This window comes from Saccharothrix deserti (assembly GCF_009769385.1).
In the GTDB taxonomy this organism is placed as follows: Bacteria; Actinomycetota; Actinomycetes; order Mycobacteriales; family Pseudonocardiaceae; genus Actinosynnema; species Actinosynnema deserti.
In genome coordinates this window covers 1-46,502 of the sequence record NZ_VKAB01000056.1, presented here as the reverse complement: position 1 = coordinate 46,502, position 46,502 = coordinate 1, and the positions used below count along the sequence as shown (strand labels likewise).

General features: G+C 70.1%; 37 protein-coding genes and 3 pseudogenes. 19 read left to right on the top strand and 21 right to left on the bottom strand.

Features of this window, described 5'->3' with window-relative positions; translation table 11 throughout:
* The first annotated feature begins 126 nt into the window (after positions 1-126).
* Complete coding sequence (locus FM051_RS45430; protein WP_158853383.1) at positions 127-507, top strand: winged helix-turn-helix transcriptional regulator; 381 nt, start codon at positions 127-129, stop codon at positions 505-507.
* A gap of 122 nt (positions 508-629) precedes the next feature.
* Here the strand turns inward: FM051_RS45430 and FM051_RS45425 are convergent, their stop codons facing one another.
* Positions 630-761: a VOC family protein gene (locus FM051_RS45425; RefSeq protein ID WP_476655326.1), complete on the bottom strand. Its 132-nt coding sequence runs from the start codon at positions 759-761 to the stop codon at positions 630-632.
* Positions 762-835: 74 nt separating this feature from the next.
* Between FM051_RS45425 and FM051_RS45420 the strand changes: the two genes are divergently transcribed.
* Together FM051_RS45420 and FM051_RS45415 are read left to right on the top strand one after the other, a co-directional pair.
* On the top strand, positions 836-1,372 hold the full coding sequence (locus FM051_RS45420) for a helix-hairpin-helix domain-containing protein (RefSeq protein WP_158853381.1): 537 nt from the start codon (positions 836-838) through the stop codon (positions 1,370-1,372).
* 323 nt (positions 1,373-1,695) lie between these two features.
* Positions 1,696-6,369 carry a family 78 glycoside hydrolase catalytic domain gene (locus FM051_RS45415; protein WP_158853379.1) on the top strand — a complete coding sequence of 1,558 codons (4,674 nt, stop codon included), beginning with the start codon at positions 1,696-1,698 and terminating at the stop codon, positions 6,367-6,369.
* Positions 6,370-6,455: 86 nt separating this feature from the next.
* On the opposite strand, the pseudogene FM051_RS52625 reads toward FM051_RS45415, so the two are convergent.
* A pseudogene (locus FM051_RS52625) lies at positions 6,456-6,752 on the bottom strand (low temperature requirement protein A); the annotation flags it as partial.
* Here FM051_RS52625 and FM051_RS45405 point away from each other — a divergent pair.
* The 3 genes from FM051_RS45405 to FM051_RS45395 all read left to right on the top strand — a co-directional run bounded on the left by FM051_RS45405 (position 6,682) and on the right by FM051_RS45395 (position 14,056).
* The gene (locus FM051_RS45405) at positions 6,682-7,509 is read left to right on the top strand and encodes an MFS transporter (RefSeq protein ID WP_338019536.1); all 828 of its coding nucleotides are present in this window, start codon (positions 6,682-6,684) and stop codon (positions 7,507-7,509) included. The pseudogene FM051_RS52625 and the gene FM051_RS45405 overlap by 71 nt on opposite strands.
* Positions 7,510-8,146: 637 nt before the next feature.
* Positions 8,147-11,956 (top strand): NB-ARC domain-containing protein, encoded by a 3,810-nt coding sequence (locus tag FM051_RS45400; protein ID WP_158853373.1) that lies wholly within the window; start codon positions 8,147-8,149, stop codon positions 11,954-11,956.
* A gap of 111 nt (positions 11,957-12,067) precedes the next feature.
* Positions 12,068-14,056 carry an RICIN domain-containing protein gene (locus tag FM051_RS45395; protein WP_158853371.1) on the top strand — a complete coding sequence of 663 codons (1,989 nt, stop codon included), beginning with the start codon at positions 12,068-12,070 and terminating at the stop codon, positions 14,054-14,056.
* A 51-nt stretch (positions 14,057-14,107) separates the two neighbouring features.
* Here the strand turns inward: FM051_RS45395 and FM051_RS45390 are convergent, their stop codons facing one another.
* Complete coding sequence (locus FM051_RS45390) at positions 14,108-14,263, bottom strand: hypothetical protein (RefSeq protein WP_158853369.1); 156 nt, start codon at positions 14,261-14,263, stop codon at positions 14,108-14,110.
* Between the two features lie 287 nt (positions 14,264-14,550).
* Between FM051_RS45390 and FM051_RS45385 the strand changes: the two genes are divergently transcribed.
* Positions 14,551-14,967 carry a universal stress protein gene (locus FM051_RS45385; protein ID WP_158853367.1) on the top strand — a complete coding sequence of 139 codons (417 nt, stop codon included), beginning with the start codon at positions 14,551-14,553 and terminating at the stop codon, positions 14,965-14,967.
* Positions 14,968-15,249: 282 nt separating this feature from the next.
* Here FM051_RS45385 and FM051_RS45380 read toward each other — a convergent pair whose 3' ends face one another.
* The 7 genes from FM051_RS45380 to FM051_RS45350 form a co-directional block, all read right to left on the bottom strand.
* Complete coding sequence (locus FM051_RS45380) at positions 15,250-16,065, bottom strand: alpha/beta fold hydrolase (protein ID WP_158853365.1); 816 nt, start codon at positions 16,063-16,065, stop codon at positions 15,250-15,252.
* Between the two features lie 157 nt (positions 16,066-16,222).
* Complete coding sequence (locus FM051_RS45375; RefSeq protein WP_158853363.1) at positions 16,223-16,960, bottom strand: MerR family transcriptional regulator; 738 nt, start codon at positions 16,958-16,960, stop codon at positions 16,223-16,225.
* A gap of 40 nt (positions 16,961-17,000) precedes the next feature.
* Entirely contained in the window at positions 17,001-17,915 is a 915-nt protein-coding gene (locus tag FM051_RS45370) for an alpha/beta hydrolase (protein ID WP_158853360.1), read from the bottom strand.
* 102 nt (positions 17,916-18,017) lie between these two features.
* Positions 18,018-18,419, bottom strand: coding sequence for a hypothetical protein (locus FM051_RS45365; RefSeq protein ID WP_158853358.1), 402 nt, complete (start codon positions 18,417-18,419; stop codon positions 18,018-18,020).
* A 62-nt stretch (positions 18,420-18,481) separates the two neighbouring features.
* Positions 18,482-19,912 carry an NACHT domain-containing protein gene (locus tag FM051_RS45360; protein ID WP_158853356.1) on the bottom strand — a complete coding sequence of 477 codons (1,431 nt, stop codon included), beginning with the start codon at positions 19,910-19,912 and terminating at the stop codon, positions 18,482-18,484.
* Entirely contained in the window at positions 19,891-20,067 is a 177-nt protein-coding gene (locus FM051_RS45355; protein WP_158853354.1) for a hypothetical protein, read from the bottom strand. Before FM051_RS45355 ends, FM051_RS45360 begins: the two co-directional genes overlap by 22 nt.
* A 218-nt stretch (positions 20,068-20,285) precedes the next feature.
* On the bottom strand, positions 20,286-20,777 hold the full coding sequence (locus FM051_RS45350; RefSeq protein ID WP_238413138.1) for an Lrp/AsnC family transcriptional regulator: 492 nt from the start codon (positions 20,775-20,777) through the stop codon (positions 20,286-20,288).
* Here FM051_RS45350 and FM051_RS45345 point away from each other — a divergent pair.
* From FM051_RS45345 to FM051_RS45340, 3 genes are read left to right on the top strand one after another with little or no spacing between them, the layout of a single operon-like run.
* Entirely contained in the window at positions 20,749-21,564 is an 816-nt protein-coding gene (locus tag FM051_RS45345; protein ID WP_420803667.1) for an AbgT family transporter, read from the top strand. The genes FM051_RS45350 and FM051_RS45345 overlap by 29 nt on opposite strands.
* Positions 21,561-21,743, top strand: coding sequence for an AbgT family transporter (locus FM051_RS54260; RefSeq protein ID WP_420803666.1), 183 nt, complete (start codon positions 21,561-21,563; stop codon positions 21,741-21,743). The genes FM051_RS45345 and FM051_RS54260 overlap by 4 nt, the downstream gene beginning before the upstream one ends.
* A 32-nt stretch (positions 21,744-21,775) precedes the next feature.
* Complete coding sequence (locus tag FM051_RS45340; protein ID WP_158853350.1) at positions 21,776-22,933, top strand: M20 family metallopeptidase; 1,158 nt, start codon at positions 21,776-21,778, stop codon at positions 22,931-22,933.
* A 162-nt stretch (positions 22,934-23,095) separates the two neighbouring features.
* Here FM051_RS45340 and sigJ read toward each other — a convergent pair whose 3' ends face one another.
* A complete protein-coding gene (gene sigJ, locus FM051_RS45335) occupies positions 23,096-23,890 on the bottom strand; it encodes an RNA polymerase sigma factor SigJ (protein ID WP_202919400.1) in 795 nt (264 codons plus the stop codon).
* A gap of 124 nt (positions 23,891-24,014) precedes the next feature.
* Positions 24,015-24,722: pseudogene (locus tag FM051_RS45330) on the bottom strand (NAD(P)/FAD-dependent oxidoreductase); the annotation flags it as partial.
* A 408-nt stretch (positions 24,723-25,130) separates the two neighbouring features.
* Between FM051_RS45330 and FM051_RS45325 the strand changes: the two are divergent.
* Positions 25,131-26,210, top strand: a complete 1,080-nt coding sequence (locus FM051_RS45325; protein ID WP_202919398.1) for an amidohydrolase family protein — start codon at positions 25,131-25,133, stop codon at positions 26,208-26,210.
* A 319-nt stretch (positions 26,211-26,529) separates the two neighbouring features.
* Here the strand turns inward: FM051_RS45325 and FM051_RS45320 are convergent, their stop codons facing one another.
* The 3 genes from FM051_RS45320 to FM051_RS45310 form a co-directional block, all read right to left on the bottom strand.
* The gene (locus FM051_RS45320; protein WP_238413140.1) at positions 26,530-27,858 is read right to left on the bottom strand and encodes a replication-associated recombination protein A; all 1,329 of its coding nucleotides are present in this window, start codon (positions 27,856-27,858) and stop codon (positions 26,530-26,532) included.
* Positions 27,859-28,066: 208 nt separating this feature from the next.
* Positions 28,067-28,543 carry a DUF488 domain-containing protein gene (locus FM051_RS45315; protein WP_238413137.1) on the bottom strand — a complete coding sequence of 159 codons (477 nt, stop codon included), beginning with the start codon at positions 28,541-28,543 and terminating at the stop codon, positions 28,067-28,069.
* An 80-nt stretch (positions 28,544-28,623) separates the two neighbouring features.
* Complete coding sequence (locus FM051_RS45310; protein WP_158853389.1) at positions 28,624-29,019, bottom strand: RidA family protein; 396 nt, start codon at positions 29,017-29,019, stop codon at positions 28,624-28,626.
* A gap of 136 nt (positions 29,020-29,155) precedes the next feature.
* Between FM051_RS45310 and FM051_RS45305 the strand changes: the two genes are divergently transcribed.
* The 4 genes and pseudogenes from FM051_RS45305 (at position 29,156) to FM051_RS45290 (ending at position 32,108) form a co-directional block, all read left to right on the top strand.
* Positions 29,156-30,130: a helix-turn-helix transcriptional regulator gene (locus FM051_RS45305; RefSeq protein WP_158853344.1), complete on the top strand. Its 975-nt coding sequence runs from the start codon at positions 29,156-29,158 to the stop codon at positions 30,128-30,130.
* Between the two features lie 424 nt (positions 30,131-30,554).
* Positions 30,555-30,929: a hypothetical protein gene (locus FM051_RS51090; RefSeq protein ID WP_202919397.1), complete on the top strand. Its 375-nt coding sequence runs from the start codon at positions 30,555-30,557 to the stop codon at positions 30,927-30,929.
* Between the two features lie 23 nt (positions 30,930-30,952).
* A pseudogene (locus FM051_RS45295) lies at positions 30,953-31,216 on the top strand (acyl-CoA dehydrogenase family protein); the annotation flags it as partial.
* Between the two features lie 10 nt (positions 31,217-31,226).
* Positions 31,227-32,108, top strand: a complete 882-nt coding sequence (locus FM051_RS45290) for a DUF1444 domain-containing protein (protein ID WP_158853342.1) — start codon at positions 31,227-31,229, stop codon at positions 32,106-32,108.
* A gap of 70 nt (positions 32,109-32,178) precedes the next feature.
* On the opposite strand, the gene FM051_RS45285 is transcribed toward FM051_RS45290, so the two are convergent.
* Positions 32,179-33,369 (bottom strand): S1 family peptidase, encoded by a 1,191-nt coding sequence (locus FM051_RS45285; protein WP_158853340.1) that lies wholly within the window; start codon positions 33,367-33,369, stop codon positions 32,179-32,181.
* 266 nt (positions 33,370-33,635) lie between these two features.
* Here FM051_RS45285 and FM051_RS45280 point away from each other — a divergent pair, with 266 nt between their 5' ends.
* Together FM051_RS45280 and FM051_RS45275 are read left to right on the top strand one after the other, a co-directional pair.
* Complete coding sequence (locus FM051_RS45280; RefSeq protein WP_202919396.1) at positions 33,636-34,883, top strand: sensor histidine kinase; 1,248 nt, start codon at positions 33,636-33,638, stop codon at positions 34,881-34,883.
* Between the two features lie 8 nt (positions 34,884-34,891).
* The gene (locus FM051_RS45275) at positions 34,892-35,578 is read left to right on the top strand and encodes a LuxR C-terminal-related transcriptional regulator (RefSeq protein WP_202919395.1); all 687 of its coding nucleotides are present in this window, start codon (positions 34,892-34,894) and stop codon (positions 35,576-35,578) included.
* A gap of 831 nt (positions 35,579-36,409) precedes the next feature.
* Here the strand turns inward: FM051_RS45275 and FM051_RS45270 are convergent.
* Positions 36,410-36,670, bottom strand: coding sequence for a hypothetical protein (locus FM051_RS45270; RefSeq protein WP_158853336.1), 261 nt, complete (start codon positions 36,668-36,670; stop codon positions 36,410-36,412).
* 453 nt (positions 36,671-37,123) lie between these two features.
* Between FM051_RS45270 and FM051_RS45265 the strand changes: the two genes are divergently transcribed.
* Positions 37,124-38,338, top strand: coding sequence for a vanadium-dependent haloperoxidase (locus FM051_RS45265; protein WP_202919394.1), 1,215 nt, complete (start codon positions 37,124-37,126; stop codon positions 38,336-38,338).
* 168 nt (positions 38,339-38,506) lie between these two features.
* Here FM051_RS45265 and FM051_RS45260 read toward each other — a convergent pair whose 3' ends face one another.
* The 4 genes from FM051_RS45260 to FM051_RS45245 all read right to left on the bottom strand — a co-directional run bounded on the left by FM051_RS45260 (position 38,507) and on the right by FM051_RS45245 (position 44,524).
* Entirely contained in the window at positions 38,507-39,313 is an 807-nt protein-coding gene (locus FM051_RS45260) for a hypothetical protein (protein ID WP_158853332.1), read from the bottom strand.
* A complete protein-coding gene (locus FM051_RS45255) occupies positions 39,310-39,840 on the bottom strand; it encodes a SigE family RNA polymerase sigma factor (protein WP_158853330.1) in 531 nt (176 codons plus the stop codon). Before FM051_RS45255 ends, FM051_RS45260 begins: the two co-directional genes overlap by 4 nt.
* Positions 39,841-40,018: 178 nt before the next feature.
* Entirely contained in the window at positions 40,019-42,751 is a 2,733-nt protein-coding gene (locus tag FM051_RS45250) for an RICIN domain-containing protein (RefSeq protein ID WP_158853328.1), read from the bottom strand.
* Between the two features lie 279 nt (positions 42,752-43,030).
* Positions 43,031-44,524, bottom strand: coding sequence for a non-reducing end alpha-L-arabinofuranosidase family hydrolase (locus tag FM051_RS45245; protein ID WP_158853326.1), 1,494 nt, complete (start codon positions 44,522-44,524; stop codon positions 43,031-43,033).
* Between the two features lie 653 nt (positions 44,525-45,177).
* Between FM051_RS45245 and FM051_RS45240 the strand changes: the two genes are divergently transcribed.
* A complete protein-coding gene (locus FM051_RS45240) occupies positions 45,178-46,269 on the top strand; it encodes an RICIN domain-containing protein (protein ID WP_238413136.1) in 1,092 nt (363 codons plus the stop codon).
* Positions 46,270-46,502 lie beyond the last annotated feature (233 nt).

Sequence of the window (46,502 nt, the reverse complement as noted above, 5' to 3'; positions counted from 1 at the left end):
GCCTGACCATCTACGCGGTTCTCCGCGAACTGCAACAACTCCTCACCGCCATGGCCGGCGCGTGCCACACCTGCAAACGCCCCTTCCCTTGACACACAACGACCTAACAAAGTACTACTAGGTGTCATGCAGGAAACCGCTCTCTCACGTTCGGACAACCCTCAGGCTCAGCTCACCGAGCAACACCGCGAACTGCTCGACCAGGTGCTCGACAAGTGGTCGCTGCAGGTCCTCGACGCCCTGTGCGAGAGGCCGTTGCGCTTCAACGAGCTCCGGCGGGTGATCCCGGTCGTCACGCAGAAGTCGCTCACGGCGGCAATGCGGCGCCTGGAGCGCAATGGGATGGTCGAGCGCATCGTCATCAGCACGCGTCCCGTCGCCGTCGAGTACCGCATCACGCGGCTCGGAAAGTCGCTGCAAGAACTCATCGACGCACTCCTGCACTGGACCACCGTCACGTTGCCCGCCGTCGAGCGCGCCCGCGCGCGCTTCGACGACCACGCGTAGCCGGATCGTCAGCCAGGGACAGGGTGGGCGTGGTTGAGCGCTGCGAAGCCGGCCGCAGAGCAAGCCATGGCAGTTGATCAAGCCCGTCCAACGCGTGCTCACGCCGATGAGCGGATGCGTGATCAGTCGTCGTGGCAGAGGCAGAAGGGGTGGCCGGCCGGGTCGAAGAGCACCCGGACGTTGTCCTGCGGCTGGTGAGCAGCGACCGAGGCTCCGAGGGCGCGAAGTCGATGCTCGGCGGCTCGCCGCGGCACTCGGCATCACTCGGCGGAGTCCGGCTTGCGGCGATCCAACACTGGTTGTCGGTGGCTTTGCTTAGCATCGTGGCATGACGACACGGGCTCAGTTGCGCAAGACGGCCCTGACCTTCCAGGAGGTCGAAGAAGACGCCGCGGACGGGATGGTGACGTATTCCGTGCGAGGCAAGGAGTTCGCCTCGGTCACCAAGGACGGCATGGTGCGGTTGCGGCTGCCTGACGCGGAGGCCGGGGACGCCGTAGCGGCGTACCCGAAGGCCGAACGGCTGATCCACGCGGGCAGGTCGATCGGGTTCCAAGCGCCATTGGCCGACGTCGGCGGCCAACACCTGTGGTCCCTGGTGATGACCGCGTGGAAACACCGCGCGCCAAGACAGTTGGCCGCGAGGTTGACTGCCCTCGTGGAGTCACCCACTCAGCCGGGCAGCGACCTGCCGGCCGGCATCGGCAAAGCCGCGACACGCGCGTTGACCACCGCCGGATTGACCACACTCGACCAGGTCGCGACCCGCACCAAGGCCGACCTGCTCGCGCTGCACGGCGTCGGACCAAAAGCCGTGCGCATCCTCGCCGACACTCTCGCGGAGAAAGGCATGTCGCTACGCTGACCACACCGCCGGGCGCGCGCTGAACCGGCGCACCGCCGCCGACCGGCACCCGCGGTTGCGCCGCTACCGGCACCTCGCCGGCGAGATCACCGGCGGACCCGCGCCGGTCGGCGTCAGGCACACCTGACTGCTCGACGCCCTGGACCGCTCGGTCGGCTGAGGCTCTCGGCCGAGTCTCCCGTGACCGCGCCGTCCGCCGGCAGGCCGTGCTGTTCCCGGGTGTGACCTGGCCCCTCAGGAGCCCTTGACGTGGTGGCCATCACAGTCTTGCCGTAAGGCACCCCGCAGGATTGAAACGATTCAATCGCTTCATCGGAGAAGCCATGCCGCATTCGCGCTCCCGCATGTTCGTGCCGCTTCGCAACTTCCTCGTGCTTGTCGTGACGCTCGGTTTCACGGGAGGTGCGCTCGTGGGTCTCGGGCCGGTGTCCGCGCACTCGGTCACGTCGTCGTCCACGTTCTTCGTCGAGGGCTTGACCACCAACGGCCGGGTGGACCCGCTCGGCATCGGTGGGGAGAAGCCGTCGCTCGGGTGGCGGTTGGCGTCATCCGAACGAGCGGCTGTGCAGAGCGCCTACGAGATCCGGGTCGGACGCACGCCCGGTTCCGCTGATGTGTGGTCGACCGGCAAGGTGATGTCCGACCGCCAGGTGGACGTGAAGTACGAGGGGCCTGCTCTCGAGACGGCTACGAAGTACTACTGGAGTGTCCGTGCGTGGAACGGTCAGGCTGTCGCAAGCCCTTGGAGTGCGGACGCGTTCTTCGAGACCGGCTTGCTGACGGCGGCCGACTGGGGTGGTGCGCAGTGGATCGCGCGTCCGTCGGGTGCGGGCGAAGTGGACAAGTGGACCGATTACGTCGCCCAGGTCGACTTCAAGGTCGACAACGCGGCCTTCGGCATCTTCCTCCGCGCCCGCGACGCGAACAACGGGTACATGTGGCAGATCAACGTTGTCGGCGCACAGCCGACCCTCCGGCCTCACAAGAAGGTCAACGGCGGCTACACGCTGCTCGGGAGCGTGGATCTGGGGAGCTACGGCTTCACCAATGAAAAACTCCGCACCGGTCGACACGCGATCCGCTTCGAGGCGACCGGCGGCACGATCAGGACGACGCTCGACGGTGTGCTGGTCGACACCCGCTCGGACTCGACCTTCACCAAGGGCTATCTCGGCTTCCGCACCCACGACGTCGCGAAGGAGCAGGGGACGGTCTACGACGCGGTCGTCACCAGGCCGGACGGGACCGTGCTGCTCGACACCGACTTCCCGTCCGGGCGCAACCCCTTCACGGGCGGGGAGTTGGTCGGCTCGACGCTGGTCGTGTCGGGGACCACGGACGCGCTGTACAACCCGGATGCCCGGCCGATGCCGTTGCTGCGCAAGGGCTTCGAGACGACGGCGGGCAAGGAGATCTCCTCGGTCCGCGTCTACGCCTCGGCCCTGGGTCTCTACCGGCTCACGATCAACGGCAAGGCGGTCGGGGATCAGCTCCTCACCCCTGGCTGGACCAACTACCACAAGCGCATCCAGTCCCAAACCCACGACGTGACCGGCCTGCTCGGCAACGGCGGCAACGTGATCGGCGGCGCGTTGGCGAACGGCTGGTGGGCGGGCAAGGTCGGACTGGGCTGGAGCCGTCAGTACGGTGACACCCCGGCGCTGGTGGCGAGGGTGCGGATCACCTACACCGACGGCTCGGTCCAGTGGATCGACACGGACGGGTCGTGGAAGGCGGGCGACGGGCCCTTCGTGCGGGCCGACCTGCAGGACGGCGAGACCTACGACGCACGCCTGGAACCGGCCGGGTGGAGCCGACCGGGTTTCGACGACGCGCACTGGGGTCCCGTCGCGAGCCTGCCGTCGCGGACCGCGCTCCTGGTACCGCAGAGCGACGAGCCGGTGCGGGCGACGGAGGTGCTCCAGGCGCGGAAGATGACCGAGCCCACGCCCGGCGCGTACGTCTACGACCTGGGGCAGAACATGGTCGGCGTGTCGCGCCTGACCTTGACCGGAACGGCCGGTCAAACGGTGAAGATCCGGTACGCGGAGGTGCTCGACAAGAACGGAACCCTCTACACGGACAACTTCCGCAGCGCCAAGGTGACCGACCACTACGTGTTCGCCGATTCCGGGACCGTGACCTACGAGCCCACGTTCACCCAGCACGGGTTCCGCTACATCGAGATCACGGGGGTGAACGCTCCGCCCGCCCTCTCCGACGTCAAGGGCGTTGTGTGGGGCTCCGACCTGCGGTCCACCGGCACGCTGCGGACCTCGGACGGCATGCTCAACCAGTTGGTGGGCAACATCTCGTGGAGTCAGCGGGGCAACTTCCTGTCGATCCCCACCGACACCCCGGCCCGGGACGAGCGGCTGGGTTGGACCGGCGACATCAGCCTGTTCGCCCCGACCGCCAACTACCTGGTCGACACGCGCGCGTTCCTGTCCCACTGGATGGCGGACGTGCGCAACTCCCAGTACGCCAACGGCGACCTGCCCGCGGTGGTGCCCACCCCGCAGGGCCAGTTCGGGGAGAGCGGTGTCGGGTGGTCCGATGTGATGATCACCGTGCCGTACTCGGTGTGGCGCGCCTACGGTGACGTCGGCATCCTGCGGGAGAACTACGAGGCGATGAAGAAGTTCTTCGGCTTCGCGCGCAGCAGCGCGGGACCCGACCTCCTGGAGCCGGGCCGTACGACGTTCTTCACCAACGACTGGCTGCACCTGGACGACCCGACCGTGCAGGGTGTGCTCGGCACGGCCTACTTCGCCGAGGACGCGCGCATGATGGCGGAAGTGGCCGAGGCCCTCGGGGACACCGCGGCCGCGAACGAGTACAAGACGCTGTCGGCGGACATCCGTCGAGCGTTCACGCAGGCCTACGTGGCGGCGGACGGCACCGTCGCCGGCAACTCGCAGACCGGGTACGCCATGGCCTTGGCGATGGGACTGGTCACCGAACCGGCGTTGGTGGGCAAGGTCGGCGAGAAGTTCGTGGCCAAGCTGGCGCTCACCGACCACCACCTCCGGACCGGCTTCATCGGGACCCCGCTGCTGCTGCCCGCCCTGAGCGTCATCGGGCGTGACGACCTGGCCTACAAGGTGTTGCTGCACAAGGACTACCCGTCCTGGGGCTACGAGGTGGTCAACGGCGCCACGACGATGTGGGAGCGCTGGAACTCGATCATGCCCGACGGCAGCTTCGGCCCGGTGGACATGAACTCCTTCAACCACTACGCCTACGGCGCGGTGAGGGACTGGATGTTCCAGAACATCGGCGGCCTGTCGGCCCTCGAACCCGGCTACAAGCGCTCCCGGATCGCACCCGTGATCGGGGGCGGTCTGACCGAGGGCTCCGGGCAGCTCGACACCGTGTACGGCGGTCTGTCCTCGTCGTGGCGGGTGCACGACGGCACCGTCGACCTCAACGTGACGGTGCCGGTGAACACCGTTGCCGAGGTCCACGTGCCCACCAAGAGCCGCTGGGCCGTCACCGAAGGAGGCCGTCCGGCGGCCATGGTGAGCGGCGTGCGCTTCCTGCGCATGGAAGGCGGAGCGGCCGTGTTCGAGGTCGGCTCGGGGGCCTACAGCTTCGGCGTCGCCCCCGTCCTCGGCGGCATCGGCGACGCCACCGACGCGGCCAAGGAACTGCGTGATCGGGTCGGTCGTCTCGACGCGCCCGGCGCGCCTGTGGCGCGCAACTGGACCCAGCAGATGCAGTCGTCCCTCGACACCGCGTGGGACGCCTGTACAGCCGACAGCGACCGGAAGGCGGCCGTCGCGGTGCACCGGGCGTTGGCGCGGGTGGGCGATCTCCGTCGCTGGATCGCCGCTCAGCTGGGCAGGGGAACGATTCCGATCGACGAGGCAACGGCCTTGCGGTCGCTGCTCGACCGCATCGAGACGAACCTGTCGAGCGCCTCGGGGCTGCTGCTGGGCGCGGTGGCCAAGATCGAGCTGGCCGGTGGTCCGTGGTTCCCGGGCTCGACGGTCCCCGTCACGATCACCGTCGCGAACGGCGGAACGAGCGACCTGGCGTCGCTCGGTGCCGCTCTGAGCGCCCCGTCCGGCTGGGAAGTGCGTGCCACCGGTGACCGTTCGACGCGCGTGCAGCCCGGCCAGACCGTGCGGCTCCAGTACACCGTGGGCGTTCCGGCCGACGCCGCCCTCGGGGCGGTGGAACTTCAGGGCATCGTCTCCTACGACTACCGGGGGAGCACGGCGAACCTGCCCGTGGCCGCGTCCCTCGCGGTGGCGGCGCCGGTAGTCGTCGGGTCCGTCGCACTGTCACCCGGGAAGGTCGCGCCCGGTGAGGCGCTGACCGCGTCCGTCACGCTCATCAACCGGGCGAACGCGGACCTCAGGCGGAGTCTCGAGATCGGGGTTCCGGCAGGGTGGGCCGCACCGGCCGCGCAGTCGGTGGACATCGCCGCGGGCGCGACCGTCACAGTGCCCGTCAAGGTCGACGTGCCGCTGACGGTCACCGCGGGCGAGGTCACCGTCGCCGCGGTCGTCGGGTCGACGTCGGAGGAGCGCGGGACCGTGAAGGCCACCGTCGACCTGGTCACCCCGCCGGCGAACGCGGTCGACCACGTGGACCTCGGGGACCAGGCGTCGGAGACCGCGCACGCGCTCGCCACCTCCCCGACCTCGGGCACGAACACCGAGGCCGGACTCACCCGGCGCTACACCGACAACAGCGCATCCGACGGCTGGTTCGAAATGGACCTGGACGTCCCCGCCGGCCAGGCGTTCGTGATCCGCGCGGTCGAGACGTACCACATGGCGCAGCTCAAGACCTACGACGTCGTGATCGACGGCAAGCCCGTGCACCAGCGCCGGTTCCAGCGCGGGGACGGCGGCACGGCGACCTACCAGTTCCTGGTGCAACCGTCGGCGGACACCGCGGACGGCAAGGTCCGGATCCGCTTCCAGGACGTCCCGGGCGACTTCGACCCGTCCATCGCGGACGTCTGGTCGGTCCGTCTGAACTGAGGAATCGGCGGCGGTGGCCGGGGTATCCCCGGCCACCGCGCCTGCGCCTCGTCGAGCAACCGCAGCCCTTCCTGCGCCCAGGCGTAGAAGGCCCCCAACGCCTCGCCGTGGTCCGCGTGGGCGACGACGCCCTCGATGCCGAGCGCGGTCAGCACGATGCCCGCGACGATGGGGAAGTGGCCGTACCCGTAGGCGTGGACCGCCAGGCTGAGGCGGGCCTGACCACGGGTCTTGTCCAGCCGGCGCTCGCCCGGGTCGGCAGGTGCGGCCAACGCCTTCTTCGCCCCCGCCGCGGCGGGCCTGGTCGCCGACGTGGTGCCCGAGGCGCAACGCCGCCAGGCCAACGCCCTGGTCAACGCCGCCCAGAACGCCGCGACGCTCATCGCCCCGGTGGTGTCGGCGGCGCTGGTGGCCACGATCGGGGCCGGTGTGTCCTTCGCCGTGGACGCGGCCACGTTCGCGATCAGCGCCGCCGCGCTCGTCGCACTGAAAACCCCGGACAGGTCGATGCCACGACGACCGGCGCTGCTGGACGCCGTGCGGCACGGGTGGCGTGACTTCCGCGCCCGCCCCTGGTTGCAGGCCACCACCGTCCAGGTCGCCGTCATCAACGGCGTCTGCATCTCCCCGTTCCTGGTGATCGGCCCGATCATCGCCGACCAGCGGCTGGGCGGCCCCCTGGCGTGGGCGTTCATCGGCAACGGCTACGCCGTCGGCGCGCTGCTGGGCAGCACGGTCGCCCTGCGCTGGCGACCGCGGCGCCCGCTCCGGGTCGCCGTCACCATCCCCGTCGCACTGGCCCCGCTGCTGGTCCTGCTCGCCGCCGGCGCGCCGGTCCCGGTGCTCGCCGCGGCGGCCGTTCCCGCGGGGGTGCAGTCCGCCATCTACGCCGTTCTCACCGACACCGCACGGCAGACCCACGTGCCCGCCGACCTCGTCGCCCGGGCCACCGGCTTCTCCACCGTCGTCGGCCTGGCCGCCGCGCCCGTGGGCATGGCGCTGGCCGGGCCGGCGGCCGAGCGCATCGGCACGGACACCGTGCTCCTCGCCGGCGCGCTGGTCGCCGTGCTGAGCGCGCCACTGGCGCTCGCCGTGCGCTCCGTCCGGCAACTCCCCGCCGAGGCCGAACCCGCCCACTGACCCCGAACGGCGCCGCCTTCCCACGAACGGCGCTCCAACTCCCGCCACCTCCGGCGAGAACCCGCCAGATCAACTGTGAAGCGACAGCGGGGCCGAACCGGTCGACGCTGATCCCGGCGAGCGTGGCCGGCTCCTCGCGGCGCAGTCCGGGAGTCCGCCGCAGGCCCGGCCCGATCGGTAGACCGGCCTCCTCAGGGGTCACTTTGTCGCGTTGGGCCCGCAGGAGGGTCCCCAGTGCAGTGCCGCCGTCGCCGTGCCTCGCGGTGCCGGCGACGGACCACGCGCCGGGCGAGGCGCTGCCGGGGCAGTCGGTCCCCGCCTGTCCCCGCCTGTCGCTGCCGGTAGTCGTCATCCACCTGATCTTCCGTCCCGATCCCCGCGACCGCGCCGCAGGAGCACGACCGCGACCACTGCGTTCACGGTGAGGTTGACGCACGTCGACACCTGCACCGCCATGTCGAGCAGTTGCTGGAACATCTGCCGGTCACATCCTTCGTCCGAGTGGCGATGCACCCTGTGTAGGGCGGGCCGGTAGCGTTCAGTGACGTCCGTGAACGTTCGGCGAACGGGTCCCTCCCGACCGCGGCGTTCGGGGTTCGTTCGCTGTTCGGGCTTGAACGGCGGAGAGGGGCGCGGGATGGCGGGCAGGCTGGATCCGGTGAACGCCGATGCCCCGGCGGACATGCGCGTGCTCGCCGAACGGCTGCGCGGTGCGATGTCCGACGCCGGCTACCAGGTGTCGCGGATCTTCGCCGCCGACGCCGGTGTCTCTCCCGCGACGCTGTCCGACGCGCTCGGCGGCGCGAAGACGCCCAGCTGGGACACCGTCGCCAAGCTGCTCAAGGCGTGCGACATCCCGCCCGACGCCCGGTGGAAGCGCCTGTGGGAGGCCGCCCAAGGAGCCGAGCGGCAGTGGCGCGGCACCGCTCCGGCCGAATCGGTCGAGGTCCGCAGGCCGGGGTCGCTGTCCATCCGCCCGCCGATCGGCGGGCTGCCCGCGCACGTCCGCGGACGTGTCGAGGTGCTCGACCACATCGTCGACCTGGTCGGGCGACCTGAGCCGGTGCTCCAGGTGCTCCACGGGCTGGGCGGCTGCGGCAAGACCACCATCGCCCTGGAGGTCGCGCGCCGTGCACCGGCCGACTGCCCTGTCTTCTGGGTTTCGGCGTCGCAGCGCGGTGGGCTCATCGAGGGCATGAAGCAGGTCGCCCGCGAGGTCGGCGTGCCGGAGAACCAGGTCGAGCACGCGTGGGCCGGGCACGGCAGTGCGATGGACCTGCTGTGGCGGCACCTCGACGCGGCACCGCACCCGTGGCTGCTGGTCGTGGACAACGCCGACGAGCCACACCTGCTCGCGTCCGCGGGCGGTGTGCCCGGCGACGGCACGGGGTGGGTGCGTCCCAGCCGCGCGGGCACCACCGTGGTGACGTCCCGGGTCGGCACGCGCGAAGTGTGGGGCAGCCGGGCCAGGCTCCACCACGTGGACGTGCTGGGTGAGGAAGACGCCGCGGACGTGCTGATCGACCTGGCCGGTCACGCGGGCGAGCGGAGCGCGGCCCGCGCGCTCGCCGAACGCCTCGGCGGCCTGCCGCTGGCGCTGCGCTCGGCGGGCACGTACCTCGGCCGCACGTCGCGCGGTGGCGGGCTGCTGCGGCGCGAGGCCGGGCGTCCGGCGCGCGCGGCCACGTTCGACGCCTACCGGCAGGCCCTCGGCGACTTCGCGCCCGACCTGCTCGACGAGGGCGTGCCGCACCTGAACGACGTCGAACGGCGCGAACAGCTGCACCGCGGCCTGGTGAGCCGCACCTGGGAGATGAGCCTGGACCTGTTGGAGACGCAGGGTTTCGTGCACGCCAGGGCCTTGATGCGGCTCATGTCGTGCTTCGCCTCGGCCCCGTTGCCCGCCGACCTGCTGGACGAGGCCGTGCTCGCCGAGGCCGCGAGCCGGGCGGTCGTGCTGAGCGACGTGGACCTGTCGCTGGAGGCGTTGGTCGACCAGGCGATGCTCGTGGTGACCCAGGTCGACGGCCTGACAGGCGTGCCGGATCACGTTTCCGAGCCGCCGCTGGCGTGCCTGCTCGGCCACCGCCTGGTGCTGGAGGCGGTCGCGAGCAGGCTGCGCGCGCTGCCGGCCGCGGAGCAGGCGCCGACGTGGCGCGCGGCGGCCCGGCTGATCACGCGTGCCGCCACACCCGCGCCCGAGGAGGCCGAGAACTGGACCTGGTGGCGCCTCCTCCTGCCGCACGTGGCCGCGCTCGTGGCGTTGGTGCCGGAGGACGACGAGGCGGTGTTCCGCGAGGTGCTCCAGTGCGCCGTTCGCGGGTACGCGTACATGCCGTTCTCCGACGACGTCGAAGACGCCGAGCGGTACTCGCAGCTCGTGCTGTCCAGGGCCCGCGCACTGCCCGACGACGACCCCGTGCTGCTCGCCGCACGCCACCGCGCCGCGTTGGCCGGCACCGGTCCCATCGCCGAACGGGAGGCGGAGTTCCGGCGGATCGCCGCGGTCCAGACCGAGGTCCTCGGACCGGACCACCCGGACACCCTCGTGACCCGCCACGAGGCCGCATGGACGCTGGACCAGATCGAAGGCGCGGCGGGCGCCGTGGAGGAGATGCGTGCGATCGCCCGGACCCGGACCTCCCTGTTGGGCGCGGCGAACCCGTACACGCTGGTGTCCAGGAGCGTGCTCATCGGGATGTTGACCGACCTCGGGCGTCACGAGGAGGCGGAGGCGGAGATCCGCGCGGCGATCGCCGACTGCCACCGCGAACGCGGCCACAGCGACCACTTCACGTTGACGTGGAAGGCGAAGCTGGTGCGCAAGCTCATCAAGCGCGGTGAGACGGCCGTGGCGCTGGACGAGTTCCAGGACGCCTGGCGGGGTCCGGTCACACCGCACTCGGCGCGCGGCGAGGTCGCGGCCGTGCTGACGCTGCTCGGCCTGCACTCGGAGGCCGCGCTGGAGTACCGGGAACTCCTGCGCCACCTGCGGGCGTCCGGCCTGGACCGCGGCGATCGGTACCGGACAGTGCTGCGGGCGTATGCGGACTGCCTGCGCGAGCAGAAGCTGGTGGACGAGGCGATTGCCGCCTACGACGAGGACATCGCGCGGTCCACCCGCCTCGACGAGCACCACCTCAAACTCCGCCTGGACCGCGCGAAGGCGCTGCTGCTGGCCCGCCGCGACACCGAGGCCGAGGCGGCACTGGACGAGCTGCTCACCGAGCCGACGGGTGACCCCCTTGACCCCCTGTTCGTGATGTCGGTGCGGCGCAACCGGGGGGTCGCGCTGCTGAACCTGCGCAAGAACGTCGAGGCGGAGCAGGAGTGGCGCGCGCTCTTGGCGGACTACCGGACGCTCCTCGGGCCGGACGCGTGGGAGCTGCGCGACGCACTGACCTACCACGCCGACAGCCTGATCCGGCTGTCCCGGGAACCCGAGGCGCTCGACGTGCTGGCCGAACTGGCCGAGTTGCGGACATCAAAGTTCGGTCCGGGCGACCCGTCGGTGCTGGAGACCTCGACCACGCGGATCAGGCTGAGGTTGCGGTTGGCGCGGGTCACCGTCGACGAGGCGCTGGCCGAGTTCGCCGATCTGCCGGAGTGCACCGACCCGCGGACGCAGGAGCTGTGCTCGATTCGACTCGGCCGCGAGGTCGCCGCGACCCGCGTGCGCAACGGGGACAAGGAGGGCGCGGTCGAAGAGCTGCGCTCCCTGGACGGGAGGTGCGTGGCGCTGGGCAAGCACACCGACGGCCAGCTCACCCGCGTGCGCTGGTCGTTGGCGGATCTGTTAGAGGGCTTGGATCGCCCGGCCGAGGCCCTCGCGGTCTACCGCGCGTGCCTCGAAGTCGAGGAGCGACGCTTGGAGTCGACGCACGGCGATCTCTTGTCGACCCGTTGGGGCATCGTGCGGATGCGCTTGCGGGCCGAGGAGATCGACGCCGAGCAGGCGACTGCCGAGTTCGCCGACCTGGTGCCTGGCTATGCGGCGTTCTACGGTGCCACGGACGCCGCGACCCTGTGGCTGCGCAAGGAATTGGCGGAGACACGCCACGCGGCGGGCGACACGGCCGGCGCCGAAGCCGAGGTGCGGGCGTTGATCGACATCTGCCGGAAGCACCACAAGCCGGAGGATGCGGTCACCCGCGAAACCCTGTGGCGCCTCTCGTGGGTCCTGCTCTCCGAAGACCGCTACGCCGACGCCCTGCCGGTGCTGGAGGAGTGCCTGGCCGCCGAACTGGCGGCACTCCCGCCCGACGCCCGAGCACCCCTGCGCACCAGACGCCGAATCGCCCAGTGCCGCCACGAACTGGGCCTCGCGACACCCGGGGAAACCGCCGAGGTGTACCGCGCCGTCCTGCCGGGCCTGGTGGAGCACGACGGCCCGGACGGCGACCTGCCGATCACCATCCGCGCCGCGCTGGCCGACCTGGCGGGCTGAGAGTCGGACCGACCCCCACCCGCCGGTCCTGGAGCGGCGTGCTCTTGACGCGCTCAAGGGCACCCGGTTAGGTGTGTTAACGCTAACATCGTCTCGTTCAACGGAGAACCGATGATCAGACTCACCGCTGTCCTGGCCGCGTCGGCGTTGGTGGTGTCCACCCTGGTGACGCCCGCGACGGCCGCGGAAGAGGCCACCGTCACGGTGCGGCCCGATCCGACCTACCAGCAGGAGTCGTTCCAGGGCTGGGGAACGAGCCTGATCTGGTTCGCCAACGCGACCGGCGGCTACCCGGACGAGATCCGCAACAAGCTGGCCGACCTGCTGTTCGGCGAGGACGGCCTCAACCTCACCGTCGCGCGGTACAACATCGGTGGCGGCAACGCCCCCGACGTGCCGCCCTACCTCCGGGCCGGCGCGGCGGTGCCAGGCTGGTGGAAGGCGCCCGCCGGGACGACGCGCACCGACACGGACTGGTGGCGCGCAGGCGACCCGAGCCTCTTCGACCGGTCCGCCGACCCCCGGCAGCGCTGGTGGGTCGACAAGATCAAGTCGAAGGTGCAGCGCTGGGAGGCGTTCAGCAACTCGCCGCCGTGGTTCCAGACCGTCAGCGGCTACGTCTCCGGCGGCTTCGACCCGTCCGCCGACCAGTTGCGCGCCGACCGCGTCGACGACTTCGCCGCCTACCTGACGCAGGCGATGGTGGAACTGGAGAAGGCGCACGGCATCCGGTTCGACTCGCTCGACCCGTTCAACGAGCCCAACACCCCGTACTGGCGCACCACCCTCGGCCCCGACGGCAACCCGACCGGCGGCCGTCAGGAGGGCGCGCACATCAGCCCCGCGCTCCAGGCGCAGGTCGTGCCGGCGGCGGCGAAAGCGTTGCAGGACAGGGACTTGCGGGCGGTCGTGTCCGCGCCGGACGAGACCAACCCCGGCATCTTCGCCGAGGACTGGGCGGGCTACCCGGCGTCGGTGCGCGCCCAGGTCGGCCAGCTCAACGTGCACACCTACGGCACCGGCCGGCGCACCTCCGCCCGTGACATCGCCAAGGGCGCGGGCAAGCCGCTGTGGATGAGCGAGGTCGACGGCTCCTGGGGTTCGGGGCAGAGCTTCACCAGCATGGACCCCGGTCTCGGCATCGCGGAACGCGTGATCGACGACCTGCGCGAGCTCGAACCGCGGACCTGGCAGCTGTGGCAGGCGATCGAGGACTACGACAACATGAAGCCCGGCGGCGAGTCGCCCAACGGCATGAACTGGGGTGTCGTCCAGATCCCGTTCAACTGCGGGCCGAAGGACACCCTGGCCACGTGCACGCCGCGGGTCAACACGAAGTTCCACACCTTGCGGAACTTCACCCACCACATCAAGCCCGGTGACCGGCTGGTGAAGGTCGACACGACCACCGACGTCGCCGCGGTGCGCGGGCCGTTCGCCGAGCTGAAGTCCGTGGTGCACCTGAACAAGACCGACCAGGCCCAGTCGGTGGCGCTCGACCTGTCCGCGTTCGCCGCGGTCTGGCCGCACGCCGAGGTGCGGCCGGTGGTGACCGACGCGAACGGCGCGCTCGTCAAGGGCGCCGCGGTGCGGGTGAAGGACCGGAAGGCGACGCTGCGGGTGCCCGCTCAGTCGGTCACGACGTTCCTGGTAAGCGGCGTGCACGGGGTGAACCGGGACGCGGCGCTGGGCGGGAAGCAGCGGCTGACCGGCGTGCAGAGCGGCAAGTCGCTGGCGCCGTCCGGTGACAGCCTCGTGCAGCGCACCACCGACGCCGCCGCGGCGGACCAGGTGTGGCGGCTGGAGCGGCGTTCCGGCGGGTACGGCAACCGGGCGCAGTTCGCCGTGGTGAACGACGCCACGGGGCAGCGCCTCGCCGCCGCGAACGGTGACGCGGTGCTGGTGTCGAACGCTTCGGACGGGCCTGACGCGCGGTGGGTCCTGTCGTCCACGGGCGATGGCAGTTGGACGTTCGTGAACGCGGGCACCGGTGCGATGCTCGACGTGATCGGTGAGTCCCGTGACGACGGGGCCCGGATCGGGCTGTACACGCCGACTTCGGGTGCCAACCAGCGTTGGACTGCCGTCGAGGTCGGCTGATCTTCCAGGGCGAACGGCGCCGGTCCGGTGGACCGGCGCCGTTCGCGTGTGTCAGGACTCCCGCACCTTCACGAGGTCCGTGCGGTCGCCCGTGGCGTTGTGGTGGTGCAGCACGAGCAGGGTGCCCGAGTTCGGCGTGGCCGCGTCGCGGTGCACGCGCAGCGCCGTGCCTCGACGGCACCGGGTCACCTGCGAAGGTATGCGCATTTCGGCTCCGTCGAACTCCGCTTCGACCGAATTGCCCCACAATTCCGTTTGAAGTCAGGTCATGTCAAAGGTCGGGTAAATCGGTCTTTGCCTCGACCTGCGGACATGGCGTAAGGAAGGCGTAAAAACTGCCAATGCCCTCTCGACGGGAAGGGGCGACTGCTCGACGATCTTCGTAGGTGTTGATGGCAGAACCGCGACCACCCCTGACTGCGATGAGCATGCCGGGAGAGGCCGGGCCCGGCGCACACCCCGCTCCGGGACAGCGTGCGGAAAGGAGACGCGCAGTGGAGGCCAAGCAGATCGTCGTCGGTATGGACAACTCACCGGCAAGCGCCGCAGCACTGGAGTGGGCCATGTGCCAAGTGCGAGACGGGGGAACCGTGGTGGCGGTGTCGGTGTGCGGTATGAGGACTCCTTACGGCAGCGCGGACGTCTTCCACAGCACCCGCCTGCGCGTCATGCGCGACGCCATCGCGCGGATCGGTCCGCGTGAGGGCGTGCACGTGGAGCAGTCGGTGCTCGACGGCGAACCGGGTCCGGCTCTGGTGAAACTGGCGGAACAGGCCGACAGCCTGGTGCTCGGTCACCACGGGTACCGCCGGGGTGGGGCCACGGTCGTCGGATCCGTGATCGTGCACTGCCTGAAGCACGCGTCCTGCCCGGTCGTGGTGGTCTCGAGCGACGGCACACCGGTGACCTGACCACAGTCGGCAACGTGTCGTCCGCCGGACACCGCCGACCCGCGCCGCCACGCGACGCGACCCGTCGTTCGGTGTCTCGGCGGTCAACCCGCACGACAGCCAGGCCCTCAAGCCCGTGCCCATGACCGTCCCGGCTGATGTCCAGCACCTCGAACGGCTTTGGGGTACACCGGTTCAGCCCGGTACCGGCCGCCCGGATCAAGGCATGACCTACGGTTGGCAGATGGGTTGCCGCTCGGTCTCGACCGGGCCCTGGTGACGGACCCGGTCCCGGTCGTCCACCTACGACTCGGCGGCCACACGGTCGAGCCACTCCAGCATCAGCGCGTCGAACAGCGCCGGCTGCTCGATCTGGAGGTTGTGTCCGGCCACGTCCAGTACCGCGAAACTCGCCCGCGGGTAGTGCGGGAGCAGTGCGAACTGGTCCAGGTAGCCCACGCTGTCGTCCTGCCGTCCGGTGAGGATCAGGGTCGGCCGCTTGAAGGGCTCGCCGGCCTCGGGTTCCTCGACAAGCCGCCAGCGCTGCCGGACACGGGCCATCGCCTCGGCGTCTGCAAGGTCGAGACCGGGGAGGATCTCGTCGCGGAACCGCCGCACGGTTTCCGGTGTCTGCACAACCGAGATGGCCGCGAACTCCTCGGCGAGCCGGTCGTCGAGCGAACCGAGCAGTTCGGCGTCAGCGCGCAGGACCTGGCGGTCGGGGACCGTGCGCTCGGCGTGCTCCACCTTCACGCCCATCGGGCAGATCAACGCCAGCCCGAGCACCTGCTCGGCGCGAGATCTGGCGATCGCGCGGGCGAGGTAGCCGCCGTAGGACTCGCCGACGAGCAGAAACGGCGTGTTGCCGATAAGGGCGTCCACGAAATCCTGAATGACGTCGAGGATGTGGTCGGAGCTTGCGATGGCCGGCGGGGACGGCGACTTGCCCATCCCGGGCAGATCCGGGTACAGCCGGCGATACCCCGTACGTCCGGCGAACACCGGTTCCAGACAGCCCAGCATCAGACGGTGGTCGGGTGCCCATCCGTGCAGTGCCAGCACCGGGATGCCGGCGCCTTCCTCGACGAAGTTCAGCGTCACGGACGTAGGTTCGGGCATCGTGGATCCTTACTGATCTCGGACTACGGCATCGCCCCCCCGCATCGTGCCACCATTGATCTTGCCTGGCACGCGAGAAACCCGGCCTCAAGATCGAGGACCGGGCTTTGACCTGTGGAAACAGGCCTTAGCGGGTTGTGGGGCCAGGGTGCCGGCTTCAGTTGCCGTGCCCGGCGGTTCGGCGCTGCAGGGCACGGTGGGCGAGCGCATCGACGATGCGTTGCCACGCCGGTGACGCCTCGGAGATCCGGGAAACGACCAGCTTCAGGTACCCCGGCCGGCCGCTGTCTCGTTCGTGTTCGATCTCCCATGCGTCCAGGTCGTCGATGAGCCGGTCCAGGCGTGGATCGTGCGGATCCCAGTCGACTGCCTGATCGCAGGCGAGATACAGGCGCGTCGTCTCGGGGTCGTCGAAGCCGGCGTTCTTGTCCCGTACCCGCTGCGGCATGACGCGCGGGTCCAGTGCCTGCATCAGGATCCACGAGTCGCGCTCGAGCCGTACCCTCCGTTCGCTGACCCCGAGACCGCGCATCCGGTCCAGGATGGCGACCACCTCGGGGGGCAGGACAAGCCTTTCGCCGCTTTCCAATTCGGTGATCCTGCGGCGGTGTTCGGTGAGCTGGTCGATCTTGCGCTGCAATTCGGCGTCGATGTCGGTGATGGCCGCGGCGAACTCGGTCGGCTGTGCGTGCAGCAGCGCGTCGATACGGGCCAGCGGAACACCGGCATCGGCGAGGGTCCTGATCCGGATGAGATCCACTGCCGCTTGCGCGCTGTAACGGCGGTAGCCGGAGGCATCACGCTCGGGCTCGGGCAACAGGCTGACGTGGTGGTAGTGGCGGACGGTGCGCACGGTCACGCCGGCGGTCGCCGCGAGTTGGCCGATCGTGAGCACCGTTCGCCTCTGGTCTTGGTGAAACGTGATCGTGCCGAGTCTAGGGGCGAGCCGCCCGGTCGACGACGTCGCGGATCGCCTGGACCACGGCATCGGGGCGGTCGAAGCAGAGCCGGTGGTGGAGGGTGTCGGAGAGGATGCGTTGTTCCCCGTGCGAGACCGCGTTCACCAGGGCCGCGTCCATCCTCGTCTTGCCGTCGTGCATCTCCTGCAACGTCCGCTCCGACATCAACGCCCGCTGGGCGGGATCGATGCCCACCACGGTGAGAGCGACCACCGGGACGTCGGGAACGTTCGGCCCGGCCCGCAGTTCGGTGGCGAGTTCGACCAACGTGCCGCGCTCGGCGATGCCGACGCGGATCCATTCGTCACTCACCTTGGCATCGATCAGCGATTGCCGCACGTGCTCCGGGTAGTCCGCGCGCAACTCGGCGAACATCTCGCGCAGGGCCGGGCGCATCTGTTGGAGCTGCTCCAGATCAGGTGCCATCTGCTCGCCGGCGGCCAGACCCGCCGCGGGAGGTATGAAGTCGTCCCAGTCGCGGTGGAGGGCGTCCAACCAGACCAGTCCCGCCACGTCCTGCGGGTACAGCTGCGCGAACCGGTGCGCGTAGAAGCCGCCGAGGGAGTGCGCCGCCAGAACGTACGGGGCGGCGATGTCCTGGGCGCGCAGCAGCTCGTGCAGTTCCGCGGCGACCGCGGCGGCGGTGCGCGGCAGCGGGAGGGGATCGCTGTAGCCGGTGCCGCCGCGGTCGTACACGACGGCGGTGGTGAACTGCGAAACCCCTTGCTGGACACCGAAGTAGTCCAGGCCGACCGCGCTGGCGCCCGGCAGGAACACGACGGCCGGTCCGCCGCTGCCCGCCCGGTGCACGAAGACGCGGCGGCCGTCGATCTCCTGGAACCCTCCGATCGGCGGAGCGAGTCGAGCCGCGGAAGTGCTGCTGTTCGTCATGCGTCAAGGCTCCAACCCTGACGTAGCGTCAGGGTCAACCCCTTCCGCCGCAGTACCCAGCTCGAACCGGCCTGCGCGCCACTTCCTGATCTCAGAGGGCATTCAGCTGCGTGAGGATGAATTGGACAGTGTTGAGATGGTCCGTGGGCTGGGCAGGTGGGCGTGCCCTGCTGCGAGATGGTTCTGCAGGCGTGCGTGGCGGAATTGGTAGACGGAGCCGACCTGGCGCAGGATCCCCAGGCGGTGAGCATCTGCGAGGAACGCCTGAAGCCGCCGCGGCAGGCGTCCCCGGGCAGCCAGCGATAGCCGTGCGCTGGTGTAGTGCGCCCATGCTGACGCGTTCAGGGCGACCACGAGGCACAAGACGGAACTGTTGAAGAGCACGTAGACCACCCCGCGCAGAGTCGAATCCAGCTCGAAGGAGCCGAAGGAGCCGAAGGAGTCGTCATATCTGGAATAGCGGACGAGGGCCCACGGGACGGAGTCTGTCAGCACGGGCGCCATGACCGCGACGATCCCCGCGACAAGGGCGAGGAGGCGATCGGCTCGGACGGACGAGGCTGGTGTCACCACGTCGTGGAGACCGCTGGGGTTCTTGATCCACCGCAGAAGGGCGAAGCCGATGCCGATGACCGTCCCGCCCGCGAGCCCTGCCAACGCGGCGTCGATGGAAATCGTGATGCTGGGCATTCCGAGGGTGAAGACACGCGCCGCCACGGTGAAGCAGAGGTCGGAACCCATCGGTAGAGCTGCCACCAGGCCAGGTCGTAGGTGCCCTGTCGTTGTAGTCCGGCAGCAAGGTGTGTCAGGCAGCGATGAGCCCGAGTCGGGTTCCAGCGGTGTCCGGCAGTGCCCTGCCGGTGGGCGCGGGTGTAGAGGGTCGGGACGAGGGCGTCGAGCAGGTGGTGCTCGACGGCGGCGGGGGTGGGGAAGCGGCCGGTGTCGGTGAGTTCGGCGGGATCGCCGGGGGCGTCGGCGTACACGGCTCGGGCGAGGGCCACCATGAGCGGGCTGGCCAGGGCCTGGGCGGTCGGCCCGTTCGGGTTTTGGGCCAGGTGCTCGGCCAGGGCGTCCCAGTGTTCCTGGCGGGGGCCGGGCGGGGTGGCCAGGCGAAGCAGGGTGAGGGCGTCGTCGGGGCGAACGGGTGAGGGTGTGATGACTGCCGCGCCGGTCAGGACGCCGGCGTCGGCCACGGCGGTGGTGTAGTCGGTGGTGCGGCAGGTGAGCACCACGGGAGCGTGAGGATCGAGGGTGTCGTTGAGTGCCGTGAGCACTGCGGCGCGGCCGGGTTCGGGGCGCTCGTCGAGAGCGTCGAGCACGGGCAGGATGCGGCCTTCGGCGAGCAGGTCGTCGATCGCACTGGGCCCGAAGGTCTCGGCGTCGGCCAGTACGGGGTAGTCGGCGGCGATCCGGCGCCGCAGCCATGCCCGCAGGCTGTCGCGGGACGGGTCGAACGAGGCCAGCGAGAGCAGCACCGGTACCGGCTCGTTCGCGTCATGGTCGCGTAGCAGGGCGAGGGTGAGCAGCACCGCGAAGGTGGTTTTGCCCGATCCCGCTGATCCCAAGACGACCAGGCGGCGGCGCGGCAGGCCGCGGAAGGCGGATGCCAACTCCTGTGGTGCGTCGGCCCGGCAGGTGACCGGGTCGCCGATCAGCTGCCGGTGATCGCTGACGTTGTGCAGGGGGTAGTCGGCCCACAGCACGGGCAGTGGCGCCGGGTCGAACAGTTGGCGCAGCACCGCCTCGTCCTGCCACTGCTGGCGCACCAGCCGTGCCAGCAGTCGGGCGGCCTCCGCCACCTGTCCGGGAGTCGACTGGCCGTGTCGTGGGTTGCGGCGCCACGCCCAGACCGCCAGCACACCGAACAGACCGACCACAGCCGCCACCACCGAACTGGCATCCGCGGCCTCCTCGGGCTCCGCCCACACCCATACCGCTACCTGGCCGGCCGTCAGAGCGGCGCACAGCAGCCACGTCAGGACCCACCGCCACCGCATCCCCGCCCCCTGACTGTCGCAATCTCGCCCTGGTGGAGTTGTCGGCCCGCGAGGAACGTCGTCGACTCGACGTGCAGCTCGTGGCTGTCGACGTCGACCACGACCCAGTCGACCGAGCCGTCCTCGGCGACAGCGCGTTCCGCTCGGAAGGGCACCAGCCACAACTACTTGATCACCTGTGCCCGGCACCTCCCGAGTACTGATCAGTCACACGACCGGGATCACAAGATCCCTCGTGTGGCCGACGATGGACCGCCCGTGGGCGGCTCGGCCGGCGCACTCACGTGGCGCACCGCCGGCGCACAGGCGTCCAGGAGTGCCGTCACACCCGATCCCCGGATCCGCCCGGACCATCACCGGTCCCCGACGGAGCTCATGGTCCCGCGAGCACCCCGCTGGGGGAGAGGATGTTGCGGGGCCCCTGTGCGAGCAGGTGATCTTCGTCGCGGTCGATCCACTGCCGTCGCAGCACGGAGAGCGTGGTGGACATGTTGAGGCCGTTGATGCCGGGCAGTGCGCCGAGGTCTTCGGTGACGAACCGGGACAGGTGGTCCTCGTCGGTGAACACGCCGTGGTGGAGGACCGAAGCGGGCCCGGCGGTCATCGCGGTGAATCGCCCGTGCGGGTGCTCGCCGAGCGCGGTCAGCACGGCGGGGACGTGCTGGGGCCGGACGTCCAGGGTGAACAGCGCGGTGATCGGGAACCCGAGCACGGCGGGCTCGATCTCCACCCTGGGGCGGGCCGCGCCGGTCTCCAGCAGCGACTGGATCGTCCGGTAGGCGGTGGAGCGGCTGACGTCGAGGTCGCGGCGTTCGGTGACGTCGCTGATCCTGCGGGTGCTGGACTTCGTTGACCGGGCGGGCAACAAGCTGCCGCATCCGTTCTGGCTGTTCGTCATCCTGAGCGTGCTGCTGGTGGTGGTGAGCGCGCTGCTGGCCGGGTTCGGCGTGTCGGTGCTGTCCCCGGCGGACGGCAAGGTGGTCGAGGTCAAGAGCCTGATCTCCGACGCCGGGGTCGAGGTGATGCTCGGCGACCTGATCGAGAACTTCGTCAACTTCCCGCCGCTGGGCCTGATCGTGGTGGTCATGCTCGGGGTGGCGGTCGCGGACGGCACCGGCCTGCTGCCGGCGCTGATGCGGGCCGCGCTGCTCCGGGTGCCAGGCAGGCTGGTGACCTTCGCCCTCGCTCTGACCTGCATGTTCGCCCATGTGGCCGGGGATGCCGCATTCGTGGTGATGATCCCGCTCGGCATGATCGTGTTCCGTGCGGTGGGCCGCAGCCCGATCATCGACGCGGTCGTGGCCTACGTGGCCGTGGGTGGCGCGAGCAGCATCAGCCCGGTGATCGAGGGTTCGGACGCGATCTTCGCCGGGCTGACCACCTCGGCCGCGCACACCATCGACCCCGGCTACACGGTCACGCCGGTGGCCAACTGGTACTTCTCCGCGGCGTCCTCGCTGCTGCTCGCGATCACGATCACCCTCGTCACCGAGACGATCGTCGCGCGCCGGGTCACCGCGATGAACGCCGCCGAGGCGGAGCTGACCGACGTCGAGGAGCTGCCGGACATGTCCCTGTCCGCGGCCGAGCGCAAGGGCGTCCGCCGGGCGGTGATCGCCGGGGTGCTGTACGTGCTCGCCGTACCCCGATGAGCCCTTATTTCGTCATCGCGCTCGGCTTCATCCGCCGCTACCGGCCCTCCGCCGGGATCGGGACGCTGATGTCGCTGGTGCTGCCGCTGGCCGTGGTCAACCTGGTCGTCTGGCTGGGCATGTTCCTGGCCTGGTACGCGCTCGGCATCCCGCTCGGCCCCGGCGTCCCCGTCCGTTGAACCCCCACTCCCGAACAGATTGGCGTATCGCGATGTCCGCGAAATCCTTGTCCGCCTGGTGCCGGGACTCACTCGGTGAGCAGCTCGCCGATATCTCGGAACTGGTCGGCCACGAGTCGCCCAGCACCGGCAAGGCGTTGCTCGACACCGCCGCGGACTGGATCGAGGGCTGGCTGCACGACCGGCTCGGCCCACCCGCCGAGTGGACGCGGCGCGAGCAGGACGGGTACGGCGACGTGCTGGAGGCGACCTATCCCGGCACCCCGGGAGAACCGGTGCTCCTGATCGGCCACTACGACACCGTGTGGCCGGAGGGCACACTGGACGACTGGCCGTTCACCGTGCATGACGGCACGGCGACCGGGCCGGGTGTCTACGACATGAAGGCGGGCCTGGTCACCGGCGTCTGGGCGTTGCGGGCACTGCGGGATCTGGATCTGCCCCACCCGACGGTGAAGTTCCTGTTCAACGGCGACGAAGAGCTCGGCAGCCCGGTTTCGCGGCCCCACATCGAAAACGCCGCACGCGAAAGCGCAGCCGCGTTCGTGCTCGAACCCGGAGTCGGCTGGGACGTCAAAACCGAACGCAAGGGCGTCGGCACCTTCACGATCTCCACCACCGGCATCGAATCCCACGCGGGCAACGAACCCTCCGCCGGCGCCAGCGCCGTGCACGCCCTCTCCGAGATCGTCGGGCGGCTCATCGCGGCGGCGGACCCCGATGCCGGGACCACGATCAACGTCGGCACCATCGACGGCGGCACCGCCCGCAACGTCATCGCGGGCCGGGCGCGGTGCCTCGTCGACGTGCGGATCACCCATCAGGCCGAGGCCGACCGCGTCGACCGGGTCCTCGCCGGCCTCCAACCCGCCGACCCCCGCGTCACCGTGACCGTCGGCGGCGGGTGGAGCCGCCCGCCCATGCGCCTCACCCCGGCGAGCAAGGACCTGTTCGACCTGGCCGACGAGATCGCCACCGAGCTGCGCGGGCCGCTCGAACCGATCAGCGTCGGTGGCGGTAGCGATGCGAACTTCGTCGCCGCGCTCGGCGTGCCGGTGCTCGACGGGCTCGGCAGCAGCGGCGCGGGCGGCCACGCGCGCCACGAGCACATCCTCGTCGACCACATGCCCGAGCGGATCGCACTGGTCGCAGCTCTGCTCCGGCGGCTCGGTTCCCCCGCGCGGCACTGACCGAATCGTTCGGCAGTCGGCCGGGGCCCGTGCCCACTCGATGACGTGGGGGAGTGCGGGCCCTCCCGACGCGGGATCGCGCCTTTCTCCCCGTTCGGGGAATTCTCGTACTCGGCGACCACAGCGACCACGGCGAGCTTGTACGCGGCTTTGGCTCAGGGCTCACCGCGTCCCGATGTCGTGCGCGACACCGTCGGTGATGGCCTGGAGCTTGTCCGGGTTGGCCACGTTGTGGATGGCGGCGATGCGGCCGTCGGCGTCGAAGTCGAAGGTGACGGTGGCGATCACGCGGTCCGGTCCGCTGAACACCACGCCCGGTCCGCCGTTGATCTCGACGAGTTCGGCGTTCATGTCGGCGGGCTCGACGCCCTGGTAGGTGACGGTGCCGATGGCCGCGAACCAGGCGGCCACCGTGGACGCGCCCACGACCGGACGCATGGCCTGGCGGACCTTGCCGCCGCCGTCGGTCCACAGGGTGACGTCCGGGGACAGCAACTCCATCAGGGCGTTGACGTCACCGCCGGTCGCCGCGGTGAAGAACCGCTCGGTGACCTCGCGCTGCCGTGAGCGGTCCGCGGTGAAGCGCGGCCGCCGGGCCCGCACGTGCTCGCGAGCACGGTGCGCGGCCTGCCGCACCGCGACTTCGGAACGCTCCACCGCCTCCGCGATCTCGGCGTGGCTGAAGTCGAAGACCTCCTTCAACACGAACACCGCGCGCTCGAGCGGGCTCAGCGTCTCCAGCACCACCAGCATCGCCATCGACACCGACTCCGCGTCCACGGCGGCCTCGGAGGCGTCCCCGCCGGTGAGGATGGGCTCCGGGAGCCACGGCCCCACGTAGGTCTCCCGCTTGTGCCGGGTGGAGCGCAGTCGTTCGAGCGCGACGTTGGACACGATCCGCGTCAGGTACGCCTTGGGGTCGGCCACCTGAGAGCGGTCGGCGGCCGACCACTTGATCCAGGCGTCCTGGACCGCGTCCTCGGCGTCGGCCGCGGTGCCGAAGCACGCGGACGATCGACACCGCGGCGTGCACCTCCGGGTGCGACACCGACCGCAGCGCGTCGTCGGTGACGATGCGGCCGCGCTCGTCGACGGTCAGCCCGGCGGCGGCCGCCAGCGGCGACACCCGCGTGCCGCTCGTCCACAGGACCACGTCGGCGGCGACGGTCTCCCCGTCCGCCAGGTCGATCGCGTCGGGCAGCACCTTCACCACCTCGACCCCGGTGCGCACGTCCACGCCCAGGCGCTGGAGCGCGGACCGCAGATATGCCCTGGCCTTCGGGTTCATGGCCGCACCGGGTTCACCCCGGCCCAGCAGCACGACGTTCAGTTCCGGGTGCCGCTCGGCGATCTCCGCGGCCGACTCGACGCCGGTCAGCCCGCTGCCGGCGACCACAACCGTGCCGCTGCCCAGCCCTGCCAGCCGGTCGGCCAGCACCTCGGCGTCGTGGGCGCTGTTCAAGGTGTGCGCGTGCTCCTCGACACCTGGCACGGCCGCGGTGTCGGTCACACTGCCCAACCCGTACACCAGCGTGTCGTAGTGCAGGGTCCGGTCGTCGTCGATCCGCACGGTCTTCGCGTCCGCGTCCACCGCCGTCACCCATCCGCGCAAGAACCGCGCACCCGTGCCCTCCAGCAGCTCCGGGATGTCCAGCTCGGCGACCTGCTGCCCGGTCGCCGTCATGGGCAGCCGCAGCCGCTCGGTGAACCGCTCCTGCGCGTTCACCAGGGTCACCCGCACGTCCTCGCGCCGCCCGACCCGGGCCGCGAGCTGGATCGCCGCGGACATACCTGCGTAACCCGCACCCAGGATCACGACACGGTGTGCGGTCGTTGTGCCTGCTTCGTGCTGTGCGCTCATCGTTCGCCTTCCTCCACTGGCTGCTGACGACCACCAGATGCAAGCGGCCCGCCCATCCGTGACCCGAAGTAGGTGTGATGTGGGTCACAGTCGGTGTGGAACGTGCAAGCTGGTGGACCGCGTGCATCGGCAGCACCGACTCGGGAACCGCGAACGGGGGAACACGCGCGCCAGGCGGAGGCCGTGGCCCGGCGGGTGTCCGCGCGCTCCGGGTGAACCGATCGGGGGGCGTGCCGGACACGAAGGGGTGCGGTCGTGGTGGTGGCCTTGCGGCGTGCCGGCGCGGATTCGACCCTGGGAGTCGGATGCGGTGTGGCGCCAACCGAGGAGGCGGTCGTGGGCGGGGTCTCGCGGCGGTCGGTTCTGGTCGGGGGAGTGGGCGGTGTCGGCTTGCTCGCCCACGGTGGTTCGGCGGCGTCGGCGGTGCCGGCGGTGTCGTCGGAAGGAGAGCACCGGGACCGGCGCATCGACGTCCACCACCACTGCACGCCGCCGGGGTGGCTGCGGTGGGCCGAGTCGCAGGGCATCCTCGACCGCGCGGCCCTGCCGTGGTGGGCCGAGTGGGACGCCCGGGCGGCGCTGTCCGCAATGGACGGAGCCGGTGTGGGGACGGCGGTCGTGTCGGTGGCGATGCCCGCCGTCCGCTACCGCGACGGGCATCAGCACAAGGAAGGTCTCACGATCGCGTACCACGAGGTGCGCGACCTGGTCGACGCCCATCCCGGGCGGTTTGCGTTCCTGTCGCGCGTGCGCCTGGACGACGTGGACCTCGATGTGTGGTCGGTGCGGACCGGCGCGGAGATGGGCGCGGTGGGGTGCCAGGCGTTCACACACGGCCGCAGCGGCACCTACGTCGGCGACCAGGTCTTCGACCCCCTGCTGGCCGAGCTCGACGCGTTGCGCAGCGTCCTCGTGCTGCACCCGACGGACCTCCCGGGCAGCGCGCCCGACCAGGCCGTCGTGCCGGGGATACCGGGCTACGTGTGCGACTACGCGCTCGACACCACGCGGGCCGCGCTGAACCTGGTCGTCCACGGCACGCTCGACCGCTTCCCGAACGTCACCGTCGTCCTGCCGCACGGCGGCGGGTTCCTGCCCTATGTCGCCGATCGGGTGACCCTCAACGCCGACCACTTCGACCCGCCCCTCCCGCCAGGCGGGCTGGACGACTACCTGCGCCGGTTCCACTACGACACGGCAGCGCCGATGTCCTGGCACTCGACGCCGACGCTCCTGTCCTCCGTGAGTCCGACGCACCTGCACTTCGGCAGCGACTGGCCCGTCATGTCGACCGCGCAACTGGCCCGCGCGACTGCGGCGTTCGACGCCGATCCCGCGCTGGACGCGTGGCTGCGCCGCGGCATCAACCGGGACAACGCACTCCGACTCTTCCCCGCATTGCGGGCGCTGGGGTGAGCTGGTCGGGCAGGAGCGGCACGAGTACGACGAGATACGAGATCAACCGCGCCATCGAGGAGGCGAAAGGGCGAGCAGGCCGGACGAGACACCGGCGGGCGCGCGCTGGGTCCGTTGCCACCCGGCATCGCGGTGTTCTACGAGATGCTGCTCGACAGCCACCGCCGTTCGCTGGTCTTCACGAGCCCCCGGGGGCTTCCCGCTGCGCCGGTCGAACTTCCGCCAGCGCTTCTGGCGGCCGGTGCGCTGCTGCCCGGGGTTGATCGCCGCGCGGTGCGGGCATCGACGCACCCCGGCCGGCGAGATCGCGTCGGTAGCCCTACCCGCCGCGGACGGCGCGGCGGAGCTTCGCGAGGCGCTCGTGCAGGGTGCGTTCCCCGCCGTGCTGCGTGGGGCGGTAGTAGTCCTTCCCCACCAGCGCGTCCGGCGGGTACTGCTGCTCCAGGACTCCGTCGGGGGTGGCGTGGGGGTAGCGGTAGCCGACCGCGTTGCCCAGCTTCTCGGCGCCTGCGTAGCGGCCGTATCGCAGGTGGGCGGGCACCGCACCGACGGCGCCCGCGCGGACGTCGGCCATGGCCTCGTCGATCCCGACGATCACCGTGTTCGACTTCGGCGCCGTGGCCAGGTGCACGGTGGCCTGCGCCAGGGCGAGGCGGGCCTCGGGCATCCCGATCAGCTGGACGGTCTGGGCCGCGGCGACGGCGGCCTGCAGCGCGGTCGGATCGGCCAGCCCGACGTCCTCGCTGGCGTGCACCACCAGCCGCCGCGCGATGAACCGCGGGTCCTCCCCGGCCACGAGCATGCGGGCCAGGTAATGCAGCGCGGCGTCGGGGTCTGAGCCGCGGATCGACTTGATGAACGCGCTGATGACGTCGTAGTGCTGGTCGCCCTGCCGGTCGTAGCGCACGGTGGCCTCGGTGACGGCCCGCTCCACGGCCGGCACGTCGATCACCGAGCCGCCCGTGTCAGCCACCCCGTCAGCGCTCGCCTCCAGCGCGGTCAGCGCGCTGCGGGCATCGCCGGCGGCGAGGCGCACCAGGGCGTCCTCGGCCTCGGCCGACAGCGAGACCGAACTGTCGAGGCCGCGCCGATCCGTCACCGCCCGGCGCAGCAGTTCGCGGACCTCGTCCTCGGTCAGGGACTGGAGCTGCAACACCAGCAACCGCGACAGCAGCGGCGACACCACCGAGAACGACGGGTTCTCCGTGGTGGCCGCCACGAGCAGCACGAGCCGGTCCTCGACGGCCCCGAGCAGCGCGTCCTGCTGGGTCTTGGAGAAGCGGTGCACCTCGTCGATGAACAGCACGGTTTGCCGGTCGTGATGGTCGCGGCGACGGCGCGCGTCGTTGATCACCTCGCGTAGTTCCTTGACGCCGCTGGACAGCGCCGAGAGGGCGACGAAGTGCCGGGTATCGACGGCGGCGAGCAGGCGCGCGATCGTGGTCTTCCCGGTGCCGGGCGGGCCGTAGAGCAACACCGACGCCGCCGCCCCGCCCTCCACCAGCCGCCGCAGCGGCGCACCGGGACGCAGCAGGTGCGCCTGGCCGACGACCTCGTCGAGCGTGCCTGGCCGCATCCGCACCGCCAACGGCGCGGTGGCCCGCACCTGCTCCGCGGGCGGAGTGTCGGACGCCGGCAACTCGAACAGCCCCTTCGCCTCGGCCGTCACCGCGCCACCCTCTCGCCGACCGGGAGGCGTTGCCCGATCCCGTGCAACCCGGCGTCCAACTCGTCCATTATCGTCGCCTTTGCATCGACAAGCGCTTCTATCAACGGATCGGCTCCGCGCCAGTGTGGCGTTGTCGTGGCCGGGCATGGCGTGGGTGCCGTCCCGGCAGTCTGAAGAAATTCCCGCATCACAACGGGCGCAGGTGCTCGATCGTGACGCGGTGCTGCTCGGCCAGCCGCTGGGCGATCAACGAGCGGTGGCAGGCCTCGGGATCGCGCTCGACACAGAGCAGCGCGGCGGTCCCGCTGCTCGGCAGCGCCGACACGATCGGCGTGAGGTCGGCGCGGTCGAGGATCTCGGTGGTGTAGCGGCGGGTGTACTCGGCGGCGAGCTCGCGGCGCGAGCGCTTGCCGACCCCTCGGCGGTCGTCCTCGGCGTACTGGAGCCGGCGCAACTCGGTGGTTGGGGCGAGCTCGGGGTGGTGCTCGTAGGCGATCCGGGCATGGGCGAGGGCCGTCTGCAACCGGCGTGAGTTCGCCCAGGCGTACTCGGGTCCGCGGACACCGCGGCGCTGGCGTACGTCGAGTAGCAGGCGGACGTCCGCGTGCTGCAGTCGTTGCAGGAAGGACTCGCCGTCGAAGCCGTAGACGCCGATTGTCACCATTCTGAGCACGGGAAATCACCCACCTGCCTGCTACTCGTGCCGGTTCGACCGAATGCCCTGCCGGAGGCGGCGAGGTCGCGTCACGCGACGGCGGTCCCCTCGAGCTCGACCATCAGGACGGGGATCGCCAGCCGTGTCACCCCGAGCATCGTGGTGGTCGGTGCCACCCCGGCGGCGCCCAACCGCGACGCCAGCACGCCGTAGTGCTCGAAGAGCCGATCAACGTCGGTGGTGTAGACGTTGAGCCGGACGAGGTTCGCGAGGGACATGCCGGCCTCGCCGAGGACGGCCTCCATGTTGTCGAGGCTCAGCGCCAACTGCGCCGCCATGTCACCGGCATGCTGGGGCTTGCCGTCGCCGTTCATCGCGGTCTGCCCGGAGCAGTACAGGGTCCGGGTGTGCCCGGAGACGATTTCACCCTGGTTGTACCCCATCTCCACCGACCACGTCCACGGGTTGACGGCCGTTCGCTCCATTGCCACATCAGCTCCATTCGACTCATCGACAGTGCGTACGTCCATCGGCTCGGTAGCCACCTTCTTGTTTGCCATGCCGATAAGCCTCCCAACGAATCACGACATCCTGTGTCATGTATTCCGGTAAAGTTTTCGTATGCGCGCCGACCGGTTGGTATCGCTGGTTCTGCTGCTGCGCCAGCGCGGTCGGCTGTCCGCGACCGCGCTGGCCCGCGAACTGGAGGTATCCACCCGCACCGTGCTGCGCGACATCGAGGCGCTGTCCGCAGCCGGCGTCCCGGTCTACGCCGAACGCGGCCGGCACGGCGGGTTCGCGTTGCTGCCCGGTTTCCGGACCGAGCTCACCGGACTGAACCACGACGAGGCCCTTGCCCTGCTGGTCGCCGGATCACGGCGCGGCGCGCAGGCATTCGGCCTCGGCTCGGCGCTCGCTTCGGCCATGCTCAAGGTGGTCGACGCGCTACCCGAAAGCCATCGGGACACCGCGGCCGGCGTGGCCGAGCGATTGCTCATCGACCCCGAGACCGACCTCCTGTCGCGTCGGCAGGTCGCTGAGGAGGTATCTGACCCCATAGCGGCCGAGGTCCGGCGCGCGGTGTTCGCCGGACACAAGCTGCGCATCCACTACGCGGCGGCGGACCAGACCCCGAAGTGGCGCACGGTGGACCCGATCGGCCTGGTCACCGTGCGCGACCAGGGCTACTTGCTGGCCACGAGATCCGGCGCGGACCGCACCTACCGGCTGTCCCGGATCTTGGCCGCCGAGGAACTCGCCGAACCCGCACAGCGACCGGACCGGGTCGATCTGGACCGGGCCTGGCAGGAACGCAGCACGCGGTTTCGGACCGGCGGCGACCAGGTCACCGTGCTGGTACGGGTGAACCCGGCGCGGCGGGAGGACCTGGTGGGCACCGCGCTGGCCGTCCTCGCCGAAGAAGCCGACGCAGACGACTGGCTGCGGCTGGAGGTGACCTTCCAAGATTCGAGACACGCCGAATGGGCGTTGTGGCAGCTCGCCACGAACGCGGAAGCCCTGGCCCCGCAGTGGTTGCGCACCTCCCTGCGCAACCGCGCCGCCGCGATCGCCACCCGCTACGAAGCGTCCTCCTGAGAGTTGTCGCCTTCCGCGGGCCGCCGCCGACGCGATTCGGACCGCTCCGTACCGGTAGGTGCCAAGCGCTCCGACTCGAACGTGTCCTCCGCATCGTGGGAGTTGTACCTACATGAGATGACCCTGTTGCCCAATTCCAGGGGCCCCACATGGTGTGACTGCTGTGGTGCAAGATCAACGTCCGTGACCAGATCTGTCGCATGCGGGCTTCGACTTCACCGTGTTGACCGGGTTCCGCGACCGCCTTCTCGCCCACCGCCTGGAGGAGACGGTCTCGATCTGCTGTTGCGACGCCTGACCGAGCTGGGATTGGTTGCCTCCGAAGGTAGGCAGCGGACCGATTCGACCCACGTGCCGGCCGCCGTCCGAGCGCTCAACCGCCTGGAGTTCGTCGGGGAAACTCTGCGGGTGGGCGCTGGAGGCGTTGGCCGTCGCGGCACCGGAATGGCTCGGCGGGTGGATGGACCCGCAGTGGCAGCGACGGTACGGGGTCTGGACGGATGCCTACCGGCTGCCCGGTGCCGAGAACGAGCGGGCCGAACTGGCCCGGCAGATCGGCGCCGACGGTTACCGGCTGCTGGAAACAGTCTCTGCGGACACCACATCACCGTGGCTGTGGGAGATCCCGGCGGTCGTGATCCTGCGGACCGTGTGGCTGCAGCAGTACTACCGGGTGGACGACGGCGACAAGCGCGAGGTGACCCTGCGGGACAAGGATGATCTTCCGCCCAACAGGGACAGGATCACCTCCCCGTATGACGTCGATTCTCGGTACGGGATGAAGCGAGGGTCCGGATAGGACGGTTACCAGGTCCACTTCAGCGAGACCTGCGACGACGCAACGACGTCGAGGCCGGCATGGCGAAGCTGTTCGCCTCGGAGTACTGCGTCGCGGTGACGGGGGAGAGCTTCCGCATCCACGGCGGCTACGGCTACTCCCAGGAGTACGAGATCGAGCGCCTGATGCGCGAGGCCCCGTTCCTGCTGATCGGCGAGGGCACCAGCGAGATCCAGAAGACGATCACCAGCCGAGGGCTGCTGCGGGAGTATCGCTCAAATCCTGACGCGTCGCCGCCCGCGTTGTAACGTCCCGGCGGTGCACTTACTCACCACCGCGCAACAGGACCGGTTGCGGCACCTGGCTCGCCGCAGCCCAGCGTTCATCGGCATGCGGGTCGTCGTCCACGACGACCATGTCGAGGTCACCCATCCCGAGTCGCTCGTGCTCGGGTTCGAGTCGCTTTCGGCGGCGCTGGCCGGCGCTCCGGCCGGGCAGTGGCCGGATCTGGTCGACGAGCACTTCCGGCGGATCATCGCCCTCGGGACGGCGGACAGGTCCGACGTCGAAGGGCCGACCGAGGCCGTGCTCCAGCGCACCTACCTGCACCTGGCGACCTCGGACAGCGAGGCGTCGGAGGTGGCGTCCTACGCCGACGAGATCACCCCCGGCCTGCTCCGGGTGCTCGCCTTCGACCGGCCCGACTCCATCGTGATCATGACGGATGAGGACGTGCGGCGGCACGGCTTCGACCGGCTCTACGACGCCGGCCTGGAGAACCTGGCGGGGGAACTGCCGGACCGGTACCTCGAGGCAGACGGCATCTACTACCTGCGGGGTTCGGACTACGTCGGCTCGCTGGTGCTGGTCATCCCGTGGGTGATCGAGGCCGTGACCGGGGTGGCCGACGCGCCGCACGGCGCACTGGTCGCGATGCCCGCCCGCGACCAGCTCATCTTCCACGTCATCCGGGACCGGGACACCGCGGGCGTGCTGGCGGCACTGGACGAGGTCGGGCGGCTCGCCGCCGAGTGCTACGCGAACAGTGCGTACCAGCTCAGCTCACTGGTGTACTGGTGGCGCCCCATGCCCGTGGGTGGGCTCGAGACCGTCGGGCACCACAACGGGGCGGGTGTGGTCACCTACTACTCGGACGACTTCGAGGACGTGCTCTTCACCGTGGGGCTGAAGTACGGCTAGGTCCGTCCGGACCGGACGTCGCCGATCGGGCGGACCGAGTTCGGCGGCGACGTCCGTCCGGAGTACCTAATCAGTTCTGCAATACCGTGGCATCGAGGTCGTTCCGCACCCGACCGATCCGGGTGAAGTAGCTTGCCAGGCCATCAGAGGCGCCGGAGTGGCCGCCCCGGGCGGTGGCCCCGAGGAACCACGGGCCGCCGCTGTCACCACCGGACGAGACATCGTCATCGGTGACATCCAGACCGCAGTATCGATGGCCGCTCAACGTGTGGCAGGTGTCGGTGTCGGCGACCTCGGAGCAGCTGTACCCGCTGGTCTGGCCCCAATGGCACACGACCGAGTTCATCGGTGCGTTGGCGACGGCCAACACCGTCCGGTCATCCCTTGTCGACCGGCTGGTCGCCCGGAACTGCTTGTTCGTCGAGTGACCATTCCCGGTCAGGGTCCGGTGGAACTGGAAATCGATCGCGTCATTCGCGGTCTGGCTCGGGTTGGTGCTGATGATCCCCGGGTTGTTGCTGTACTCGAGTGCGTTGTTGCAGTGCCGCGCGGTCAGCACACCCGCGTTTCCGGAGCGGCGTGCGGTGAATCCGGCGGTGCAGTGGGCGCTGCCGTTGGCCAGGGTGAGGCCCCTCCCGCCTTCGACGGTTGCCTCGGTGACCCCGACCTGGGCCTCATTGCGCTCGAGCACAACGTCGATGGGAAGCTGTCCCCCGATGGTGCCCGCGGTCAGCGCCGCCTGGAAGGCCGGGGCGAGCGTGCTCAGCTGGGTCACCCCGACGGACGCGTACTGAAGACGCAGCACGCGTCGCTCGTGGTCGTAGCTGGTCCCCGCCGACCGGATGACGTCGGAGCGCGCCGCCAAGGACGTGGTGAGCGCGTAGGCCAGGTCGGCCAGCTCCTTCGAGCTGGCCGGTGCACCGTACTGCACCTCGGTGTTCACCGGCAGACGCTCCAGCTCGGCGACAACATCGGCGCTCGGCTTAGCGGTGAACTGGATCCAGTGGCCGGCCGCCCCGCCCGCGGTAGCCAGGCCGGCCCGCACGAACAGGTCCGGCCTGGTCTCCTCCAGCCGGGTGGTGTACGCACTGAACTCGTGGATGCCCTGGTGCGCCTCGACGACGGCGGACAACTCCCGTCCGCTCGCCTTGGCATAGGTGGACAGGTCATGCATCGTCGCGTCATCCAGGGCCAGTGCGGACTGGCCCGTCCCGGTCACCCGGAACGTGCCCGCCGACGCCGGCACGGTCCGCACCGGCACACCGAAACTCGCTGCGTTGTTCTTGGTGTTGTCCGGGGCGGGGGCTGCATGGGTGGGAGCCACCACGACCACCGTCAGGCCGGCGGTGACCGCCAGCGAGGCGAGCAGGGTCGGTACTCGTCGCATCGATTGCGTCCTCTCGGAAACCTGGTGATATCCAGCTCCGTTGCTGAAGTACGCTGATCGTTGCGTTTCGCGGGTTCGCTGTGACCCAACGAATCCGCGGACTTTTGCCGGCCTCGGCCGTCGGCCACCCGAGGAGAACGATGAGCGGTCGGAACGGGCTGTGGCGGGTTGCGGATCTGCCGACGACCGAGGCCGGTGTCGAGCGGGCGTTCTCGTACTTCATCGCGGGGGTCCGCCTGGGCACGATCGCGCAAATGAGCCCGGCTGTTCACATCGGCGTAGCGACGTCACCGGACGAAGTCGCCTACCTCGCGTGCTGGGCTGCTGCAGCCACCGCGGCCGTCGCGGTCAGCGCGGTGGCGCTCGTGCGCCGTCGCCCGCTCGGCGCCGCGGGTTCCGCGGTGGACTTCGCGCTGGCCTGCGTGTTGCTCGTCCTGGGGCCTCTGGTGCTGGCGTCGGGGGAACGCATCGGCACCTGGGTCGCCTTCCAGCCGGGCTACGTGCTGTCGGTCATCCTCACGGCCAGTGGTGTCCGCAGCCGCGCCCTCTGGGCGGGCGGCGTCCTCGGCATCGTCGTCTGCTACCTGGTGTACCTCAGCGGCGAGGTCGAGGGGGACATGACGTCGACCGCCGTCGGCAACGTTCTCACCTTCGTGGTGTACGGGCTGGTCGCGCGCATGTTCTTCGGATACACGCGCCGCATCGCGCACGACGCTGACGCCTCGCGTGCCCGCGCCGCAGAGTTGGCACGACGCGAGGAGGAACGACGTGCCCAGGTGATGATGCACAACGGGGTCGCCGTGATGCGCCTGCTCACCGAGCCGGGGACCGATGCCTCACGTTCCCTGCTCATCGACCAGGCCGAGGTGGAACTGCGGCGCATGCGCTCCTACTTGCGCGGCCGAGCGCCGGACGGGGATGTGGCTGCCGCCTACGCAGCGGCCGGTTCCACACCCTCCGTGGTGCTCGCTGCGATGATCAAGCGGGTGTGCGACCGGTTCGCCGACTTGAACGTCGACGCATTACTCGACCTCGGCGCCGACCTGGAACTTCCCGCCGCGCAGGCCGAGGCTCTCGAGCGCGCGCTCGAGAGCCTGCTGCTCAACGTACGCGTGCACGCACGGGCAGATGCCGTCGTGGTCCACCTCGACCAGGGCACGGACGGGAGCTGGATGCTGACCGTGCGCGACGACGGCGTCGGGTTCGACCCGGCGTCGGTGACCGCCGGGGTCGGCCTGCGCGAGGTCGTCGTGGGCGAACTGCGGCTGCGAGGGCTCGACGTCGAGATCGAGTCCGCAGTGGACGAGGGGACGACAGTGACGATCTCGTCCGGCCCTGAGCCGTCAGCCGTTCGTGCGGACCGGGACGCCTCCACGGGCGCAGCATGAGGACCCCGGTGGCGGTCGTCGATGACGCGTCGCTGATCCGCGAGTCGTTCGGCCTGCTCATGCCTCGTCTCGGCGTCGTCGCTGCGGTCGCGACCGTCGAGGAGTTGGTGCGCCGTCGCCCCGTGGTCGATGTAGTCCTGCTCGACCTGCACTTGGCGAACCTCGAACAGCAGCCCGACGTCCGGCAGGGCATCGCCGCGATACGCGCGCTGACGGGCTGCGGCTACCGTGTCTGCGTCTACAGCCAGGAGGAGCGCCGCTTCGTCCTTGCGGCGTGCATCGCGGTGGGTGCGAGCGGGGTCGTCTCCAAGGCGCTGCCGGTCGGCCGGGCCGAGCAACTCATCATCGAGGTCGCCTCCGGTGGCACCGTCGTGCCGCAGTCGGTCGTCGGGATACTCGAGGTTCTCGTCCGGCGCGACTGCATCACCCTGCTCAGCGAGCGCCAGCGCCAGCTCCTCCACGGCCGTGCCCGCGGACTGACCTACGCCCAGATTGCCAAGCAACTGTTCGTGAGCGAATCCACGCTGCGTGGCTACTGGCTCGACCTCACCCGGTCGCTGTCCGACTCCTTGCGCAGCCTCACTCCCAGCGAGATCGAACGAGCCCTCGGACTCGCGCCGGGAGACCTCCTGGAATTCTGGTCCGGGGAAGCGACTGACGTGAAGGACTGGTGGCGCGTCGACAGGGGCAGGTGAGTTGATCAAAGGGCTCGGCCCGGCCGCACGTCATTTCCGCTGGCGCACGGATGCGGCGGTGGGGTCCTGTGAATCAGGCGCTCCGGAGCGCCACGTGCTCGGGCCACGGCTCGGACTCGCCGCTTGGTCAGTCTGGCCAGGAGCACGATGCGAGACTCCGGTTCCCCCTGATCCTGACCTCGGTCGTGCCTACGTAATCGGCGACCCACCGGACGTCGTTGTCATGGCGGTCGTAGAGCACACGCACCACCACCTGGATCCTCGGCCACGCCGAGCTCAGCGAGCTCGGCGTGGCCTGGTGCGCGCTCTAGCTGATGCACGACCGGAAGGAGTCCACCCTCAGGGACGGTGGTGCGGCCTGCGAGTGGGTCGGTCCAGGAGCCTCGACGTTGGTCGACCTGCATTGTGACGATGCAGTCGTCGGCGGCGGTCTCGCTGGAGAAGCCAGTGATGGATCCGATGGAGCCGTAGTCGCGGCGGTAACGGACTCTCCAGGTGTTGTCGCCGACTTGTTCGGGCAAGGGCATGGTGGACTCCTGCGCGGTGGTGCGAGGGTCGGGGATGCGATAGGCCCATGAGCACTCCACACGGGACAGAGCGGAAGCGCGGTGGGCAAAGAGCCTTGGTAGCGGACCGGAGCGTGTGGTCCTTTAAGGACTGATTCGCCACCCGTCCGCGGTTCTCCCCCGGCAACCGGGCGTTCCTCGCGGCACTGCTGCACCGACTCCCGACGCAGACGCTCCGTCGGTTTCAACTGCTGGTACGCCCTGGAACAGTGCTGCGCCGGCACAGGAGAACCCTCACTGGGGCTACCGCCGCATCCACGGCGAACTACTCGTACTCGGAATCAAGGTCGCCGCCTCCACCGTCTGACAGATCCTCAAGGACGCCGGGATCGACCCGGCAGCCGAGCGCGCCGCTACCATCCGGTCGACCTTCCTCCGCTCGCAAGCCGACGCCCTGCTCGCCTGCGACTTCTTCGAGACCTCCACCCTGAGCGGTGCCCGCCTGCACGTGCTCGCCGTCATCGAGCACACCAGCCGCAGGATCCGCATCCTCGGCGCCACCGCGCATTAGTTCTACAACACCCACCGACCCCACCAAGGCATCGCCAACGCACGACCACTACACGCGTTGCCACAACCGACCACCGATCAAGCAGCCGTCACCCGGGTCGACATCCGCCGACGACAACGACTGGGCGGCATCCTCCACGAGTACCACCACGCCGCCTGACCTGCACGGACGGCATTTTCGGCAAGCACAGGGCCCGACCTCGTGTTCGATGCGGTCAAGAAGAAGGGCAAGAAATACGGTGTGGGGTGCCGGAAGTCGGCACACAGGCTCTGACCTGCGGACCCGGACCGGCATGACCGGCTCTGGCGGCGTGGTCAGCGGGGGCGCTGCCGGAGGGCGGCGTGGTATTGCGCCTGCCGGACGCCGGGGGATACGTTGCGTAGTGGTGTCGATGCGGTATGGATATGCCTGGGGTTGACGATGGTCATGACGCGCCGCACGGCGGTTTTCGCGGCTCTCGCACTGACAGTGCCGCTCACACTCGCGCCGCCGGCCGTCGCCGATGCGAACGCGTCACCGAACGCGGTCGTCGTGTGGGACATCAACGCGCAGACCGCCATCTGGGACATCGCGCAGCAGGCGCCGCCGCAGGTCGCCGGACGCGGTTTCGCGATGGTCAGCGGCGCGGTCTACGACGCGGTGAACGCGATCGCCGGCACGCCGTACGAGCCCTACCTCGTCGCACCGCGAGCCAACGGACGCGAGTCGACGGACGCCGCCGTCGGCACGGCCGCCTACCGGGTGCTGGACGCCATTTTCCCGGCACAGCAGGAAAGACTGCGCACGCAGTACCACGAGTGGCTCGCCGGCATCCCGGACGGACCGGCGAAGCGCGGCGGCGTCCGGGTCGGCGCCCAGGCAGCCGCCGCGATGATCACGGCACGGCAGAACGACGGCGCCTTCGACCCCCGGCCCTGGACCGTCGGCACCGAGCCGGGTCAGTATCGCCCCACTCCGCCGGGCTTCGAGAACACGGGTGCCTGGGTTGGTTTCCTGAAGCCGTTCGCCATCCGGGACGCGACGATGTTCCGCACCCCCGGGCCGCCGGCGGTCACGAGCCACGCGTACACCCGCGATTTCGACGAGGTCAAGCGCCTGGGCTCGGCGACGAGCACCGTCCGCACCGCGGACCAGACCGATGCGGCGCTCTGGTGGCACGACCGGCGTTCCGTCAGCTGGGGGATGAAGCGCGACCTCGCCGTCACCCAGAGACTCAGCGTGCTGGAGACCGCGCGCTTCTACGCACTGGCGGACTTCACCGGCACAGACGGCGCGATCGCCTGCGCGAACGACAAGGAGTTCTGGCACTTCTGGCGGCCGGTCACCGCCATCCGGTCCGCCGACACCGACGGAAACCCCGCCACCACGGCCGACCCCGAATGGACTCCACTGGTGGTCACCCCGCCGAATCCCGACTACCCCTCCGGCCACACCTGCCGCACCGCCGCGCAGATGACGGCGTACGCGCACTTCTTCGGCCGGGACAGTGTCTCCTTCAGCGCGTTCAGCGTCGACAGCGGCACCACGCGACACTTCGACAGCTTCTCGCAGGCGACCGCCGAAGTCGTCGGAGCACGCATCTGGGCCGGCATCCACTTCCGCTCCGCGGACGTCGACGGCACCGCACTCGGCACGGCCGTCGGCAACCACATCACGAAGCGCTACTTCCAGCCGCGTCGATGACCTGTCGCACGGCTGGTCATCATGCCGTGCCGGCCGACGTGAGTGACAACCGTCCGGGAGTCGAGTCTTGACCCCTGCAAGGCACCCGGCAGTGAACACGCAGCACGCCGCATGACCCCGTCCGGCCTTCGGGGCAAGGCCCGCTTCGGAACATGCCGGGGTGTGTCCTCATCCCGCGGGGGTGAAGTCGCCCCAAACCGCGTGGGGGCCGTCGGGGGCCGTGGCTTGCGCGCCGTAGCTGTCGGCGTGGGCGTCGCGCGTGCCGTTGGGGTGGTTGTACTGGGCGGCGAAGGCGTGCTGTCCGGCCGGCACGGTGCGGCCGGGCTTGAGGTCCCAGCGGTGGACCAGTGTGCCGTCGATCTCCTGCACGGTGATGGTGAAGTCGTCGCCTGGTCCGGTCTGCCACTGGCCGGTGGTCTGCACGCCGCCGGTCTGCGCGATGCGCAGTTCCACGGTGAGCGCGGCGAGCGGCTGGGTGGTGGTGAGGGTGAGTCGGCTCTGGGTCCAGTAGACGTGGCTGTTCGGATCGATCGAGCCCTCCGACGACAGCGGCCCGTCCGAGAGCTGGTCGTCGGAGGGCGAAGCCGACTTCGGATCGCCTGCCGTCGACCGGCCGTCGGTCGTCCGGTCCGACTGACCCTGTGCGGGCGGCGGAGCCGGGCTGTCGGTGGTGCGAGCGGAGTGCGTGGAGCTGGGAGTTCCGCTCGGGGACGTGACGGTGGCACTGGTCGCGCTGTCCGGGTGCGCCGGCGCGGTCTGGACGATGCCGGCGACGGCGAGGCCGGCGGTCGCCAGGATCCCGGCCGCGGCGACGCCGGCGAGCGCCACCTTCGGCCAGGACCGTGCGATGCCGGGCGCCCGGGGGCGGACGGTGGCGCCGGCCATGCCGCGTTCCACGCGTGCCAGCATCCGGCCGCGGTCGGGCTGGTGCGCCTCGGCGGCCTCCCGCAGTTGCCTGCTGATCTCCTCGTTCAACGACTCCTCCTCCCCGCCACCACGTCCCCGGCCGCTTGCACGCCGAGCATGCGTTCCAACTCGGCCAGCCCCTTCGAGGTCTGGCTCTTCACCGCGCCGACCGATATTCCCAGTGCCAGCGCGGTGTCCTTCTCCGACAGGTCGAAGGCGTGGCGGAGGACGACGCAGGCCCGCTTGCGGAACGGCAGCCGGTCCAAGGCCGCCCGCACGTCCACCACGGCGGCCACATCCGGGCCCTGCACCTGCTGCGGACGATGTGACCAGAACAGCGCGACCCGGCGGCGCTCGCGCGTCGCGCTGCGGATTCGTTCCCGCGCCAGGTTCGCGACCACGCCACGGGCGTACGCCAGCGGGTGCTCGGCCTGGCGCAGCCGGTCCCAGCGCTGCCACAGGGCGACCAGGGCGTCCGCGGCCAGGTCGTCGGCGGCATCCGCCTCACCGGTCAGCAGATAGGAGAGACGTGACAGCTCGGCGTAGTGCCGTTGGAAGAAGGCGTGGAACTCCGCCGACGTGTCATCAGGGAGCATGTCTCTCGGCTGCCCTCTCCCTACCCATGCGCCCCTCCGAGGCGGCAACGTACCAGTGGCCGATGGCCACCTCCGAATGCCGGGCGCCCCGCCGGCCCCGCCGTGACCGCAGGCCCTACCGTGACCGCCGGTCGGGCCGGCGCAAGCGCCGGCCCGACGAACACGACGCGCCCGGTGGTCAGGACGGGTCTCCGTACAGCACGCCGCGGCCGTTGGTGCCCACGTAGACCCGGCCGTACACCTCGGGGTCTCCGGTGATGACACCGCCGACGGCTCCGCCGAACTGGTTCCGGTCGTCGTTGATCCTCACCCAGGCGGCGCCGCCGTCGGTGGAGCGGAAGATCCCGGTGACGCCGTTCACCGTGCCGATGAGGTAGAGGGCGTGGTAGCCGGCACCGGGGGCGGCCTTGCCGAAGCCGACGGCGGAGGCTCCCCGCACGCTGCCCAGCTTCTTGAAGCTCACTCCGCCGTCGGTGGAGCGCGAGAGCCCGCTGCCGTCCGCGATCCACAGGTCGCCGGCGTTGCCAGGAGCCGCCTTGAGGCGTCCCCCGGTGAGACCACCGGCGCGGGCGGTGAAGTTCCTGCCGCCGTCGGTGCTGGCGAACAAGGTGCCGCCGCTGAGCGCGTAGAAGGTGCCCGCCGTGGAGCGGTCGGCCACCACGGCTGTGCCCGTGGGCAGGCCGGAGGACGCGGTCCAGGTCTTGCCCCGGTCGGTGGAGACGTAAGGCACCTGCCCCGATGCGGTCCACACCACGGTGCCGCCGTCCGACGAGATCGCCACGGTGCCGCCGCCCGCGGCGCTCACCGGAGCCCCGGCGAACGGCGTCCAGGTGGCGCCGCCGTCGGTGGAGTGGGCACCGCGCTCTTCGCCGCTGTAGCCGACGCGCACCACGATGTTCGGCTTGGCCTGCGCGAAGTCGATGCCGGTGGTGTTGCTGAAGCGTGGCCCGGACGAGGCTGCGGCCGGCACCTTGTTCAGGTCGTCGTGGCGGAATCCGCCGATGTCGCCGAGTGCGCTGATCAGCTCGCCGCCGGGCGGCGCGACCAGGCCGAGGACCGCGGTCTCCTCCAGTCCCTTGACGGGGACCGTCCAGTGCGTGTCGCCACCGCTGTCCGCCGCGGTCACGTCCTTGCTGGCCCACAGACCTGCTCCGGTGCCGTACAGGACGTGCCCGGAGTCGAAGGGGTCGATGGCCAGCGCTCCCATCCAGTGGCCGATCTCGGTGCCGACGTACGGCGCCGCGGAGGCGTCCCGGACGGACGTGTCCCCGAGGGCCTTCCAGGTGGCGCCGCCGTCGGTGGAGCGGTACAGCTCGTCCGAAGGCCACCAGCGGTCGAGGGTGGTGACCATCACCGTGGACGGGCGCTGCGGGTCCACCGCCAGCCCGGCGTAGCCGAAGCCGGTGCCGGGGATCGGCGAGATGTCCTTCCAGGCTCCGCCGGACGGCGTGTGCTTCCACACCGAACCGGCCTTCACCCCGTTCGGGCCGGGTGCGTCGGTGTACGTCACGTACAGCGAACCGTCACCGGACAGGACGCCGTGGTGCGGCAACTGCCCGGTGGGCTGGCCGGGCACGGCCTGCCAGGTGCTGCCGCCGTCGGTGGAGCGGTACAGCGAGGTGGTCTTGTCGGCGGCACCCACGTAGATCGTCTTGCTGCCGGCGGGTCCGAAGGTCACGAAGGACAGGCCGACTCCGCTGCTGCCGCCGTCCTTGACGGGGAAACCGGCGACCTGGCTCCACGTCACGCCGTGGTCGGTGCTGCGCCACAGCCCGTTCTTGCGGGTGCCCAGGTAGAGGGTGCGGTGGTCGGCGGGGTCGATCGCGAGCCGCTCGCCCATGGACCGGCCGTCCTCGTTGCCGCCCAGTTTGAACGGCAGGTCGGTGCGCTGGAACGTCCTGCCCTGGTCGGTGGAGCGCAGGATCGCGCCGTTGCCCGCCCAGTCGTTGGTGTAGGTGCCGGTCGCGAGGTACAGGCGCTCGGGGTCGACCGGGTCGGTCGCCACGCTCTCGATGCCCAGCATGTTCCAGTCCGCGACCCAGTCGGTCAGCGGGACCCACTGGCCGGCCTTGCCGTCCCAGCGGTACGCGCCGCCCATGTCGGTACGCGCGTACAGCAAGCCCTTGCGGTTGGGGTTGAAGACGAAGCCGGTGACGAAGCCACCACCCGCGATCTGGACGTTGCGCCAGGCGTAACCGCCGGAACCGGTCGCCGGCTTGGACGGCGTGGACGGTGCGGCGGACGTGCTGTGGGAGGGCTTCGGCGCGGCGGCGGCCACCGCGGGGGCCGAAGGCGTGGCGACGGTGTCCGCCCTTGCCAGCTTCCACTGCTGGTCGGCGCCGCCCCGGTCGGTGGATTGGACGACCGCCTGGCCGTCGGAGCCGGAGCCGTCGTTCGCGCCCAGGACCAGGCCGCTGCTGCGCGAGACGATCTTCACCGCCCCGTCGCCGACATCGGTGAGCTTCCACTGCTGGGTGTCGGCGCCGGTGTCCGACTGCTGTTCGACGTTGGCCGTCGCCGTGGAGGCACTCGGTACTCCCAGGACCTTCCCGCTGTTGTGGTTGACCAGCTGGTAGTAGCCGCCGTCCACGGGCTTCAACCGCCACTGCTGGCTCGCGGCACTGGCGGCGCGCTTCTCCTGCTGGATCCGGACGCCGTCCGCGTTGTCCGCCCCGGCCACGTCCAGCGCGTTGCCGTTGTGCACGGAGACGAACTGGTAGTAGGCGGAGGCGTCCACCGTCACCGCCTCCGGGTCGTCCTGCATGAACAGCAGATAGGGACTGAGAAACGCCGCCACGCCCACTGCCAGGGCGATCGCCGTCCAGAGCCCGCGGTGGCGCCTGCGTCTGCGCGGCACTGCGCCGCCGCTCCGGCGCACGCGCCGGCCGCCGGTGGACTCGGTCTCACTCATAGCAGCACTCCTTGACTCTGCCGTGCCTCACACGGCTCAGGGCGGCGCCACGCCTCCCGAGCACGCTGCGCGACTCGCAGCAGTCAGGACCGGGCAACCCAGCGTTCGATCGTCTTCGGATCTGCCCACAAGTTGCCGCTGCTCCCGAAAAGGTTTCCGCCGGTCCAAGATTTTTTCGGATCTCGCTGTCGGCCGTGCGACCTCGGGCGCGCGCAGACCGAGACGCCCCTTGCCCAGCGGGCAAGGGGCGTCTCGGTGGGCTTGAACCGGATACCGGTGTCAGCAGGGGGAGTTGGTCTGCGTGAGCAGGCCCATCCGGTAGGGCAGCCGGACGTAGTCCCCGCCGGCGTTGGGGTCGATGCCCTGGTAGACGAATTGCAGTCGGCAGGGGTTGATGGTCAGCGTCTGGTCGTTGTTCGCGCGGATCATCTCGCCGTGGCTGATGTCGTGGCTCCAGGTGCCGTCGGGGAAGGTGACGTTGGCGCGGCCGGCGAACGGTTCGTTCTGGGCGTCGGCGAGCGGGGTCCAGTTGCCGGTGAGGCTGGTGGCGGTGAAGGACCGGAAGTAGCGCCGCCAGTCGGAGCCGATCGCCTCCTGGATCAGCAGGTACTGGTCGCTGCCTGCGAGCTTGTAGACGTTGGTCGCCTCGAACAGGTCGTTCTTGTCGTCGGACATCGCCATCTGGGTGTTGCCGAACCCGTTGGGGAAGTTGCCCACCGAGGTCTGGGCGCGGTAGATGTGGCCGTTGTCGTCGCTGAAGAACAGGTGGCAGTTGGCGCTGTCGCAGATGACCCAGTAGTCGATCCAGGTGCCGTCGCCCTTGTTCTGCTGGACGATGTCCGGCATCTCGGACATGAAGTTGCGCCGCGCCGACCACGACCGCGGGTCGGCCGGGTTGGTGCTGGTCGAGTAGCTCGGCACGGGGGTCTGGTAGACCAGGTACCACAGGTTCTGCGGCGCGAAGTAGAGCACCTGCGGCGCGGCGGCGTACTGGGTCCCGACCGCCGTGGTGTCCAGGTAGGTGTGCGGCGCGGACGCGGCCTGCGACCAGTCGTCGAAGGCGTAGTGCACCAGACCCCATCCGGCCGGGCTGGCCGTGGTGGCGTAGACCTGCCACTGGTTGTTGTAGCGGATGACGGAGAAGTCCTTGACCGCCGCCGCGTCGGGGTGCTGCGCGTCGGGCTTCGGGCCGGCCAGCGGACCGCTGGAGGACCACCGGAACGTCGACGGCAGGGGACCTGTCGAGCCGCCGACGCGGGCGAGCTGCCACTGCTGGTTCGGGCCGCCGTTGTCGGAGTACTGGACGACGCCGGTCCCGTCCGCGCCGGAGAAGCCCGGCACCTCGACGGCCTTGCCGCTGTTGCGGTTGATCAACCGCACGTAGCCGTCAGGGGAGTCGGCCAACCGGAACTGCTGGTTCACGCCACCGTGGTCGCTCCACTGGGTGATGGCGGCGTTGTCGGCCGTCGACCACCCGGACACGTCCAACACCTTGCCCGAGTGCCGCGCCTTGATCCGGTAGTAACCGTCGCCCGAGTCCACGAACTGGAACTGCTGGTTGACGCCGTCGTGTCTGGCCCACTGCGTGACCGCGGCGCCGTCGGCGCTGCTCGCGCCCGCCACGTCCAACGCCTTGCCGCTGTTGCGGTTGACCACCACGTACCACGCGCTCGTGTCCACAGTGGCCGCCTGCGCGGCCGGCGCGCCGGCCGCGACCAGGAAACCGGCCAGCAGGGCGGTGGCCGTGCCGATCACCGTTGTTCGACTGCCCATGTTCACCATTTTCTCTTTCATCGGCCCGAGTGGGCTCGGCGCTGGACGCACCCGAGTTGGAACCGCTGGTTGTGGTGGTCCGGGATGACTCCACGGCGCGATGCGTGCCGTCTGCCGGGCACCCGTGTGCGGGCGAGCCCGGTCAGCGCGACACATCCCCGTCGCAGGCGAGGGACGGTCCTCCGTCACGCCGCGCGGCACGACGGGCGCGCTCAACCGCTGAGCCGGCTAAGAATTCCGTTGCGCACGTGGCTGACATGGGTCTCCCGTCACCGTTGACGTCATGCGCCTGTCCGCTCGAACAGGACACGAGCCGTGGGCCTTCGATCTCGCGCGGTCGACCGCCACTTCGGCTTCCTGACTCGGGTCAGGGGATGTGAACGCTAACAGCGTGGAAGCGCGCCCACAAGGCTGCTAAAAGTATTAGCACCGCTGAAGCGTCTCAAATACGAGCGTCAGGACGCGACGCTGAGTGTTAACGCAAACATTGCGGTTGTCAGGGTCGCATCGCTCGGATCGTGCGTGACCCGGGCGGCGTGACAAGCCACTTGTCGGCCGCGACCGTCTCAAGTGGATTGATTGCTTGACATGACGTTGCGCCCCACCATCCAATGTGGCGCTGACACAGCACTATTACGCAGGCCAAGGAGAACATGATGCAGGCAAGATCGCGGCGGCTCATCGCCTGCGCCGCCGCTTTGATCGCCGCCACGCTGCTGCCCGCCGCACCGGCGGTCGCGGAATCCAACGGTGGAACACGGGTCATGCCGCTGGGCGACTCGATCACCGAGGGGACGCAGGTGCCGGGCGGTTACCGCATCGGGCTGTGGCAGCGGTTCGGGGGCGGGAACTACCGGGTGGACTTCGTCGGCGCGGAGTTCAACGGCCCGGCGTCGTTGGGCGACCACGACCACGAGGGCCACCCGGGCTGGCGCATCGACCAGATCGACGCGAACGTCGTCACCTGGCTGCGCAACACCAACCCGCGTACCGTGCTGCTGCACATCGGCACCAACGACGTGATCCAGGACTTCGACCTGGCCAACGCGCCCGCTCGCCTGTCGGCCCTGGTCGACCGCATCACCGCGACCGTGCCCAACGCCGACGTGTTCGTCGCGACGATCATCCCGTTGGGCGGCGAGTCGCGGGAGTCCGCCGTGCGCGCGTACAACGCCACGATCCCCGGAATGGTGCAGAGCAAGGCCAACGCGGGCAAGCGCGTGCGCCTGGTCGACATGCACGCCGCACTCACCACCGCCGACCTGATCGACGGGGTCCACCCGACCGCCACCGGCTACGACAAGATGGCCGCGACCTGGTACAACGCGCTGCGCGCCGTGCCCGGCAGCATCGGTGATCCCGTGGGCAGGCAGATCGTCGGCGTGCCCTCGGGCCGTTGCACGGACGTTCCGGGAGCGACCACCACCAACGGCACGCAGGTCCAGCTGTGGGACTGCCACGGCGGAACCAACCAGAGCTGGACCTACACCTCGGACCGGCGACTGGTGGTTTACGGCACGAAGTGCCTGGAGGCTTCCGGTTGGGGTTCCGCCAACGGCACACAGGTGGCGATCTGGGACTGCCACGGCGGTGCCAACCAGCAGTGGAACGTCAACGCCGACGGCACGATCACCAACGCGCTGTCCAACCTGTGCCTGGACGCCTCCGGCTTCGGCACCGCCAACGGCACCCAACTGATCCTGTGGTCCTGCACGGGCCAGGCCAACCAGCAGTGGAGGCCCTGACCGCGGTCGGGTGTCGGCGATGCCGGGGCCGCCGAGCGCCGTGACGGCGGGCTGAGCGGCCCCGGATTCGATGTCGACCGCGATGTGCCCCGGGCTGTGTGGATCAGGCGGTCTTCGGGGTGTCGATCGAACGGTATTACGTGGCCGGGGGTGCACGTCGCGTTCGTGTGCGACGTGCACCCCCGGCCGGGGCCGGTGCGCCCGGGGGTCGGGTCCTCCGGTCATCGGTACAC

What these genes read in the sequence shown, in the direction of transcription:
- FM051_RS45430 (WP_158853383.1), top strand. Translation starts at nt 127, where the DNA reads ATGCAGGAAACCGCTCTCTCACGTTCGGACAACCCTCAGGCTCAGCTC.
- FM051_RS45420 (WP_158853381.1), top strand. Translation starts at nt 836, where the DNA reads ATGACGACACGGGCTCAGTTGCGCAAGACGGCCCTGACCTTCCAGGAG.
- FM051_RS45415 (WP_158853379.1), top strand. Translation starts at nt 1,696, where the DNA reads ATGCCGCATTCGCGCTCCCGCATGTTCGTGCCGCTTCGCAACTTCCTC.
- FM051_RS45400 (WP_158853373.1), top strand. Translation starts at nt 8,147, where the DNA reads ATGGCGGGCAGGCTGGATCCGGTGAACGCCGATGCCCCGGCGGACATG.
- FM051_RS45395 (WP_158853371.1), top strand. Translation starts at nt 12,068, where the DNA reads ATGATCAGACTCACCGCTGTCCTGGCCGCGTCGGCGTTGGTGGTGTCC.
- FM051_RS45390 (WP_158853369.1), bottom strand. Translation starts at nt 14,263, where the DNA reads ATGCGCATACCTTCGCAGGTGACCCGGTGCCGTCGAGGCACGGCGCTG.
- FM051_RS45380 (WP_158853365.1), bottom strand. Translation starts at nt 16,065, where the DNA reads ATGCCCGAACCTACGTCCGTGACGCTGAACTTCGTCGAGGAAGGCGCC.
- FM051_RS45370 (WP_158853360.1), bottom strand. Translation starts at nt 17,915, where the DNA reads ATGACGAACAGCAGCACTTCCGCGGCTCGACTCGCTCCGCCGATCGGA.
- FM051_RS45365 (WP_158853358.1), bottom strand. Translation starts at nt 18,419, where the DNA reads ATGGCGCCCGTGCTGACAGACTCCGTCCCGTGGGCCCTCGTCCGCTAT.
- FM051_RS45360 (WP_158853356.1), bottom strand. Translation starts at nt 19,912, where the DNA reads ATGCGGTGGCGGTGGGTCCTGACGTGGCTGCTGTGCGCCGCTCTGACG.
- FM051_RS54260 (WP_420803666.1), top strand. Translation starts at nt 21,561, where the DNA reads ATGAGCCCTTATTTCGTCATCGCGCTCGGCTTCATCCGCCGCTACCGG.
- FM051_RS45340 (WP_158853350.1), top strand. Translation starts at nt 21,776, where the DNA reads ATGTCCGCGAAATCCTTGTCCGCCTGGTGCCGGGACTCACTCGGTGAG.
- FM051_RS45315 (WP_238413137.1), bottom strand. Translation starts at nt 28,543, where the DNA reads ATGGTGACAATCGGCGTCTACGGCTTCGACGGCGAGTCCTTCCTGCAA.
- FM051_RS45310 (WP_158853389.1), bottom strand. Translation starts at nt 29,019, where the DNA reads ATGGAGCGAACGGCCGTCAACCCGTGGACGTGGTCGGTGGAGATGGGG.
- FM051_RS45305 (WP_158853344.1), top strand. Translation starts at nt 29,156, where the DNA reads ATGCGCGCCGACCGGTTGGTATCGCTGGTTCTGCTGCTGCGCCAGCGC.
- FM051_RS45280 (WP_202919396.1), top strand. Translation starts at nt 33,636, where the DNA reads ATGAGCGGTCGGAACGGGCTGTGGCGGGTTGCGGATCTGCCGACGACC.
- FM051_RS45255 (WP_158853330.1), bottom strand. Translation starts at nt 39,840, where the DNA reads ATGCTCCCTGATGACACGTCGGCGGAGTTCCACGCCTTCTTCCAACGG.
- FM051_RS45250 (WP_158853328.1), bottom strand. Translation starts at nt 42,751, where the DNA reads ATGAGTGAGACCGAGTCCACCGGCGGCCGGCGCGTGCGCCGGAGCGGC.
- FM051_RS45245 (WP_158853326.1), bottom strand. Translation starts at nt 44,524, where the DNA reads ATGGGCAGTCGAACAACGGTGATCGGCACGGCCACCGCCCTGCTGGCC.
- FM051_RS45240 (WP_238413136.1), top strand. Translation starts at nt 45,178, where the DNA reads ATGATGCAGGCAAGATCGCGGCGGCTCATCGCCTGCGCCGCCGCTTTG.